This window comes from Flammeovirga sp. EKP202 (genome assembly GCF_014534745.1).
Classification (GTDB): Bacteria; Bacteroidota; Bacteroidia; order Cytophagales; family Flammeovirgaceae; genus Flammeovirga.
The window spans coordinates 1-57,671 of the sequence record NZ_JACVVP010000012.1; the positions used below are offsets into that span (position 1 = coordinate 1).

Genomic DNA, 57,671 nt, shown 5'->3' on the forward strand with positions numbered 1-57,671 from the left:
AAGGCGAGTGCAAAGGTAAGAAGAGAAATTTAATTTGCAATGCTTATTTTGTTTTATTTAGAAACTTAATTTTTCATCGCTTTAATCAACTTAGAAACAAATTATTATATCTCTCAAAAGTCTTCTTTTACATCATGTTTTTCCCTCAGCCGTTTGCTGAAGGGAGTGCAAAGGTAATAGAAGGTTTTTTAAATACAATAACTTCTATGAATATTTACATTAAATAAATTTCAACACTCAAACAAACACCTCACTAACAGCAAACTACATTACAGATAAAACTCAAAAATTTAATTCACACCTTAGGCTGTACATCTTAAAATTGAGTTTTCACCCTTTTCACCAACCCTTGATTAATGATTATAGTTATTGAATTCCTACTTCTTTCAACTCGTTGTTTCCATAAAAGGTCGGAAAATACATTAATTCTGCTTTTGCAGGATTAAGATGATAGTTTCCATTGTACCTAGGTAGTAGTTCTACTGTAAAAGTACATTTCCCTTTCTTGAGTGTTTTACAGAAAATAGCTACTTCATTTTTGAAATACTCTCGATGAACTTCGTAGTATGTTCCTTTACGCTTTGAAGCATATGAACACCCTGCCGGAATTGGAACATTGACCATTACATAATCAGCACTTTTTTTGACATCCACTTCTACCACTAAATTGACCTTATTGCCTGCTTTAATATTAGTGTTGCTTTGATCTTCAAAATAAGTGTTTACTTCAAAATGATCGCTCTTTGCTTTTGGAGCATTTTCCCAGTACTTCGTGTATTGCGTTAGATAGATAGGCAAGTCTCCCGATTTGATAATTGTAATTTCATCTCCTTTTTGTAAATCCAACTCCATAGGAAAATTGGAAACAGTCTGATTTATGCTTCCTGATATTGTTAAGGTTTGAGGAATTGGCTCTTTATTACCTTTTAATATATCAGGCAAAACTGTCTCAATTATCTTTGAAGAAGTATAAGTATTTACCCAATACCCCGTCTTTCTTTGCTCTAGGAGATAATTTCTGATTTTCTTTAATTCTTTCTCATGATTGTTTACAGAATCAGCCTTAAAAAGTTGATATACCAAGAGTGTGTTTTGTATATCATTATCAATAATTCTATTTCTCCAACCTACTATGGTCTCCTCCTCTTCTTTATTATAATAGATATTGCCAAACATTGTTGTTTGTTGATATTGCTGTAGACTGTTTAAATCAATTGGCAATCCCTGCTTTTGCTTTAACTGCAAAAGTTGCAATTCATAATTTAGCGATGGATTCTCTTTAGCCTCTAATTCTGAAATATATTTCTGATAATGGCCTTCGGGGTCCAAATCACTTATCAATTGTAATATTTTTAACTTATTAGTTTGAAATTCTTCCGTATGAAAATTCACCAATAGCTTTTCAGTAAGTTCAATTCTATCAAAAGGCACATCAAAGTCATATTTTTGAGCTTCAACAAAGGCTTCCAATACATGTTTAGAAATCCAGTAAGATGTAGTGTTTCCTTCCCACCATCCCCAAAGCTGCTCTTTATTGGTATTTTTAGCCAGCTTTTTAATTAGCTTTTCGATTTCAGGAATAGATTTATACTTTTCACCTCTATGCTTACTTATAGCATATGCGGATAAATGTGTTTTAAGCTTGGATGCTAATTGTTCATTACACAAATAACGGTATTGAATTACATGTTCTATCTCGCTTTCTAATGCTCCTAAGTAACTCGATTTTGCATACACTTTGGTAGGATTATCATTACTTTCAAGATGAATTGTTGTATCAGTCTCAAGAATATAAAATCCTCCTTTAGCTAATTCTATTCCTAATGGATATACCGGTATACTACGTTCTTCTCCATCAAAAAAACCATTTTTAGAAGTTACTGTATAACTTAATGCTACACTATCCTTGGTAGAAGTAAAAGATAAGGTATCAATATGAGCGTCTGAAATTGCTATTGTTTTTTCCCATTGTTTTTGTTGGTCAATAGTGAATACAATATTGGATTGTAAAGTATCTCCCATATAATTCAAGGATTTACCAATTGCTTTCGCTTGATCTGAGGCTACCAAAAATCTTGGCAAATTCACTTGACCCGCTAAAGGCATATAAGATTTAATACTGTGTGTAACGCTCCCTGACTGCTTCTTACCATTCATCGCCAGAAAGTGGGTATTCCATTTGGTGATATCGTCAGGAAAAGTCACTTCAAATTTCACTTTCCCTTCTTTGTCTGACTTTAGCTGTGGTTGCCAAAATGCATTATCCTGAAAATTATTCCTTATTGAGTTTCTGTTTTGAGCCTGTGTGATAAAGTCATTCGTCATCCCTTCGCTTCCTGACATGGCTAATTTTATTTCTTGAAAAGCAGAAGAGGACATTTCTATTAAAATTACACCATTTGATCCTTTGGAACCATACACTGCAATACTTGCGGCGTCTTTAAGTATTGTAATATTTTGAATCAAATTAGGATCAATAGTTGAAAAATCACCCGTAAATACTTTCCCATTGATTACATAAAGCGGATCACCATTTCCTCCCGAAGAAGTCACTCCTCTTATCATAATTGTTTCATCAGGATTTTTCCTAACAGCTACTGATGCCACCGCACCTGTTACTTCTTTTTTACTTTGAGTACCATATCCGATGATAACTATTTCTTCTAGTGCTTCCATGTCAGCTTCCAATATCACTTGTAAAGTTCCTCCTTTCACAACAACATCTTGTTCTTTGTACCCTATAAAACTAAAACGAAGTACATCTCTGTTTTTCGGAATTTTTATTGAAAATTTCCCCTCAAGATCAGTAATTGTACCGTAGTTAGTACCAAGTATATTTACATTCACTCCTGGTAAAGGAGTATTACTCCCCTCTTCATATACTATTCCATTAACTATATTACCTTCTCCCTTAAAACTGAATGCGTCTCTATAATGATGTTGTACTTTTATTAAATCCCTGTCCTTCTGTTCACGTCCACTTTTCTGATAAATTGACTTCTCAATTATTTCTGAAACTTCTTTCCCAAATTGGTCTTGCTTATATTGTTTAGATTGGTTAAAAGAATAATAATTAACTCCTTGTGTATGTATTTTTAAAGAGTCTTCAATGTGATAACGATTTTCAGAATAAAAATAAATCAACTGATAGTACCCGCTATCTAAGGAATGAAAAGTATTGATACTTCCTGGATAGACACGTATAAATTCTGGATCATCTAATTTTACTAATAGTTTATTTAAAGGAAGGAGTGTTTGCTTATCTTTTACTTCATGAATATCAACAATTAGTTTTCCTTTACCATTATATGTTCTTCTTGGATAAGAATAAACAGCCTTGCTTTTCCTTTGCTCCTCTAAATAAAGCTTCCATTTTTTTTTGATTTGTTCTTTTGTCAACACTTCATCATAAAACTCTTGAGTAGCTGAAGACTTCAATTGGAAAATGTGTTTACGAAGATCGAAAGGCTTCATACTTATATTGCTTTCAGAAAAGCTATATTTATTTCCTGAATCAAAATAAAAACTACTTTTATAACCGTCCAATACTGTTAAATCAATTTGACCCAAAACTGGCCCTACCAAATCATATTTTTTACGATAGTAATAGGAAGTATTTAAAAAGTAGACGTTCTCCTTTTGCTCAAGAAGAGCGTAATTACTAAATCTAGTTTGATAAGCTAAAGTATACTTTGACCACAACTCCAACTCTTCATCTGAATAATTCCATTTCCTGTCTTCTACTTTTACATTGGGTAATGGATAGGAGCGATCTACACTGATGATCGATTTTACCCCTTCTTCAAATTCTATATCCTTTAAGAAAAGCTCATTCTTTTCTGTTCGTAATCTTATATTATGTTTGCCTTTCGAAATTCTTACCGCATAGGGTTGATCAATTGTTGCCCAAGCAAAATATACTGGCTCATTGTCTACATAGATCACTTTTACCGGTTCGATGTTTCCTTGATGCACAACAAAAGGAACAAACTGTGTGATGTTGTTTTCTACTAAAGAAGTTGTTTGATAAATCCCTTTTTCAGGAAATAAAAACTGGTAATAAGGAATACTATCCAACCCTGCCAAAACCTTCCATGTTGAATAATCCAAGGATAAGTTTCCTTTTCTTGCTTTATGAGCCAACTGAAAATTATTGACAACTGTTTTCGCTTTTTTCTTTTTTGTAAAAATGGGTGGGTTCTTCTCAGTATGATCAAACTTTTTGGTAATTCCATAGGCCGTGATATCTACCCCTTCTACTGGCTTCCCTTTATGATCAGTCACTTTCACTTCAATCGTAGAGTTTTGACCCGGTGATATCAACTGTGGGGCATCAACATCAAGATTTAAGCGATAATCGTTCAACGCACCAATTATATAATTTTCCTTTTTCACTTCACCTCCCCAAAGGTAATTGATCGTAAAGTAGTAGTTCTGATTGTCTTTTACACCTATCTTAAAATGTAAGTCTTTTGTATATCCCTTCTGTTGTAATGCATTTTTCTTATAGAAAGTGTAAACAAATGGAAGATTTCTAGGGTTGCTCACCTCTACCTCAATAGAGTCTGCTGTTCTATCTGTATATACCTGTAAGGCAGAAAATAGATCGCTGATTTTAATTACTTGCTCATAGTCCTCTAATTCTACCTTGTAACTTTCATAAAAGGGCGAAATGGAAAGCTTTAAAGGAAACTTCCCTTCTCTCTGTAGCGTAGTATTCCCGAAGGCATCCACCCCATACACTTTCCCTTTTTTTTCTACAGTATCACCATTGAACAAATAACTCAATTCAAGCTCTTCTTTTTGTAAGCTAGATGCAATTTCATGTTGCTCATACCAGTATTGTAGTGTTTTTGTTTTTTGCTTTACCTCATTGTCAGATGTACTCATGACTACTTTGACTTTATACTCAAAACTTGCTTTAGGAAACAAACTATCTGATAAGACAATCTTCGTTTCTCCTTTTGGAGCTAAATCTTGATGAGTAGTATAAAGTGTGTCTGGCACAAAAACACTTTCCGCATAATATTCACTAATTTTTTTGGTCATTACTATGACTTCCACTTTAGCATCCATCAACGAAAGCTCATTCTCGTCCGTGGCCATTATAAATAAGTTTGCTTTTTTTCCTTTGAAGTGGTTTTCATTTTCCACTCTGACGGTCAGCTCATTTTTCCCCAACTCATAATCTTCATACTTGAATCTTCCTTCAACTATAGTATTCTCTTTCTCATCTAAGAGTTTTATAGTGTAGTTATAATCCAATTTAAGATCTAATGAGTCTACTAGATTAAAATCATAAGTATAACCACCCTTATCATAAGGCACTATTTCTCCGAGTTTCTTCTCTTTAGAATACCTTGATACTACAACAGTCAATGGTTTATGATAAGGTTTCCCTGTTTTCTTGTGAACGATATACGTTTTAAACTTCACCTTTTCATAAGGTTTGTATTTGGGTTTACTAAATACAAAGTAGCCCTTATAATCACTTTGATACCTCGACTTTTTCTTAAAAATATTTTTTGTTTGATAAATCGTTCCGGTGGGATATTGATTTTTAATGCTCTTTACACCATCAATAGGTAAATAAACAATATACTGAATTGGCAGATAAATGTATTTCAACGGAAAACTATACACTACCTTCTTATAGCTTCTTTTAAATGCTGAATTGTTATGTCGTTTCGAAAGATCAATAAAGCTAGTGTATTCACCATAAGTTACTTTAAGCAATCCATCTTTATTTGATTTTTGATCTACATAAGAGTGTCTTTCAGCATCAAAACGCAGCTTGACTTGATTTACTTTTACGGTTGCATTTTCAATACTATTCCCTTCAAGGTCGTACACTTGCACTACCAAATCTTTGTCATTGTTTAAAACAAAGACGTCTATTGCTTCTTGGGAATAAAGCTCAACGTGTTGGAAACCCTTTTCTGCTTTCGTTAATAAATAATGACCCGTGGGATATTTTGTTTTCTGAGATTGAAGGTCTTCTGCTACGGAATCGACTAAAGAGTGATAAAAAGAGTCATCAATAGTTTGTATTCCTTTTTTGAAAATCTGCTCCGCTTCTTGGTTTGTAATCTGATACACATAAGTGTAATAACTTGATTGAGGTGATTTTAATAGACCTTGAGCAAACATCGTTGTCGAAATTAGCCCAAGGAAGATAAAGTATCTTAGCTTGCTTAACATTCTACAGTGTTATTTTTAATTGTGTTAGTTTATAATATTGATCCAGTATTAAACAATAAATATAACCGACTACCTTAAACATAAAAAAGTAGATACTAGGCAATTAGTAATTTATAACCTCATTTTTATTAAAATTATCCCTCAGGAAAAATTATTTTCCTAATAACTGGCAATCCAAGTTCAATGTAAGATAGACAATAATCGCATTAATTTAATAAAATACTCATTCGCAGATAATAATCACTAGTTCGTAGATTTTATGCTGTACTCTAGTAAGCAAAAACTAATTTTATTCTCAACAAAAAACGATAGACAAAATGAAAAAGAAATATTTAATCGGGTTATTGACATTGAGTATTATAGGCTCTGCATATACCATCAACCGTCAATCAAAAGATAACTTGAAATATCCGATTGTTGGAACAAATCAAACTAAAGCTTTTGATAATAAGAAAGAGATAAAATTACCTAAAGAAGGAAGTTCATTTTATGGACAAAATGCCAATTTCCTTGGAAATACACCTCAATATAAAGACAATGGTGATGGCACTGTCACTGATTTAGTTACAGGGTTGATGTGGCAAAAATCATTGGATCATAATGGTGATGGTAAAATTGATGTAAACGATAAATTGTCTTATAAAGACCTTCTGAAACAAGTGAAAAAAGAGAATACAGGTGGCTATACGGATTGGCGTTTACCTACCATTAAGGAGTTGTATTCTTTGATTATGTTTAGTGGGCAGGATATCAATCCTAAAGCAAAAAATGTAAACGCCAACCAACCTTTTATCAATACTGATTATTTTGATTTTGCCTACGGCGATACTGAAGCAGGAGAACGTTTGATCGATCAACAATGTGCTACAAGTACACTCTACTACGGTGAACAGGAACTAATCTTTGGGGTCAACTTTGCAGATGGAAGAATCAAAGGTTACGGTAAAAAGTTACGCAATAAGGAAAAGCTTTTTGGGTACTTTTTAGTTAGAGGAAATACGGATTATGGCACTAATGATTTTAGAGATAATGGCGATGGTACTATTTCAGATTTGAACACTGGTTTGATGTGGATGAAAGCTGATTCAAAAGAAGGAATGAATTGGGAAGAGGCATTAAAATATGCTCAAGAAAATAAGACAGGAAATCACTCTGATTGGAGATTACCCGATGCCAAAGAACTAGAATCTATTGTGGATTATGAGAGAGTTGCTAAAAATGATGATCACCCTGCCATCGACCCTATTTTTGATATTTCTTCTATCCAAAATGAAAGGGGAGAAAATGACTTTGCTTTTTATTGGTCCAATACCACTCATGAAAGTAGTGGTAGAAATGGTGGTGGTACAGCTGTCTATGTAGCTTTTGGAAAATCACTAGGAAATATGCCTACTAGACCTGAAAGAGGTAATGGTAATAGACAACGACCTATGGGCCCTCCTCCAGGCGGAAGGCCTCCACATGGTCAAGGAAATGTTCAACAAGGACCTCCTCCAATGATGCAATCTAATAGCAACCAAGCTCCAAATTGGATTGACATTCATGGAGCGGGAAGTCAAAGAAGTGATCCAAAATCTGGTGATCCTTCAAAATATAAAAATGGTAGAGGACCTCAGGGAGATGCGATCAGAATTAATAATTATGTTCGTTTAGTTAGAACTATTTAATTGTGAGGGAAGAATAAGAGACATGCATACGTGCACCACGACTGAAGTCGTAGCTTGTGATACTTACTCCACCAACACTAAAGTGTTGGCTTCGTTATCAACCTCAAGACTTCAGTCTTGGATAGGTTGCTGTATCACCTGCCCATAGTTTTAACTATGGTGCACGAAACATCTTTCTAATTTAAATCCCAAGATCAAAAAAAATAGCCTTCACAAAACCGTGAAGGCTATTACTCATCTATAATTATTATACAACTTCTGCAATTAGATCAACTCTACTACCTCTTCCATTTCTAATCTCTGCTTCGAAGTTTTAGAAGGTTGGTTACCATCTTCTTCATCTCTGTAACCAATCATTACAGCAACAAGTGGTTGATAGCCCTCTAAACCTAAAATTTCTTTGTACTTGTCATTTTCAATGCCCTCCATTGGTGTAGAATCAATGTTCATTGACGCAATAGCAGATAAGAAATATCCTACTGCTAAATACACTTGCTCAGACATCCAAGTCTTGATTTTTTCTTCTCCTTGAGGCTTTAAGAAATTATTGTAGTACCAAACTGCTCCTTCTGCCAAGTAAGATTCCATTTTGCCTTCAAACTTCGCTAAATCATCTACTACACTAAATACTACAACGTGACTTCCTTCTACTAATTTCTCCTCATTGAAATAAGAAGCTTTACCTAATTTCTCTTTCACTTCTTGATCACCTACAATCGTAAATTTCCAAGGTTGAGAATTGATTGAAGAAGGGCTGTATTGAAGGATTTCTTTGATTTTTTCAATATCAACTGCACTTACTCTTTTAGAGGCGTCGTATTTTTTTGTAGTGTATCTCGACTTTGCTACTTCTAAGAATTCCATAATGTTTATCTTTTTATTGTTTGATTTCTGAACTTTAAATTGAAAAATAGTTGCTAATAAATCTGTTTTAGATGTTGCATCTAAATTATTTTTAGTAACTTTACTTTTGATAGTTACAAACATAATTAGTGTTGTTATAGAAATCAATAACGGGCAAAAATGTAAGTATCTATTTTTAACGTTTATTAAATATAAAAGCAATGAAATTTAAAGTTGACGGGAAAGAATATCCTTGCTGTACCAGCTTGACGATGAAATATATAGGCGGAAAATGGAAATCCGTGATTCTGATCCACCTAAAAGATGGTACACTGAGATACAATGAAATCAGGAAGTTAATTCCTACGGTGAGTGAAAGAACGCTTAGCCTTCAATTAAAACAACTAGAGGAAGATGGATTGATCGTAAGAGAAGTAATCCCAACTGATAAACCTCCTTTGAGGGTTGAATACAGCATGACTGATTTTGGGAAAACGCTTATTCCTTTATTAGTTATGATTTCTGAATGGGGTGAAGAAGCAGTAAAGTGGGACCCGAAAATTGAAGAAATTGAGGAATAGAAAAGGTGAGCCTTTTGACTCATCTTTCCTTTTTTAGTTCACTTCTTCTTCTCTGTTGCGCTCTCCTAACTTAATATCACTAACTTTTAGATGATTATAAGTAGGATAAAACGGCAGATTTGATTCACCTATCAACTCATCTAAATAATAATAACCGTCCTTATTCTTTTTATAGGTAGTCTCCTGTTTTGTGAAAGGCATGGATGCAACTTTAGCCCCGTGCCTTTTAAGTTTTCTATCTCCTTCATAAAATTTCTTTGATTCCTTCTCATTATGAACAACATAACAGTCTACTTTTAGTAATGCATAATCCTCTGCATTAATATGAAGGACTCCATTAATTGTTTCCAAAAACATAAAAACACTACTTCTGAATGACAGATTTTTGGCTTTATATTTAATCACATAAATTTCCTTTCCATCTTCTATGATAACATCCGAAAATTCTAAATCATATTTGGATAGTTTGCCCTTATTTAAAAAGTTATTATTTCTGATAGCTATCACATCATTGTGAGTAAAAACTCTCAACATTGTTGACGATTTTTTCGGATCAAATTCCGTGTAAGAAGGAGAATCACTTTTTAATGAGTCTATTGGACATCCTCGGGCACTTATTAGCTTTGTAAAATTACCAGAATCTCTATATCCAAATAACGGCCAAGATTGATAACCAATATTACGATGTAAATCTATTTCTCTTTCTACATAATAAACCCCATTCTTCTTTGTTTGAGTAATCATATCAGCGTCAATATCATAAGAGAATGATCCTTGGTTATAATTCTTAGGGATATTCTGAATCACCTTTTTCATAATACTTTTCGCTGTTAATGGCTCACTTGAAATCGTTAGTGTAGACATTTCTTCTACTTTTGGCTTTAAACCTATTTCCAAATTGGTTTTAGAAGAGGCAATTGTGATAGTTTCGTATCCCAAAGACGAAATCACAATTGAATCTTGTGGAGATGGAAGTCCTATTTCAAAGATGCCTTTATCGTTGGTTGAGGTTCCTGTTTTAGATTCAGAAGTAAAGACATTTGCATAAGGAATTGGTTCTTTGGTATTCTGGTCAAATACGATTCCTACTTGCTTCTCAAATGTGGAATTGTCTTTAAAGTAATAAACTGGTAGATCCTTTTTTTGACCTTTTTTTAGTTCAAACGTAAAGGTTGTACCCTTTGTATTGCTTTGCTGTATATTATCTGATTTTAGTTGAGATTCTCCACAATCATATCCTTTATAAGTGCCTTTCTTTAATTGATTGACAAAAAACATCCCATCAAATACCAATGACCAATCCGTTTTCAGTTCTTCGATTCCTCCTCCTTCAGTACCTATGACATTACTTTTGAAAACAACTTTCTCATTTAAACTTAAAAAGGCAAAAGCATTTCCTGATTCATAAAAATGATCTTCAATATTATCTTCAGTATAGATATCATCGTCTTGCCCTGTAAAAGCTAAGATATAAGCTTTATCTCCCCACTTCTCTTTAATATAACTCCCCATTGGATTAAACTCATCCAACTCTTCAAGAACTCCTCTTATTTTATTCATCAAATGACCTGTCGCACCCCAAACTATGATTTTTTTGTCATGATATTTATTCGCAAGATAAAGTAAATTCTCACCCATCAATCGATCTCTAACATTGCTGTCTTTTGCTTTGAATTCCTCTTGTGTTTTCTTTTGAGATTTGTTGTAATAATAATCTTTAGCTGTTTCTGAAATAAAATGAAGCGTTTGAATCAGATCTTTTTTAGTCACTTGATCTGACTTAGCAATCGCTTCTTTTAAGTAATTGTTATGGTTTAAGAACTTTTCAATATCTAATGCCTTAGGAAAATCATAATCTTGAATGAACTCCATACAGTTTTCCCAATCTTGATACTCTTCCTCAGAATTGAAATAAGGAGCGAAATCTTTTATCAATGTTTCTTGAGCATAATAACCACTTAATTGATTGTCAAAGCCATGCACTTTCAGCGTTTCATAGTTTTCAGCGACGTAATCCATAAATGGATGAAACTCTTCTTGAGAAGTCAATATTGAGAAAATGCTATTCGTATAGGCAAACTTGATATTTTCTCCCCTTGCGATAGCTTCATGCGATTTGTTTAAGTCATAAAACCCACTTTCAAAGGCTACGATTTCAAATCCCATTTCTTGATGGAGCATTTTCATCACTTCAGTTTTGGCTGTAAAAATATTACCATGGTTGTGATCCGGTTCACCCAAAAGGACAATTCTGGCATCTCCTATATCCTCTTTCAATGCTGAAAACTGATGGAAATTTAGAGTGTCATAGTAGTGGAAATTGAGTTTTTGTTGTGCAAAAAGAGTAGCATTTAATAGTAAGAAGCAAATCGAGAGCATTGCTTTAAGTTGTTGTCTCATTGAGGTTATTATTTAAAGTTATAGTCGTTTTCGTACTCTAAAAATAAAAAACTATATCTATCTCTCAAACAGTAGTGATTCAGAGAGTATTAATAATAGGTAAATTCCATCTGATAACACCTTAAAAGTTTTCAATCCCTCAAAAAATCAATTATTATTGCACCTCCTAAACAAAATAATATTTTGTTACACCCATGAAAAACTTCGAAGAGAAATATAATTTAATAGTAAAAATAGGAAATGCACTCCATAAATTCGGATGTTCATCATTACGAGTGGAAACTTATATACAAGATGTAGCCAAACATATTGGGGTGGAAGTTTCTTGTCAGGTTACAACCAATACCCTCAATTATCAGGTAGAGGACCCTCAGACCAAAGAACGTCAAGTGTTACTCCAATACATTCCTTTGGGAAGTAATAATTTGGGAAAATTGGCAGACCTTCATAAACAAATCAGAAAAGCTTTTAAGGAAGGACACGACTACGAAACAATAACCCAAAACATTGATAAGGTAATTCAAAAGAAGAAGATCTATAATGAATTTAACTTGGCCCTCGCCTATATTATCATACCGCCTTCATTCTTGGGATTGATAGGTGCTAGTTGGGTCACTTTCGGTTTTAGTTTTCTGATGGGATTTATTGGCTATCTCATCACAAAAAGCGTCAGTAGGTTCAATACCTCACGCTATACCGTGGAGTTTTACACCGCCTTTATTTGTTCCTTTATCGGCTGTCTCTGTAAATATTTCATTCCGGATTTGGATGTAATTGAACTAAGTTTGGCCTCCGTGATCTTATACGTACCTGGCTTGACCATTTCTATTGCATTAGAGGAAATATCATTTAACCAGTTCAATTCTGGATCTGGCTTCCTTTTCAACGCTATCATGATTTTTCTGAAGCTATTTATTGGTGTCTATTTAGGAATGGCTTTGGGACACTTTATTTTTGGGTTGAAAGAGGATATTTACCATAATGAAATTCCTCAATGGATGCACCTTTTCGCCCTGCCTGCATTATCAATTGGCCTAGGAGTAGTATTCAATACAAAACCGAAAGACCTCTTTATTGGTCTCTTTCTAGCAGTCATAGCATTTTGGGGACCTATGGTATTCCAAGAAAATATAGGTTGGATTTTTGGGACATTTATTAGTGCATTTCTGATCACATTTTTGAGTATCTTATTAGGTAAGTGGAGCAATGTACCTCCTTCGGTCTATTTACTACAAGGTATAGTTATTCTCGTTCCTGGTAGTAGACTTTTCATGGGATTATCACACCAATTCAGAAACGACCCCATTATAGACAATCCCAGCATAGGTACTTCTGGACTTTTAATGTTTTGTGCCATTGTGGTAGGCATGTTGGTAGCCTACAGTACTTACTATCCCAATCTTGACAATAGAGATGAAGTGATATAAAAAAGAAAGCATCGAATGGAATCTACCACCCGATGCTTTTCTAACACGTTTTATCTTCTAGAGAAAGTCCTCGTGTACAGGAACTTTAATTCGTTATTTTACAGGGTATTTGTTGAAAATACTCTTCACAAAACGATTAATATTTCTCTCTCTTATGACTGGACTCTCCTGCTTTTCTGAAAGCGTACTTACAGCTGCAGCCTCCCAAAGTAATTTTCTTTGTTTCGTGTCAAAAATATCTATTACGAAAGTTCCTTCTGTATATTCATATTCAGAATAGTGCGTAGCACCCATACCCCAAGGGCCGTACCATCCACCGTATCCGGCATTATAAGAAGTAACACTTTTCTTTTCCTTTGTAGTGAACACCATACCAACTTGCAAATCTGCAGTTGTATCTTGTTCAGCATAAGTATATCCTAAGTTTTGCATGTTAGCAATAACAGCATTCTTTACTCTTTCTCTATCAAACTGATTGATTTTAGCGTTTGTTTTTTGGAAAGGTAAAAGACTAAAAGTCTGGTACGCTTTAAAATCCGTTCCAGGATTATAGTCCGTCATTATTTTCGTTGAAGAACATGATGTTACCAAAAACGCAACACTGACCAACATTGCAGCCGATAATAATAATTTTTTGAGATTTTTCATGATGATAATATTTTGATTGTTTAGAACGAAATAAGCCGAGTATCTCATTTTAAGTACCAAGATAAATGTAATTGAAGTTATATTTCTTTTTTCAAGAAAGTCTTCATTTACCTCTATCCTATTACTTATTCCGTAAATATTATAAATACTCACGAATTCTTTATTAAAGTTTACTGATTAACAGTCTGTAAGTTTTAAGAGGTAACAATCTTTAAGTGGATATACATAATTTTAACTTAACAACTTTAAATTTTGTAGTTAAAATTACGATCGTATTTAAAGCAAAAAAAAGACGCTACTAATGCAACGTCTTTCTCTCTATTGTATAAAAAACCGAAGTATAAAATACATGAAATGATTAATATACTTACTAAGACAATCGGTAAAACAGGCAGAGGAGAATTCTTCCTCTGCTTGTATTTAATTCATTGTCCGTTATATTATTATTCACCTAAATTCTATCATTGATTTAGTCAACGTCCCACCATAATGGTGATCCGCCAGTATCGCCAGTAGCTTTAGCATTTTCAGCCTTTAAAGCTTCTACACCGATATTGTATGCTTCTGCATTGTTTACAGTCTCACCGTCAGGGTAACGTAAACGCTTGATATAATCACCTGCAGGAACATCTCCATTACTCTTATTAAATCTTACTGGGAAGATTTGAGGGTAACCAGTTCTTCTAAACTCAGACCAAGCTTCCATTCCCTCAGGGAACATTGCGATCCACTTTTGAGTAATGATTTGCTCTAAAGCTTTTGATGCATCGTATTTAATAGTTACATCACTCATTGCTTCAATGCTATAATCTGTACCATAAGTAGCATCTGAAACATCTACATAGTCAGCAGGTACACTTGTAGCATCCTGTAAGTATGTACCTACCTCATCTGACAAATTATGTCTTTCAAAAGATTGTCTAATACCTGCTTCATAAAGCTCTTGTGCAGTACCACCTGCATTCCATCCGTTTAGAGCTGCTTCAGCTCTCAAGAAGTAAACTTCAGCCGAAGTCATTAATACGATAGGAGTCGTTTGATTTACAAAATCAGGGTTGATTCTTGAGTAATATTGATAATCACCTCTACCGTCAGGTAAATCGATACCAGATCTTACACCTGCAAATCCATTTTTAATTACAGGACCATCTTCAGGACCACCTGCTTCAGTGAAATATACTCCTGCTCTTGGATCATTGAAACCTGTAAGAATAGATTCCATATCAGCACCCATTTTAATATCACCCCATATCTCAGAAATTGTAGCTAATGGATGGATGATTGGAGAAACACCTTGACCTACTTGAGCAATATCTCCAGCTTCAAAAACACCAGTTGCGATAGCTTCTTCGGCATATTTTTTAGCAGATGCAGGATCTACATTTGAGATTCTCATCGCTAATCTCAATTTTAATGAAGCCGCTAACTTTTTCCACATCAAGAAATCACCTTGATACAAATCATCTACTGCTGAGAAAACTGACATTGGTTCTGAATCAGCCTCTAAGTTTGCTATTGCTAGATCTAACTCTTGGAAAAACTTAGTATAAACTTCCTTTTGACCATCATATGTCACCTCTGGTGTACCATACTTTACATATGGAATAGGACCATAGATATCAGTTAGTCTATGCATACCTAATACTTTCAATACCAAAGCAGGTGCATATAATTTAGGTGTTACATCTTCAGAGATACCATCGATAGAACTCGCCGGGTTCATTACATTTTCGAAGCCGATCGACCATGGCCAAACGTTCCAAATAAGGTTGTAGTGAGTAGCATTAGAGTTACCTGCAAATGGAGTTGGAGGTGCCATATACCCTGAGAATACATCCCCATTTAAGTTTTGCTGTACTTGCCATCTCCAGTTTGAGTTATCAAAGTTGAAATAAACTGAACGAGAAAGCTGAGGAAAGAAACCTCTTACAAGCATACCGTCTGCCTTACCTGACTCTTGGTTGATTTGATTTTGATCCTTATTGATTTCTTCAAATTCACTTGTACAAGCCGTAAACATTCCAGCTGCTAGTACTGTCGGTAATATATATCTTTTTACTATTGATTTCATTGTAATGCTTTGTTTAGAATTAGAAATTAACTCTTAAGTTCAAACCTACACTTCTTGTAGTTGGTAAGCTAAAGAAGTTAAGTCCTTGAACACCAACACCTGTAGACATTACTACATCTGGATCGAAAGGTGCTGCATTGTAGAAGAAGAATAAGTTTCTACCTACTGCTGATAGTGTTACATCACTTAAAGGACCTACATTGTTAAATGTATAACCAATCGATAATTCTCTTAATCTAATGTTTGTTTGGTCGTATAAGTATTGAGAAGTAACACCTGCTCTACCTGAAGTTGCATTTAAGTATTTTACTGGATCAAATGAGATACCTTCAACTTCTACTGAACCGTCGTTCTCCACTGCTTCTGCATAAGCTACTGATGTTCCCTCAGCATCCATGTATGAATCAGTTAATGACAATGTTTGTCCTCCAAACTTACCATCGATCACCATGTTTAAAGTAAATCCTTTGTATTTCAATGTGTTCGCCCAACCTGCGATAAAATCAGGGTTAGAGTTTGATTTAATTGACTCTTCTGGAGTAATACCTGCTGCACTTGGTACACCGTTATCATCTACGATGATTGTTCCATCTTCATTTCTAGCAAAATCAGCTGTCCAAATCTCGCCAATCGCTCCACCTTTTCTAAGTACTTGCATGTAGTTGATGTTACCACCATTCGTTACGATATCAAACTCAGCTTCTGTACCATTGTCACGAGTATATAATTCCTTGATTTCGTTTACATTTCTAGACAAGTTCAAGGTAGTGCTCCATGTTAAATCGCCTTGAGAAACTGGCATTGCTGAAATTGATAATTCAAAACCTCTGTTTTCAACATCACCTGCGTTTACATATCTTTTGTTGAAGTTAGAAGTACCAAGACGGTTATCTACTCTAAACAACTGGTTAACTGTATTTGTCTTATAGAAATTGGCATCTAGGTATAATAAACCATTGAATAGTTCTAACTCAGCACCAAATTCGATAGAAGTAGATAGCTCAGGTTTTAAGTTATCTGCTGGAGAAATATCAGAATATGCTAAATCACCATTAAAGTTGATACCGTGTTGTAATATTGTCAAACCTGCATTTGCATCATTACCTAATACTGTATAGTTACCTCTTACTTTCGCTAAAGAAATCACTTCTGGTAAGTCAAACATATTATTTAATACTGCTGTAAGACCTACTGATGGATAGAAGAATGAATTATCTCCTACTGGTAATGTTGATGACCAATCATTACGTCCTGTTACATCTAAATACACCATTTCTTTGTATCCTAATGACGCTGAAGCAAAAACAGATTGTACTTGACGTTGAGTTGCTGCTTCTCTTGGTACCATACCCTCCGGTAAACTTGCTACTGTAAAGATATTAGTATACTTGATCGAACGTTTATCCGATGTTACTCTGTAAAGTGAATTCTTTTCATCTCTAATAGCACCACCTACTAACGCAGTTATGTTAAAATCATTGATCTTCTTGTTGTAGTTTAAGATCGCATCAGCATAAGTCATCGTATTAGAAAACTCATCTTTAAAGTATCCACCATGAGATAAACCTGTACCAGGATCTACACTAATATTGATTGGGTTAGTAGTAGCATGTGCTTTTCTTTCCCATACATCGTCAGTGGCATCAATATTTGCACGACCTTGAATCGAGAAGTTCTCATTGAACTTATAACTCAATGAACCCGACAACATATAACGATTACGTATATCTTCAGAAGTAGCTTTATCTAATAACCAGTAAGGGTTCTCATTCGCAATTTCTGATCTTACAGGAGCAGCATAGTTTTGCTCATAAATCTGTCTTGTCTTATTCCAAGTTTGATAGTTATTCTTTAATTCATCTTGAGAGATTGATCTAGATGAAAGGTATGAACTATAAATTGGGTTCATGTAAGCACCTGCTGAAGGTCTGTTAAAGCCTTCTTGAGTAATGTAGTTTGCAGAAAATCTCATTTCTAATTTATCATTTCTGCTTTTTGTAGTAGTGTTGAATGAAAAATTATGCTTATTGAAAGTGTTCGTTGGCATTACGCCTTGAGCATTTGTATTTGCATAAGAAGCATAGAACTGAGAATTATCTCCACCTTGACTATACGATAATGAGTTTACCCAAGTAGTACCTGTCTCATAAAAATCATCTGACGTATGTGCTTTGTGATTGATTGCATTTCCTTCTGCATCATACTTTGATTGCATTTCAGGGTATAAATAAGCCTGTTCTGCCATAAAGTTAGAAGAGAAAGACACTCTAGACTGACCTGCTTCTCCTTTTTTTGTTGTAATCATGATCACACCATTGGCAGCTTGTGAACCATATAAAGCTGACGCTGCAGCACCTTTAAGAACATTGATACTTTCAATATCCTCTGGGTTGATGTTAGAGATACCATCACCACCATCACGGCTTGGGTTTTCAATTTCACCCGGCTGAGCAGCACCTTGACCTGCCATTGGCACACCATCGATTACATAAAGTGGTGAACTACTTCCGCTTACAGAACGGTTACCTCTAAGGTTAATTTTTACTGATCCACCTGCACCAGATCCACTTCTTGATAATTGAAGACCTGCCACACGACCAGATAAAGAGTTCATTACGTTAGGGTCTTTAGCTGTAATTAAATCCTCTGAACTAACAGATTGTGTTGAATAAGTTAAGCTTTCCGCTGATCTTTCAACACCTAACGCTGTTACTACAACTTCTTCTAGTTGTTCTGCGTCAACGTCTAATGAAATGTCGAAAGTCGATTGGTTTTCAACAAGAACTTCTTTTGAAACAAAACCAATGTAAGAGAAAACTAATGTTCCTCCTTTTTCAACTGATAAGGCAAACTCACCATTGAAATCGGTTGTTGTACCTACAGATGTACCTTTAATTAATACGTTTACACCTGGTAATGGCTCTCCTGTGCCATTTTCTTTTACTGTACCTTTCACAAGTGACTCTTGTGCTTGAAGGAAATTTGTCATTAGTAGTAGGCTAACGACGAATGTTAGTAGTCTGAATTTCATATTGAACTGAAGGTTAGATGAACAGACGATGTGAGCAGAGAGTAATATTTATTGTGCCCACAAGCAAAGGAAACACTCCCTTGCATTTTCTTGATATCGTAAATGTATAACAGACACTTAAGGTTTTTTAAAAAAATAGATTAACAGTGGTTAACTCATGTTATATAACATTAATTTAAGGACGAACAGCATTCATCTAAGGATAAATGTCATTAAATTATATATTTGTAACATAAATCTAATTTAATTGTCTCATTGACATTTAACATATAATTAGTAGTCATTACCAAATTTTCGTTAATAATGGCAATATCTACTGATAACAAAAAGTTCAATGAGCCAATCAATATCTTTGAACATATCCCCGAAGTGATGACGCTTAAATTGCAGAAGCCTATATTACATCATACCATCTTTTGGTTAATCTACTTTGTTTTGAACGGATTGAGATGGGGAAGCTACTATGATGACTACACTTACTCTTTCCAATCTAATATAATAGGTTTTGCGATTCATATCCCCCTTACGTACTATCACGCGTATTATTTACTTCCAAAATTCATCCCTTCGAAGAAATATATCCTTTATTTACTAAATCTCTCAGGTGCTTTAGTGGTAATGATGTACGCCAAAGTGTTCCTTACTCAGCAGTTTTTATTGCCCGTTTGGCCTGAAGCAGGAACGCAAGCAGAGATTTTTAGTGTCAATCATGTAGTCGCTATTATTACTGGTGAATTGTATGTATTAGGTATCACTACCTCTATTGCTCTAACGAGAAATTGGATCATTAATCAGAAACGTACGCGTGAATTGGAAAAACAGAATATGATGACTGAATTAAATTTATTGAAGTCACAAATTCAACCTCACTTCCTTTTCAATACTTTAAATAATATCTACTCTCTCACTCTTGACAAAAGTGACGATGCGCCAGATGCCGTTATTAAACTTTCAGAATTGATGAGCTATATGCTTTATCAAAAAGAAGCCAGAGTATTACTTTCAGATGAGATGTATTATATGCAAAATTATCTTGATCTTGAAAAATTACGTTTCGGAGATCGACTTCATCTCACCTTTGAGATTGAGGGAGATGATGATGGCGTCAGAGTTCCGCAGTTGTTATTATTGCCATTTATTGAAAACACCTTTAAACATGGCACTAAGAATAAATTAAATGAAATTGATATCTCACTTCACTTGAAGATTTCACAAGATTTTATCACATTTGAAGTAGAAAATCCTAACATTGACCAAACACCTCTACCGTTTAATCTCACTACTGATACAGAAAATAAACCTAAAACCGGTGGATTTGGACTTGAAAACGCTAGAAGAAGATTAGGTTTGCTATATGGTGAACGTTATTCTTTGGATATTAACGATGGGGAGAAGATTTTTAAAGTAACACTTAAAATTCCAAGAGATGAGCAAAATAAAATGCCTAATCATTGATGATGAACCTTTGGCTATAAAGGTGATTGAAAACTACTTGTTGCGTCTCAATGAATTTGAAATTGTGGCGAAATGCGAAAGTGCCATTGAAGCCTTCAATATATTACAAAATAACAAAGTTGATCTTCTGTTTTTAGATATAAACATGCCAATGCTTACAGGTATTGACTTTGTAAAATCATTAGAACAGAAACCAGAAGTTATACTTACTACCGCACACAGAGAATACGCTTTAGAAGGGTTTGAAATCTCTGCTTTAGATTATTTATTAAAGCCGATCTCATTTCAACGTTTCTTGAAAGCGGCCAATAAGGCTTCTCAATTTATACATACCAAGGAGGCTGCCAAAGCTCCAACAAAATCGGTGGTTTCTACTCCAACGTCTTCTTCTACTACAACTGACGACGAGCGTTTTATTTTCCTGAAAGTTGAAAAGAAAATGTTGAAGGTATTCTTAGACGATATCATTTATATGGAAAGTCTGAAAGATTACTTAAGAATATATACTAAGGAAAAAGAAATGGTAGTGCATTACACGCTGACTAAAATATTGGAAAACTTACCTGAGGATGAATTTATAAGAATTCATAGGTCTTATGCGATCTCACTGAAAAAAGTCAATGCTATAGAGGGAAATCAAGTGGAACTAAAAAATGGTAAAATGCTTCCAATTGGTCGTCTTTATCAACAAACTGTGAAAGATACCATTTATAGTAAAGGTATAATGCCGAATTCTTAATTAAACGACTCCAAGATGTTTACTTTCAAACCTGCCACTCAAAAGAAATACAAACACCCCCTTGTTCTGATTCATGGAGCATTGTTTAACGGTGAAGCTTGGAGGGGTAATTTTTTGGATTATTTTGCCGCTTTAGGGTATGATACTTATGCAATCCACCTCAGCGGGCACGGACAAAATGAAAGTAAACTCTTTTTAAATCTTTACGGTTTAGACCAATACACTGAAGATGTCATACAGCTCATTACTTCTTTGGAAGAAAAACCCATACTGATAGGACATTCTATGGGAGGACTTGTGACACAGTTGGTAGGTCAAAAAGTAAAACTACAAGCAGCCGTTTTATTGGCAGCTGTTCCTCCTTTTGGCGTCTTTAGAGCAATGTCAGAATTTTTCCTCACGGATCCTTTTAGTTGGGGTAAGTTTGCTGCATCTGCTTTATTTCCTTTCGGAAAATATATTGAAACCACTCCTCCAGAAGGAATTTATACTACACTCCCATCATTAGAAATACGTCAGCATGTTAATAAAAATATGCAACGGGAGTCTATTAGAGCACTGTTAGAAATGATGTGGAGAGACTTTGAAATTGACGCTTCTAAAATCAGTTTCCCCATGGCACATGTTGGTTTTCGTGATGATAAAATTATCTTTCCTGAGGATGTTGAGAAAACAGCTCAATTTTACGAGACAGAAGCTAAAATATTTGAAAACCGAGCACATGCATTCATGTTTGAACCCAATTGGAAAGAAGTTGGAGAATACGTACAAGAATGGCTTCAAGAAAATGCCTTGTACTAATTCATCATCACTTCTAACCCATTGTAATAGTTCACAATCTTAATCAGATCATCCTTGTTTTTATATTGAAGGTTTAGCTTTCTCATATATTCATTCATCTCCTCCTGCTTACCATCGAAAACCTTCATAAAAGCTTTCCTTTTGACATTCAAATCATAAATGTTTTTGCCTTCAATAAGCAAGTAAAGCCTTTCTTTCAGTTTATAGCTATAATAGATTTCGTCTTGTCTACCTCCTCTAAGATCATGTACGTTATTTTCTAATTCCCTTCTTCTTTCAGGATCAAAATGAGAATTAGTTCTATGAATCGTTTTCAATAAATAGGGATAAGCAATAATACCTATTTTCCCCTCCACGATTGTTTCATAAATACCTATAGCAGGATGTTCATCTCTATAGTAGCGTTCGGCATTGACAAAGTGATGCTCCGTTTCAACTTTTTGATCAGATTCGTCTACAGTATGAGCTATAAAATCAAACGCATCAATTTCATGTTGCTCAAAGATCAAAACTGTTGTGTCTTTCATTCCTTCTCCACCATAAAACTCAATATCTTCAACTTGTAATACTTCCACTTGATCTCTTTCAAGGTCATAAAGTAAAGATACATCCTTAAAAGTGGTTCCGTCCTTCAAGGCTAGGTTACCAATTTCCCATTCTGAATGATAAAATACCATGCTGTCTCTCTCATTTAGAGCTTGATTTTCTAAATCTTTGGTGGCGGCATGAATCATGTCATTCTTCTTCTTTTTATCTTTTTTCTGAGCAAAAAGAAGGGAACTTGATACTAAAAATAACAATGTTAAATAAGAGAATCTGTACATTTTTGAATTTAGTCTTGGTTTTCATTTCATCCTCACATCCATTTTATCAAATGGCGTCTTCACATTATTAATATACTGAAGTTAGGGAAGAAAGCAAGTTTTTTGACACAAAAAAAGAGGTTGAACTATGTAATAGAACAACCCCTTCAAACACGTTTATCTTTAATGCGTAACGTAACGCCTAATTTCTAATTAGTATGATTTAGAGATTTCGATGAAGTCTCTAGCTACTAATGAAGCACCACCGATCAAACCACCGTCAACGTCAGGTTGAGCGAATAATTCAGGAGCGTTGCTTGGCTTAGCAGAACCACCATATAAGATAGAAGTAGCATCAGCAACCTCTTGACCGTATTTAGCAGCAACCATATCACGGATATCTTTGTGCATTTCTTGTGCTTGTGCAGATGAAGCTGTTTTACCAGTACCGATCGCCCAAACTGGCTCGTATGCTAAAACTACTTTACCGAAGTCCTCAGCAGAAAGGTGGAATAAACCTTCTGACAATTGCTTCTCTACAACTTCTTTTTGAGTACCTGCTTCACGCTCCTCTAATACCTCACCGATACAGAAGATAGGCAACATACCGTTAGCGATTACCGCATCAGTTTTAGTAGCCAATGTAGCATTTGACTCACCAAAATACTCACGACGCTCAGAGTGACCCAAGATTACGTAATCAATACCATAAGAAGCTAATTGCGCTGCAGAAATTTCTCCTGTATAAGCACCTTTTGGCTCTGTGTAGCAGTTTTGAGCACCAACAAATACATTAGCAGTATCACCAACTAATGATTTTACTTTGCTTAAATGAATGAAAGGAGTACACATGATAACTTTAACGTCTGACGGAGTCTCGTCTTTTGCGATATTCACTACTTCTGATGCTAAAGATTCAGCGTCTTCCTTAAGAAGATTCATTTTCCAGTTACCTGCAACAATTTTTTGTCTCATGATGTAAATTTTCTTTTATAAGATGAATTTTTTAATCAGTTGCGAATATACGTACCTACATCTTATTTTGAAAATGAGTTTCGTCATACTCAGTTAGTAAGCTCATAAAATAATATCACCAATTTATTATTTGTTTTTAAGCTAAATACCTTCAAAAAATTATTATTTCTCCCAATTTTCTAAAATGAAGTTTTCACTTATGATAAAATTTAGAGTTTAACCCTAAAATAATCTAAAATCCAGGCATTTTCTTCAATATTTCCTGCCCAAATTTCGAAGAAAATTCAAAAGTGAAGGAATTATAATGAACAACTTCCTCTATTTTTCCATATTATGGAAAAATTGTTTCATTTTGAAACTTAAAAATATGCCAAAAAACATAAAATAAATCAATATAAACTGATTTACAGATAGTTAACTTATTTTCAACTTTATGGCACAGTAAGTGAATAAGTATTAATGGGTAAAGAAACATAGGTTAGTCACCTATTGTATGGCATGATACACCAGTAACATTAACCAGCTGTGGAAAGACACTTGAAATATTTCAAGTGTTTTTTTTGTCTATACTTTAGTAGACAAAAAAAGCCATCTAAAAGATGGCCCATTTTGTTATATAATCTAACTACTGTCTATACTACTTTTTCATTCTATCTACTTATAAAAACGAAAGACAGTAGAGTTCGATTTATAGAATCCTATCATAAAGTATCAAAATTTAACTTTTTTAGTTTGTTATCAAACAAACTAAACACTCAGTTTTCCTTAATTAACATAATTGCTTTTATGAAGGATAAATGGTAGTGTATTATGGTTCGTGAAGACGTTGCAGTGCAACTTCCCTACAACACTGCGTTTTAAAAGATAATTATAAACCCTTTTATCTGTAATCAGGCAATCATTTAGTAGTATCTAAATCGGCCTTGAAGGGAAAAGCGTGAAGAATTTCATGGATTGAGCCGTTAAAAATGATTTTGCTATTTGAGCGCAGTGAGTTTAAAATCATTTAGGTGAAAGGAATGGAATTTAGCTTTTAACTTCTAAGCCTTGAATTTTTTGCTTCTTTTTGCTTCAAGGCAAAAACGAAGAAGAAGGGAGCTTGAAAGTAGATGCTATAAATGCTTGTAGAAAGATGTATTGAAAGCTAACGACAACTGAGTTTACAACACATCTAAACATTAAAAAAGGCTTTACTTAAAAAGTAAAACCTAATTACATCTCTTTGTTGTCTAATTTATAATCCAATTCAAATATTTTGTGTTGATGTCACTCGTACTATTAAAACACAACGGAGTAAGTAAAGGTTCATTTCGATTTTATTATTTTAAAAAATAACAAAACACTGACCATTACTTACAAAATAGTTTGATTCATAAAACAACTATTTCAAATCTAGAGTGCTCTATTATAGAAGTAAAATAATAGTCTGAAGGCGAATAGGAACATTTTTTAACTACTAACCTATTCCAAAAAATATCTTTTTGTTACTTTACTCACATGAACAAGTTTGTATCAAAAAAACTTCAATTACGAGAATTGATAAAAATGGCATTAATTACTTCACCAATTATTGCCATATACACGATCAGCCCAATGGTGATGCATATAGTATCAATTCCTTCTCTCGAAAAAAGTCTGACCACACTAAATCATTTCAACCTCATGAAAGCTCTAATTGGGGTGTCAATTGTCATTCTTATGCTGTGGCTGTTAAATATCTGGCTCTTTCATTTTTTAGATGATCAACTTAACAGAAAGATCAATAAGAATTTGAAGTATTTATTTTCGTTTTCTATCGTATTTATTTTTTTCATTCTTCTTAAAGAAAAAAGAGCACAGCACAATACCATCGACTTTGGAGTATTTGGTTACTATCCTTTAATAATGACCACTGCCAATAATACTTTCATTTTAATTCTCTATCGACTAATTACCGGCAAGCATGAAAACGCTCAATTAGAATTGGATAAAACGCGTTTGGAGTTAGCACAATACGTTACACAACAAGAGCAATTGAAAAATAAAATTCATCCTCATTTTATTTTTAATGCATTAAATACGCTCAAATTGTTAATCAAAAAGGAACAAAAAGCCGCGGAAGATTACCTTGTACGTTTATCATCACATTTAAGGTTTTCTATTACAGAAGCAGCTAAAGACCAAGCCTTAATAAAAAATGAACTGGAATTCTGTCAAAATTACATTGAACTACAAAAGGTTCGATTTGCCAATTCTATTCAATTTGAGCATCTTCTTCCAACTGAAGTTATCAATAATGAATTTCTTCCAGTGGTTACATTACAATCTTTAGCCGAAAATGCCATAAAGCATAATGCATTTACTCGAAACAATCCTCTCATTATACAAATTCAACAAAATGAGAATGGATCTATTACATTTCGAAATAACCTGATTCCAAAAAGAAATAATGAAACCACTACAGGTACAGGCTTGAATAACCTAAAGAAAAGATTCAAACTACTAGGAAATGATGAACCCGTAGTCCTCCATAATGTCAAAGACAAACAATTTGAAGTCACTTTTAACACCCTTAAAAAATGAAGATTGTAATCATTGAAGATGAATATTTAATGGCCGATGAATTGGAATCATTGATCTTGGAATATGGTTCTGATAACAGTGTAGAAGCAAAGCTTACAACCATTGATGAGTCTATTGAATACCTCAAAAACAACCCTATGCCTGACCTCTTTTTTTCAGACATACAACTTCCTGATGGTTTGAGTTTTGAGATCTTTCAAGAAATAAAATGTGAGGTTCCTATTGTGTTTTGTACGGCATATGATGAATATGCTTTGGAGGCTTTTAAGGTCAATGGAATTGATTATATCTTAAAACCATTTGATAATATCATCATCTCTGAAACGTTGCAGAAGGTCAATAGGATGGTCAAAAGCAACGCTCATAACACAACGGATTTTACAACTGTAATTGAGGAGCTATCGGGAGAAACGAAAAAGAAAATCAAAAAAAACATTCTCATTTTTAAGGGTGAAAAAATCATTCCTGTCAAAACTCATCAAATTGCTTTGATTCACCTATATTCTAGTGTGACATATATTCACACTTTCGATGGAGAAAAATACACTACCGATCAGTCTTTAGACAACCTTGAATCTTGTTTGAATGAAGATTTTTATAGAATCAATCGACAATTTTTAGTCAATCGAAATGCCATTCATCACGTCTCAAAATATTTTGCCAGAAAACTTTTAGTAGAAACTCAAGTGAATATTCCAGAGGACATCATTGTTAGTAAGGCCAAGGCCAGTGACTTTTTGAGGTGGTTGCAAGATTAATAACATCTTAAAAAATGCTGCCCGTTTAAAGTTTAAAATTGCCCGTTTGACCTCTTTTTTTATGACGTTCGCTCATTAGGAAGTTAATATTTGTATGAAATTAAAAACTTAATTTTAACATGAATATTAATTCTTTCTTGACTCTCATCTTACTTCTTATCTCTTCTTATTCATTTGGCCAAACAAAATACACCCTGAGTGGCCAGATTAAAGATGCTTCAAATGGTGAAGACCTGCCATTTGCTACGATAACAGTAAAAGAACAAAAAGGTGTTGGCGTAACGGCCAATACGTATGGGTATTATTCTTTGAGTTTACCCGCAGGAAACTATACGGTGATCTATCAATACATTGGGTACAATGTCATCGAAAAATCAATCGAATTAAATCAGAATATCAACATTTCACTTGAGTTATCACCTTCTGCTCAAAGCCTTGAAGAAGTTGTAGTAACCGCTGAAAGAGAAGATCGAAACATTACTTCCAACGAAGGAAGTGTGACCAAGATCGATACAAAATCCATCAGAGAATTACCTACTTTTGGAGGTGAAGTTGATATCATTAAAGTAATGCAAACCCAGCCCGGTGTAAAATCTTCTGGTGAAGGAGGTTCAGGCTTTTATGTACGTGGTGGTGGGCTTGACCAAAATTTAGTGCTTTTAGATGAAGCTCCTGTCTATAATCCCTCCCACCTATTGGGTTTTTTCTCTGTTTTTAATGGTGATGCCATTAAAGGCGCTACCATGTACAAAGGTGGAATGATGCCCGAATACGGCGGTAGAACTTCCTCTGTATTGGACATTAGAATGAAAGACGGGAATGCCAAAGAGTATAGTGTTGCAGGTGGAATCGGTACTATTGCATCGAGACTGACAGTAGAAGGCCCTATCGTAAAAGACAAAGGATCATTTATGATTTCCGGTAGAAGAACTTACGCTGATATATTTTTAGGGCTATCCAACGACCCTAGCTTCAGTAATTCGAATCTCTATTTTTATGACCTCAATTTAAAGGCAAACTATAGAATTTCTGAAAAAGACAGAATCTTCATTTCGGGGTACTTCGGGCAAGATAAATTAGGAATGGATGGATCTGTCAATATGGATTATGGAAATGCGACAGGTACAATGCGTTGGAATCATGTTTTCAACAGTAAGTTATTTTCAAACACTTCATTTATTTACAGTAATTATAACTACGAATTTGGGTTTGGTGCTGATGAAGATCAAATTAGTTTAGAATCTGTCATCAAAGACATCAATATCAAACAAGACTTCTCTTATTATGCGTCAACAAAGCATACCATTAAGTTCGGTTTTAATGCCATCCATCATACCATTGAACCTGGCAATCTTTCAGCAGGTGCCAATACAGGTGTAAATTCTAAAGATTCTGAAAAGAAGTATGGTATTGAAGGTGCTTTGTACATTCAGGATGAATTCAAAGTATCTGACCGCTTTAGTTTGAAATACGGCCTGCGCTATTCTCTATTCCAAGGAATTGGAACAGGTACCGAATACGAATACAATGATAAAGGAGAAGTAATTGGTACCAAAAAGTATGATGATGGGGAACCAATGCAATACTTTGGCGGTTTTGAACCCCGTCTTTCTGCTAATTATATTATTAATACTAAAAGCTCTGTAAAATTAGGTTATAACAAGAACTACCAATATTTACATATGCTCAGTAATTCTACGTCTTCTTCTCCAACGGATACTTGGATTATGAGTTCCAATAATGTGAAACCGCAAGAAGCTGAGCAAATCTCATTGGGTTATTTTAGAAACTTCAAAGAAAACACCTTTGAAACTTCCGTAGAAGCTTATTACAAAGACATGCGCAATGTCATTGACTATAAAACGGGAGCGAATGTTTTTCTAAATGAACAACTCGAAGGCGATTTAGTGTATGGTAAAGGCAGAGCATATGGTATAGAGTTTATGATCAAGAAAAACAAAGGTAGACTTACCGGATGGCTAGGTTATACTCTTGCCCGCTCTGAAAAGCAATTTGATGAGATTAATAATGGGCAGTGGTTTGCCGCAAGACAAGATAGAATCCATGATATTAACCTTGTTGCGGTTTATAAGATCAATCCAAAATTAACCCTTTCAGGAAACTTCGTCTACTATACTGGAGATGCTGTCACTTTCCCTTCAGGAAGGTATGAAGTAGACGGAAAAGTAGTGCCTTACTATACAGAAAGAAATGGTTATCGAATGCCTGATTATCACCGTTTAGACCTAGCACTTACTTGGATTAGAAAGAAAACAGACAAGTTTGAATCGAGTTGGAATTTCTCTCTTTACAATGTCTATGGAAGAGAAAATGCCTATACGATCAGCTTTGTCCCAAGTGAAGAGGACCCAAACAAAACGGAAGCTTTACAGGTCGCATTATTCAAATGGGTACCTTCAGTGACTTACAATTTTAAATTTTAAAACGACTGCTTAGTTATGAGATCTATACAATTTATTCTTGCTGTAATTACGGTTGCTTTTCTGGTTACAGCTTGTGAAAAAGTAATTGATGTTGATTTAAAGGATGCCACTCCAAAAATTGTAATTGAGGCTGTATTAATGAAAGGAGAAAATGTTTTTGAAGTGAAAATTTCCAAAACAGCACCTTATTTTGATAATTCACCCTCAGAAAAAATTGATAACGCTGACGTTACTTTAACCTACTTAGACCGTTCTGTCACTATTCCTAATACTGGAAATGGGAGTTACACTCTTCCTATTAACGCTATTATTAATACAGAATACCACTTGGAAGTGAATGTGGAAGATGAGGTTTACAATGCATCTACTACCATGCTGGACAAAGTCCTTATAGATAGTATTTATTCTGAATACGAAGAAGGATTTGGCCCAAGGGAATCAGGGTATTATGTCTATGTCAAATATACTGACCCAGGTGATATTGAAAACTTCTACCGACTAACACATGATGTTAATGGTGAATATCAAAACACGGAAGATGATCTCAGAGTATTTAATGATGTGAGAAATAACGGTAATCAACCAAGAGTATCATTAGGTTTTAAAGTATTTGAGGAGGGTGACGTTGTAGATGTAAAACTCATTCATTTTGATGAGGCATCTTATGATTATTTCAGTTCACTCAATGACATCATTGGTGGCAGTGGAGGTGGTCCCAGTGGAGGAGCTGCTGCACCAGGAAACCCATTGTCCAATTGGTCAAATGATGCTTTAGGCTATTTTTCAGCTTATAATTATGATTCTGCAAGCATTATTATAGGCCAATAAAAATCAATATCTATCTTCTAAAAAGTGAGGAATAGTGATTTCAGTTGTTTTCTTTAGTTTAAGTCACCTGAAGGTTATTTCTCACTTTTTTTCATTCTTACAATAGCGTAAAGAGGTCCCAATGCTAATAGTAAAAATAAGAGCCTGACTTCAAGAATACTTTGTAAAAAAGTCAGTAACTGAATACTCACAATTGTGATGGCAAAACCAATACAATTCACTATTGTCAGTGCTGTACCTTTTAATTCTATGGGAGCGTTTTGAGCAACAAGAGTAGAAAAGAGTGGAGAATCAGCAATTACAAACATTCCCCATAATACCAAGAAAGTGACAAAAACAACAGAGGAATCAATGCTTAAAAATAAAGGAGAAAGCAAACAACATAAACCCGATAAAGTCAAGGATAGATAAGCGGTTTTCTTCACACCAATCCTTTGTGAAACAAAACCTCCGATGACACATGATAAACTGCCTACTGCAATGATAAAAAAGGAAAGTAGGGGAATATTGATATGACTCGCATCGTGCAGTTTTTGATAATACTTTAATATAATAGGAACAAAAGCCCAAAATGTATAGAGTTCCCACATATGGCCAAAATATCCCATGGCCGACTCACGAAAAGCAGGTTTCTTAAAAATATCTTTTATCGCATAAAAACTAAAAGTAGAAGATGGCTTTCTAAATGGCCCATCAGGAACAAACAGAACGATAAGAAATGCTCCAATTGTTGCTAAAACAGAAGTTGTAATAATCACATATTTCCATGGTAGCACGCCTGTAATCACTTTCAGCAAATGTGGGAAAGCGGTACCTAATACTAATGCTCCGACTAAAAAGGAAAGCGACTTTCCGAGCCCCTTTTCAAAATAATCTGCCGCTATTTTCATTCCGACAGGATAAACACCTGAAAGAAAAAAACCTGTTAAGAACCTGAAAAACAATAGTGAACGGAAGGTATTTCCTTCCCATATAATCCCGATATTGAATAAGGCCCCTAATAATGCACTCACAAAAAATACTTTAGAAGGCGAAAACCGATCAGTAATCATCAAAACTGCAAACGTGAGTGTTCCTATGATAAAACCAAACTGAACGATAGATGTCAGAGATCCCAATGCTGAGTCAGATAAGGATAGACTTTCTACTAAATCAGCCATCACTGCATTGCCTGCAAACCATAATGAAGTACAACAAAACTGAGAGATGACAATAAGTGGTAGCGTAAGTTTATTTTTCATGAAGTGTTTGTTATTGTAGTTGTAAAAGTTGAAATGAAAGTAACATTTGAATCTAAACCTTTATAGACTTAAAAACAAAAAAGGTCATCCATAGGACCACCTCTTTCATTTTCTTTAATCTAACTACTGTCTATACTACGTTTTTATCATTTTATCTACAGCTTGTTTAACGTTGGTGTTTAGAGACGATATTGATAAAATATGACTATTAACTACCAAAAACTGTTTCTTCAGAGCATTCAATTGAACAGCAATGATTAAAAACAAAAAAAGAGGCCTTCATTCACTTTCGTGAAGAAAACCTCTTCTATATTTTAAATACTAACTAACGTAGCTGCAATGATCAACTACTTTGTTAATTATTTTACTTCTTCGAAGTCAACGTCAGTAACGTCATCAGCGTCGTTACCACCTTGTTGTGCACCACCTTGAGCAGCGTTAGGATCAGCACCAGCTGCACCTGCAGCGTCACCACCTGTAGCTTGGTACATCTCTTGTGAAGCCGCTTGCCATGCCGCATTTAATGCGTCTAAAGCAGGTTGGATCTTGTCAAGATCTTGAGCAGCGTGAGCTTCTTTCAAGTCTTTCAATGCTGCCTCGATAGCAGTTTTGTTACCTTCAGAAAGCTTATCACCATACTCTTTTAATTGCTTCTCAGATTGGAATACCATTGAGTCTGCTTCGTTTAATTTCTCAGCACGCTCTTTAGTAGCCTTATCTGCGTCAGCGTTAGCAGCTGCTTCGTCTTTCATTCTTTGGATTTCCTCCTCAGTTAAACCTGAAGAAGCCTCAATCTTGATTGACTGCTCTTTACCAGTTGCTTTATCTTTTGCTGATACACTTACGATACCGTTCGCATCAATATCAAAAGTTACTTCGATTTGAGGTACACCTCTTGGTGCTGGAGGAATATCGTTCAATTGGAAACGACCTAATGTTTTGTTACCAGCTACTACAGGTCTCTCACCTTGAAGTACGTGAATATCTACTGACGGTTGGTTGTCCGCAGCTGTAGAGAATACTTGTGACTTCTTCGTAGGGATTGTTGTGTTAGACTCGATTAATTTAGTCATTACACCACCCATAGTTTCGATACCTAAAGAAAGTGGAGTTACGTCTAATAAAAGAACGTCTTTTACTTCACCTGTTAATACACCACCTTGGATTGCAGCACCAATTGCAACAACCTCATCAGGGTTAACACCTTTAGAAGGTTTTTTACCGAAGAATTTCTCAACTTCTTCTTGTACTTTAGGGATACGAGTAGAACCACCAACTAAGATTACTTCGTCGATATCTGAAGTAGATAAGTCAGCATCTTGTAATGCTTTACGACAAGGTTCTAATGATCTTTGTACTAAAGAATCAGCTAAACGTTCGAAATCAGAACGAGATAATTCTTTCATTAAGTGTTGAGGTACACCGTCTACTGGAGTGATGTATGGCAAGTTGATGTCAGTTTTAGCACCTGCAGAAAGCTCAATTTTTGCTTTTTCAGCTGCTTCTTTCAAACGTTGTAATGCCATTGGGTCTTTACGAAGATCGATTGTTGGGTGATCTTTCATAAATTCTTCCGCTAACCAGTCAATGATTACTTTATCGAAGTCATCACCACCAAGGTGAGTATCACCGTTAGTTGATAATACTTCAAATACACCGTCACCTAATTCTAAGATTGAAATATCGAAAGTACCACCACCAAGGTCAAATACTGCGATTTTCTTATCTTGATTTGCTTTATCTAAACCGTAAGCTAATGCTGCAGCAGTTGGCTCGTTTACAATACGAGAAACTTTTAAACCTGCAATTTCACCTGCTTCTTTAGTTGCTTGACGCTCTGCGTCGTTGAAGTATGCTGGTACAGTAATTACCGCCTCAGTTACTTCAGTTCCTAAGTAATCCTCAGCAGTTTTCTTCATTTTTTGAAGTGTAATTGCTGAAATTTCTTGTGGAGAATATTCTTTATCACCAATTTTAATTCTTGGTGTATTGTTAGCACCTTGAACAACATCATATGCCATTTGAGATATCTCATTACCAGCATCTGAATATTGCTTACCCATGAAACGTTTCACGGATGCGATAGTATTTTTTGGGTTTGTAATTGCTTGACGTTTGGCTGGGTCACCTACCTTACGCTCTCCGTCTTGTAAAAATGCTACGATAGAAGGAGTAGTTCTTTTACCTTCTGCGTTTTCAATAACAACTGGCTCGTTACCTTCCATTACGGAAACACATGAGTTTGTTGTTCCTAAATCAATACCAATGATTTTTCCCATGATCTATATTTAAATTTTATATCTTAATTCAATTTTTAATGCCCTGTTTTTCAACAAAGACACTTTCTACTAGACAATGTATATGCCAATTGAATTTTGCAGACATTTTGACAGAAATCATGGAAATAGGTCTGACAAAAAATATTAAAAAGCAGAATTTTAATGACGAATACTGTCAAAATATGCAGTATTTCTACTGATAACGCCTATTTCACCGTGCCAAAGTACAATTAAAAAGCACAATACCCATTTGAATATTGTGCTTTGGTCTAACTGGTTGAATTAAAATTATCCTACAAACTGTTGCTTAATCATGCCGATAAACTCTTCATCAGACATTTTCTTTCTATTATCTAATAAGAAGTGAGCATCTTCTCCCGCTCTATAACGTAATTGGTCTGTGCCATCAGTAGATGCTGTATAAATTACATCTGCCACCACTGAAGCAGATGATGCTTGCTTCATTGCATCACCCCATCCATTCATTAATGATGCAATGATTGGCTGATATTCCTCTAGACCTTCTGCCTGTTGGAAATCAAATGATCGTCCACCAAAATCTGTATTAATAGCTCCTGGCTCTACAATTTTTACTTTTACTCCTATTTCACCTAATTCAAAACTTAATGCTTCAGAAATTCCTTCTACAGCGAACTTCGTTCCGTGATATAAACTACCCAATGGGAATGTCATTTTTCCTCCAATAGAAGATACATTGATAATCATACCTTCTTTATTTTCTCTAAAATGAGGTAAAACTGCTCTAGTTACATCCAACAATCCTACTACATTCGTATTGAACTGTCTTACGATATTTTCTCTTGGAAAGGCTTCTAATGGACCATATGCACCATAACCTGCATTGTTTAATAAAACATCAATCTTTCCAAAATGACTAATCGTTGATTGTACTGCATTTTCGATTGTTGAGAGATCTAATACATCTAATTTTTCTACTTTGACACCTTCTAATTGCGTTAGTTCCTCTTCTTTCTCAGGAGTTCTCATAGTAGCCACAACATTCCACCCTTTACTGTGAAATAATTTTGCTGTTTCCTTACCAATACCGCTACTTGCTCCTGTGATTAATATTGTCTTTTTCATCTGACTAAAATTACTTAGGGTTATAAATGAGTTAAATGAATTGTGCTCGTTTCCAATGACTTGCTCAACGATCACATTACAAATATGACAGTTACTCTTTACTTGCTTTAACACATATCAAGGAATGAAAAACACGAATCGCAGATATTGTTTTTCACTAAAGAAAAAAGGTTATTTCCTCATAGAGAAAATAACCTAACAAAATAAATAATTCAGAGTACATCCTCCCGAGAGCGAGAGGAGAATTTTTTAATTTAGTATTGTTGATCGATATTGTTGAGGTGTCTTTCCAGTTTTCTGCTTGAACAGCCTTCCGAAATAATGAGGATAATTAAAGCCTAATGAATAGGCAATTCCACTTATTGAATCAGAAGAGTTTACAAGCATACTTTTGGCCTTGTCAATAATAAAATCATTGATATGATCTTTTGCTGATCGGCCTGTTTCTTTTGCTAACAAATCACTAAGGTAACTTGCAGATATAAAGCACTGATCGGCCAAATATTGAATTGTTGGCTGTCCAGACTCTACTAGCTCATTTTTTTTATAATAGTCCTTTAATAGCACTTCCACCTTAGAAACAATATCTGTATTCTGTGCTGACCGAGTATTAAACTGTCTTTCATAAAATCTTAAACTATAGTTTAATAATAACTCAAGGTTTGATACTAATACTTGTTGTGTATGATTATCAATTCTTTCTCCTATTTCTGATTGCAATAAATTGGCTATTTGAGTCAACGTCTCTTGCTCTTTTACAGAAAGGTGTAAAGCTTCATGAACCTCGTAGTTAAAAAAGTTATAGTCATCAATCTTCTGCCCCAAAGCTGTATTTCTAATTAAATCGGGGTGAAAATAAATCATCCACCCTTTCACTTCTCCTAACTTTTGAGCTTTTCGAACGGAAAGAACCTGATCTGGTGCTGTGAAAATCAAAACGCCTTCATTAAAATCATAATGATTACGACCATAATCCAAACCACAGCTTTTATCTTTTAAAGCAATGCAATACATATCAGAAGAATATTTCATCCCAATTCGTTCTTCACCATACGCCAACTCCTCGGTGCTTAAAATTGTGATCAATGGATGTTGAGTATTCTTCATTCCGAAACAAGCGGCCAACTCATCGATTGATTTTGAATGGATTATATTTTGACTCATAACTTTATTCTTTCTTCAAAAGTATGGAATGAAAAAATAAAAGTTTAACACAAAACGCAGATATTTAATTATTTATCATAGGTGCTATTCTTTTGAGATAGAGAGAAAAATAAATACTTTCTTTTTCACGGTTCTTCAAATCTTCATGAACTTTTTGTAGTATTTCAAAAGCAGAGGACTGAATAAAGAAATCATTCGGGTTAATCTTGGCTGTTGACCCTGCTTTAAAACTATCATTTCCAATAGCATAATCTGATTCTCCCTGACTAAGTGCTAAAAGGTTAAGTATAAAGCTATTTTGAAGCGTTAAATTATTTTTTGAGGCTATAATCCTTTTATCAAAAAGCGTTTTATACATCAACATCAAATAATCTGATGACTTAAATTTCTGATTATTCACCTCCAATCGTTTCAAAAACTTTTGCTGCATAATCTGATCAAGAGCCGTAACATTTAATTCAATTATAATATCCTCTTGATTCCCAACCTTCTGATTAATTTCTTCATTCAACAACCACGAATTATTGATTATAGATTCTAAATACCAAAGTAAAGATTCTTCTTGCAACTTTTCATTTACGGTTACCTCAAAAGGTTTTGCTTCCGCATTTACACCAAAATAAACATAATGCCCTCCAATATTGGCTGCTACATGCTTGACATAACGTAAATATTGTTTTTGAATTTCTTTATAAATACGCATCATATAATCTGTCCCTTTATTGGGCTTTAATGTCCATTCCGGAAGATGATTCACAATGAATTTTAAATTATTAATACCATACTGACTTGCTTTCAATGGATTATTCCCAAGGCTTTCACTTTGAGCTGAAGGGTCTTCTGAAATACCTTTAGTATAAGTTACAAATCGGTAAACAGGATCTCCCGAATGATCTGTAATCCACTGATTTAAAATATCATACTCTGTTTTTTCAGTAGTATTAGGAATTAGCTGATACCCCCACTTGATACTAAATTTGTCAAATGCTCCTACACCTTCAGTGGTTGTTTTTACACTTGGATCATCTCCTATTTGTTTTACGTAATTGTATCTGGCATAATCCATTATTGAGGGAGTTAACCCATTCTCTGATGTAAATGTAGGATTTCTAAGATCTTCTACATCATAAGCAAATGAAGATCTCATATTATGCTCCAATCCCAAACAGTGCCCAATTTCATGAGCAGCCGCAAAACGTATTAGCTTACCCATTAATGCTTCATCATAAATTTCTTTTCGGGCATCTGCTTCAGTAGCTCCACATTGTATAAAATACCAATCATGAAGAATCTCAATAATATTGTTATAAAATGCTACTTCTGCTTGTATGATCTCCCCTGATCTTGGATCAACCCTTCTTAATCCCATTGCATTTGCTTTATCTTTTATGATATATCTAAAAACATTGATTCTCTGATCTGCTAAATTAAAATCAGGATCATTGGGAATATCTTTCGCCACAATAGCATTTTTAAAGCCTATCTCCTCAAATGCCTCTTGCCAATCTTCAATACCAGTCTTTATATATTTTCGCCATTGTACGGGAATTGCATCATCCAAGTAAAATACGATTGGATTTTGAGGTTCAACCAATTGCCCCTTAAAATAGGCTTCTCTATCTTCTACTTTTGGTTGAATATTAAAACGGGTGATATAGTTTGTACCCTTTTGTGCCCTGCCATCTGCATAGTAAGTATTGACTGACTTTTTATAATAATTCATTCGTCTATCAAAAACTCTCCCTCTCATTGGTTCTTCTGGTAATAGCACAATTGAGCGATTAATGATAGCAGCAAATGGCATTACTTTATTTGCATAATTGACCCTAGACTGAATCTGAATACTACTTTTATCTCCTTGGATTTTCATAAAGCAACCAGCCTCCTTCATGAGGGTCCCCGGCTTTCCAGCACTTGCAAAAGGTGTTATTTTACTGATTTCTTTTGAGAAAAAATCAGTAACATCAATGACTATATTTTGATTTGTTGGGTTAATAGTAATAATAGGAAACACTTTTAATGTAGGAACAATCGCATTTTTTTCTATTGCTCTTTGAATTCCTTCATCATTACTCTCATTAATTCCATACCATGAAGGCTGTTGTAATAATAGTTTTTCATTGTCTTTTTCAAAATGTAAGACAATGGGGTCTCTTCTCATTTCTCCTGCATAAGCCTTTTTCGGATCACTCACTTCCAATATTCTGGTTGATAACATAAATGGAGTTCCCATAAAATCTTCTGAGAGTTCAAAATACAGTTTTCCCTCATTGGATAAGTGCACTGTAAAAGGCCCATGTGTAGTTTCAGTTTCTGAATTTACGACACTCTGATATGGTTTCAACTTTCCAAAAACAAAAGCAGGTATCAAAAATAAAATTAGAAAAGAGGTGTATTTCATAATGTTTTTAGCTTAAAAACTAAATAGAAAAGGGCGTAGTAATACTACACCCTTAAAAAAATCTTATTATTTATTACTTATGTATTTAAATACTTCTTTGTGCGTATTACCTCCATTTTCAGCAATGAAATCAGCATCTTCGCATTCATAACTGATAGTAACAATCACTTCTCCTGTATTCACATCATAAGTTCCTTCACCTGTAATATGAATTTTAATTTCATTCAAGTTGGTTGATTTTGATACATCACCTTTAGTCAATCTTGAATCTTCATATTTTATATCATTCCACACTACACTTTCTGGAGATTTATATACGATCAAATCTTGTTCTGGTACAATTACAATACCTTGTGCTGTGTTTGCTTTATCCAAAGCGACAAAACGCATCATTGAGTCTGTAGAAGCCCCAGTCTGACCATAACCTTCAATGTATGATGTTTTTGAGAATAGATTTTTAACACCAAAAATATTTCCTAGTTGGTTATCATATCTTTGTTTTTCTGATTCATCATACCATTCAACGCCCTTAAAATATATATGCTTATGAGAAGCCCACATATTTTCGTCTTCACTATTTACCTTTACATATGGGAATAACGAACGGTTAGAGAAACTTCCACCTTCTTTTTGGTATTGTTGTTTCACTTGAAATATACTGTCCTGATCTACAATATGTTGTTTTTGATCATCAAATAAATATAAGAATAAGTTCTCTGGTTTTAACCATACTGTCGTGAAATCTACTTTCGGGTCAATAATATTGACAGAAGCTTTTGTAATATTCTCCTCGGTAGCAAAAACATAATCTGTTGATGTTGGAGCTCCAAATGTCACCTCAAACATTTTATCTAAACCAACCTCTTGATGAAACTTCACTTGTACATTAAAACTAGTCTCAATTTCACCTTGGGCTAAGGTGATTGTATTATCTTGATTTATATCTACTAAATCGAAATCAATTCCATTTTCAGCATCTCCTGAAAAAGTCAATGGAATTTGAATATCGTGATCCAATGCTTCTGATATTCCAACTTTTACAGTTATTGCTTGTTTCAAATAAGCATTTGTCACTGTTTGTTCTAATGGAACAAACTGCACTACAGGAGCATCTGAGGCTGCACTTGTATTGTCTTTTATTACAATTTCAGTTGCACTCATATCTCCTAAAGTGTATGTTTCGCTTTGTGCTAATTTTAAAGAAACTGTCTTATCCTCATCAATTACAGGATTATTGATAGGTTGAATAAAGATAGTTGCTTCTTTTTCACCAGCTTCTAGAGTTACTTTCGTTTCAATGCTTACAAAGTGCTCTTCAGCTACCGCAGTTCCTGACACTGTAAAGCTCACTTCCGTGTTCTCTCTTACTTCAACAGAAGGGATTACTTTCACCTGAAGCGCACTTGTTTCATTCTCTAAAGTAGAGTAAGCTTCTTGTTCAAAAGAAAGAGTAGGTAGTGTAGTTACATCCTCGTCATTTTTACATGAGGTCATGGCAAATACAGCCCACAATAGTAGTGAAAGATTGAAAAATTTAGTTTTCATTTTCGAAAAAATTTAGATGAATTATTATATAGTTTAGTATCCTTCATTCTGCTCCATATTACTATTGTAATCAAGTGCATAATTTGGAATTGGTAATATCATTTTGTGATTAGGAAAGGAAAGGTTTTGATTTAATACTCCATTGTAATCTGCTCTATTGATATCTTTAGCATTTCGGATCAAATCAAAATAATAATGTCCCTCAAGGGCAAGTTCTTTTCTTCGTTCAATTAAGATATCTTCAACCAATGCTTCTCCTGAAGTTTTAATATCTTCCGCATTGGGATTTGCTCTTTTCACAATACTATTAAGGTCACTTCGAGCCACAACATTGTCTCCAATCCTTGCTGACGCTTCAGCTCTGTTTAAGTAGATCTCTGATAAGCGTACCAAGCGATAAACATTTTCTGTCAATGTTGTTTCATCGTTATTGTATTTATAGGTTAGGGTATCTTTTGTATTTGTATTTACCCAATACAACGACTTACGAACATCCTGATCATCATATAAATCGTACAGATCAGTAGTAACAGAGAACTCTGACTGCTGTTCCCTATTTACTCCTATTATCCTTGATAGAGCCTCTTGAGCAACACCTGTAAAATCTAAGGTCCAAATATCTTCCGTGTTTATCGTGTTATGAGAAGAGAAAGCATCATGATAATCTTCATTAGCTACTAAGGATAAACCTGACGTATTGATTACTTCTGTACTCCATTTGATGACTTCATTCCAATCTCCTTTATATAAATTCACCCTTGAAAGAAGAGCTTTTGCTGCAACAACCCTTAACCATGACTCTTTTCTTACTCCTACTCTGTCTTGATTGTATAAAGTCAAAGCCTCATCCAAATCATTAATAATAAAGTCGTAGGTCTGATATAATTTTGAGCGTTTTGGCTGATCAAGAGGATCAGGTGTTACCTCTAATAAAACTAACCCTATGTGTTGAGCATTTGAAGAATATTCATAAGGTTGACAATAAAAATTTGCAAGGTAAAAATTAAGATACGCTCTTAATGTGAGTACTTCTGCTAAGTATTGTTCCACAAGCAATTTTTCAGATTCACTTTTGGGTGAATACTCTCGTATTCCATGGATAGAATTGTTTATTCTATTCATCATTGAGTAAGCATTTCTATAAGTAGAATATGTAATCTCATCTTCATCTACTTTGTCATGGTTAAACTCATAAGAATTTCGCCACCTATTTTGAGTAGAAACACCTATATTATGACCATATTTCAGGTTACCCCCCTTTAGTTCTGGATAGAGAATAAATGCCTCTTTCCCTAGCGATTGGTTTTCAAGCAAAGAGTTGTAACAGCCAATTACAGCAAGTTCTATATTTTGTATGTTTTCAAAAGCTTCATTCTTTGCAATACTTGTTTGTGGTTCTCTATTCAGAAAATCAGAACAACCTATAGAAAACACCATTACTATGATGTATAAAATATTTTTCATAACGTTTTCAATTCTATAGTTAGAAAGTACATCTTAAGTTGAAAGTAAATGTTCTTGCCTCAGGAAAACTATATCGGTACTCCTGTACAGTATTTACTTTATTTACATCTTTATCTTTATACCAATACGCTACATTAATTACTTCGGCTCCAACACGAACATTACTGATATTCCATTTACTGGTTAATACTTTTGGCAATGAATAACCAAAACTTATACTCTGTAATTTTATATTAGTGCGATCAAATAGATATTGTGTTGAATACTTAACAGGAACACCAGCATTATTTGCTAAAAGAGGAACATCAGTGATATCTCCTTCATTTTGCCACCTGTCCAACTGATCTACACTTTGATTTCTGATATTGATTTGATAACCGTTGGAGTTGTCATTTATATATTGCCAAGGTAAAATGATATTTCCTCCTACATCAAAAGTTAGCTTTATTCCCAGATCAAATCCTTTGAAATAGAATCTATTCACCCAACCTCCATAAAAATCTGGATTTTGTTTCCCTATTATAAATTTATTTTCTAACCGAGAAGTCTCACTCTTGTCCTTAGTAATTGTACCATCTGCTAATTGATACATTAGTTGTCCATCTTCAGGGTATACTCCTTTATAGATTGTTCCTAAAATGCTTGAAACATCCTCCCCAATTTTCATTGTATACTCAGAATTAAAAGATCCATCAATTGAGTATTGTTCCAAATTGGCCATTCGTGTTACTACATTCTTATTAGTTGCAATATTGAAATTACTTGTCCAAAAAAGGTTGTTTTGAATAATTGGTATACTATTCAAACGTAATGTCATTTCAAATCCTTTATTTTCCATATCAGAACCGTTTACAGGAATCGTTAAGAAACCAGACTCAGGAATTGCATTTAAATTTGAAATAGCATTTTTGATAAAGTCATGATAATACTCTATTGTCACTCCGAAGTGTTTATAAACAGCATCTAACCCGATATTTGTTTTGTACCGATGCTCCCATCCTAAATCTGGGTTAGCAGGAGTTGACGGAACTAAAGAACTAAACCCATTATACCCAGTATTATTGTAATTATAAATTCCTTGAGATGCATAAGTTCCTATTCTAGAATTGCCCGTTTTACCAACAGAAGCTCTAAGTTTCAAAAGGTCGAGAGGAGAATTATCCATCCACTTTTCTTTATTGACAAGCCAAGATGCTCCTATAGAAGAAAATAAATCTTTTTTAAAATCTCCACCAAACATACTAGATTCATCTTGTCTAAGGTTGGCAGTAATGTTGTACTTTCCATCATAACTATAATCAAATCGACCATAGATACTTCTTCCTCCGACTGAGAGGTAAGTACCTGAAACCTGCGTATTTTCATTTTGACTTAAACCTGGTACTTTTACGCTTTCTGTTAATAAGTTCTTTTCTAGTACAGACAGTCCGCTTGTTTCAGCATCTTCAATTTGAAAACCTAAAGTCGCTGTTACATTATGTCTTTTTGATTTATCTAAAAAATAGTTAGCATTTAATTGCGTGAAATTCAACCAAGAAAATCGAGTAGATCTTTTGTCACTTATAAAACCATTTCTTGACATTCCTCTTTGATTATTAGCGGATGCAAAAACATAATTTTGATTATTGGACACATCAATACCTGTAGTATTACTCAATGTTAAACCCTTTACTATTTTATAATTTAAGGTAAGAGAACCATTGGTATAATTTGTTTTCACATAATCCTCATTTTCATATAAAGCTGCTAGAGGGTTTAATTGATTATCAAAAGGTGAACTATTATTTAAATTACCATCATCGTCATAAGGACTTAAAAAAGGGAAAAAGGGATAAGACTCGAAGGGTACTACCGTTTTTTTGAGATTTGAAAATCCAAGCACCAAATCCATACTCAACTTCTTGTTTACTTGTGTATTTAGTGAAACTCTTGTAGTAAACCTTTTTGCTGAATTCCCCTCAACGATAGTATTCAAATCACTGTACGAAGTAGAAACTCTATACTTTGTCTTTTGAGTCCCTCCCGAAATAGAAATATTAGTTTGTGCTGAATAAGCTGTTCTCAATAGAATATCTCTCCAATTTGTATCAATATCCTTTGTTGGATCATATCCCAAATTTAGCAAAGCACTCATAGCTTCAGTTTCAGAATACCCTGAATTAGTATAGGTTTCTAAAAAAAGTTCAACATATTGCTCAGTATTTAAGAACTCTACCATGTTAATAACAGAAGACATTGAATAATTCTGTGAGAAAGAAACTGTAGGTTTACTATTTTCACTTCCTTTTTTAGTTGTAATTAGAATCACTCCATTTGAAGCATTTGCTCCATAAATAGCCGAGGCTGTAGCATCTTTTAGTACCGTAATACTTTCTATATCTTCTGGATTGATAAAAGATAATGGATTCACTTTTTGATCGTTAAATTCATTTGCTTGGTTGGGAGCATAAGCATCGTGGAGAGGAACTCCGTCAAGAATATATAAAGGCTGAGAGGAAGCCACAATATCAGAAGATTTAATCTGAGTCATCGAGCCTTGTCCACGGATTCTCACTTTGACTTCTCCACCAAAATCACCCGTAGATTTTTCTACTTGAACACCAGCAACTAATCCTTCTAACATCTCGTCAAAGCTAGGGGTAGTAGTTTCAATTAACAGTTCCTTTGAAGATACTTTTTCGGCACTACCAATGATTTTTTCTTTGGTTTTAACTGCACCATATCCCATGACAACTGCTTCATCTAGCATTTTTGTATCTGGAATAAGATGAACTGTCAGATTCACTGTGTTATTAACTACAACTTCCCTCTTTTTCATACCTGTATATGAAAAAACTAGGGTGAGTGGGAATTTCTCGTCTTTCAACGGAAGTGTAAAATGACCATCAATGTCAGTTATTACGCCTTTATAAGAGTTTTTCACAAAGACAGATACTCCTATCAAAGCGGTCCTATCTTCTTTATTAAGGACAATACCCTTGATCGTATTATCTTGAGCTTGGGTGTAGAAAGCCAACCCCAAAAAGAAGCTTATTAAAAATTTAGCTTTTTTTGAATACATCAAATGAATGATTTTTTGTAATGAAAAAATTTGAAAGTAGTAATAGAAACAGTTAAGTCATCAAAGATTGATTACCCAACTATTATTATTCAAGTATGTATAATTTTTTGATTCTAACATTTGGCCCCGGACATTGGGATTCATGACAATTAATACACTGAGAAATTGTCGCATTGTAAAACTCTACCTGCCCTTCCAATGGGATTTGTTCTTGCTGCCCAACATGTTCTAAGAATTGTTTCGCCATGGCTTGATAAGCTGGTGAAGTTGTTTTTCCTTCTTCTGTTGGAACAGCAGTTAGAATATGATTTACATCAAGAAGTAATTTGTTAATTGAATCTCCATTAAGAATTGCTTTTTTTTGAGCTTCCATCTGATCTGTTGCGTCTCGCATCAACCAAGCTAATTCCGAACCTCCATTAGGATAAGAGGTCGAAGTTCTTTCTGTATTTTTAGAATTATTACAACTCCATAAAATAATGATCAAGAAAGAAAAGGTCAAAAAGGTACAAATACCCTTGTTTATTCGAAATGATAGCATTGAATAAAATTTAATTTTCAATGGCTACACCTTCAGCCATAAACATATACTTTGTTTTTGGAGATTTAATTTTAGCAATTTCCTCTTCTGATTTACCGGCATCTTCTGCGTAATGCTTCAATTCTGCCACACTGATAATCTCCTTTTTTGCAATCCCATTAATCACTGCTTTTTTCCCTGTTGCATCCATAGGAACAAAAAACTTGTAATCTTTGAATTTGACAAAAACTTCAGCTCCGTCTTGATCCATTGGTAATGTTAACCAACATCCTTTCGTTTGGCAAACTCCTGTAATCTCTCCTTCTAGTTGGATATTAACAGTGTCATTTAAATCTAGCTTAGATTTTAATTCAGTGGAAGGTGATACATTTTCAATTTCAAATGTATCTCCATAGAATGCCAAATCTTTATTTTGACCAATTTGACAACTAATAAAAAAAATAGTGAATAGCGGTAGTAATTTATTAAGTTTCATGAATAGAAGTTTAGTATTAAAACAACAGATTGTATTGTATCATAACTTTGCTAATTATAACACTGCAAATATGTGTAAATCATGAAACACAAGTACAAAAAAAACTCTTAATAAGATTTAATCTAAATAAGAATAACAAGAAATAGATAAAAAAGTAGCCTGAAACTTAAACCTTTCGGGTGTAAAGAATCTTCAGTTCAAAACCGAAAAAAAAGCGAGATATAAAATGTTTACACCTCGCTTACTATAAAAATTAGATTTTTGCTTTCCATCCTTCAGTTTCAACTTCAGAAGCAGATGTTAAGACTTTATCTTTCATCTCTTGCATGAAGTTTTCAATATTTTGAGATACCTTCTCGTCTGTAGCACCTACAATTTTAGCGGCTAAGATACCTGCATTTTTAGCACCGTCTAAAGCTACTGTAGCTACAGGTACGCCTGAAGGCATTTGTAAGATCGAAAGGATTGAATCCCATCCGTCGATTGAGTTTCTTGACTTTACAGGTACACCAATTACTGGCAATGAAGTCATTGATGCCACCATACCTGGTAAGTGAGCTGCTCCACCTGCTCCGGCTACAATTGCTGCCAAACCTCTTTCTTTTGCAGAAGTTGCATACTCAAACATTCTTTCTGGTGTTCTATGAGCTGAGACAATTGTCAATTCGTATTCAACGCCTAACTCTTCTAAAACTTGAGCTGCTTCTGACATTACTTTTAGGTCAGATTGACTCCCCATAATGATCCCTACTTTCATGGTAATGGTGTTTGTAAATAACTTGATTATAAAATTGGGGCAAAAATAAGGGCTTTGCAGTTGTCCTACAAAGCCCTTTCTATATTTTATTGATTTTTAGTTAAATCTAGGGTCGTTTGGATAATTGGCTTTCAACCATTTCCAATACAGTTGCGCTTTTTGTTTTTGCCCTGTTTGCTCGTATAAAGCAGCCAAAGCATAACGTAATGATGGGTCTTGCTTCGTGAAACTTAAACCTTTCAAATACGTTTTTTCGGCTTTCTGAATTTCTCCCATTTGCTGTAATACCAATCCCCAATTATAGAATGCTCTAGAATTTTGAGGATTCAATTCGGCAGCTTTACCTAAAGCTTCAGCAGCTTTTGGCCAATCTTTCATTTCTGCATATAAAAGACCTTTAGAGTAATAAGCTTCTGAAGAATTAGGATCTGTCTTGATTGCATTATCCAATTGTACTTCAGCTTCTTTAGGTTTTCCTTGAATCGAATACACTCTCGCTAAACTAAATCTAGCTTCATTCATTAAAGTATCAAACTCTAAAGATTTCTTATAAGAGGCGATTGCATTTGTGTAATCTTTTCTTCTCTCATGGTACTGTCCTTCACCAAAAGGTCCCTCTCTAAAATCTTTTGCTTGAAGGAAATAGTTTTTCATTTCAGCGGTTGCCAACTTAAATGCTTCTTTCCATTTCCCTTTAAAGCGATCTTCTGGTGCATCACCCAAGGCTATGGCAGCTGCAATTCTTACAGATCTCACTGGATCTTTTAAGTAAGGACTCAAATATGAAATTCTTTGATCCAAATTCAATTGAGATAGGTTTTGAATAGAAGTAAAACGAACTAAAGGTTCTGGATCTTTCAAACCATTCATAATTGCTTCAATTGACTCATTACCTGGAGTACGGGCTAAATAATAAACAGCAGTAGCTCTAGCGATAAATGGTGCTTTTTGATCTTCTACCATTTGCTTCAACTCAGAAACATATTCTTCTGAATAACTTCTACCCAAGGCCAATGTGTCTCTCCAATCGTAGTGAGGTTCTCCCCACATTTTCTCGAAGTTTGCAACAGCCCACTTCGTAGATTTATCCGTATGACATTGGTTACAAGCATTCGGTGTTCCCTCATACTTCAAACTCAAATCAGGTCTTGGTATTCTGAAACTATGATCTCTACGGTAGTCATTACCCATATAAACCTCACCTACCATGTGACAATCTACACATCTCACATCCTTTCCAGTATCATGAAGCGTGTGTGATTTCACTTCGTATTCTTGAGGTTCGTGACATTGAGCACAAACTTTATTCAAGTCTTTAAATTTCAACTCCGCTTTGTGAGCATCATGACAGTCTGTACATTTTACACCCTCATGATACATTTTACTTTGTATAAATGATCCATAAACGTAGACCTCATTCAGGATTTGACCATCGTGATAGTACATGTTTTCTCTAAGGATCTCTGGAGCAAATTGATCATAAAATGTTTGACCATATTTAAAGTTTTGAACTAACTGTGATCTTCTTGAGTGACAAGGAGCACAAGATTCTATTAATGTTTTTGCATCATCAGTAGTTCTAAACTGTTGGATATATAATCCTTCTACAAAGTCTTTTTTCTCTTCAAACTCTTCAGAATTAGCAAACGCTACGTGTTCTTTACCAGGTCCGTGACATGACTCACAACCTACATTGATCTCAGACCATTTCGTGTCGAATTCATCCTTTTCGAAGTCATAATTCTTTCTGATGTTCGTAGAGTGACAATCCGCACACATTGTATTCCAGTTTCCACCACCATGAGACCAATGTAGCCATTCGTAATGTTGAATATCATCCATCTCATCATGTTGGTTGAACCAAAGTCCTTTTTCAGAATCCCAAGTTTCTCTAATCACTTGAATCTTCCCTTTCTCCATCTCTACCATGTAGTTTTGAAGAGGCGTAATACCAAATGTATATTTTATCTCATAGTCATGATTAGCGCCATCAGGTCCTTGAGTATTGACATAAAACTTATCTCCTTTCTTGAAAAATCTACTTTTGACATTATTCTTTACGAAAGTGACATTATTGAAGTCACCCAAAACCGTCTCATCGGTAGCAAGTTTCATTGAATTATCGTGATCAGAACCTTTCCATTTATGGTATTCCTCCTCATGACAAGAACGACAGGTCTCAGTTCCCACAAAGATTGAATCAGGATATTGTAGATTTAGATCTGCATGAGGATTTGTAACCTCTGAAGTAGTCTCCACTTTTGTTTCTTTATTGTCTGCTTGATTGCAACTTATATAAATTGCTCCTGAAAACACTAAAGCCGACAAACTGATTAGTAAGTTGTTTTTTAATTTCATTAATGTTGATAGAACTAAGTAATTATCATCCCTATTTAACTATACGCATCACCTGCTAATTTGTTTAACCTTTAACTTATTATTTTTTAAAGAGATAATCAAAAAATGTTTCGTAAGATTATCTAAAGTAAAAGTTAATGTATTTGTATTTGAATCACACTTCCAATTTCCTTTTGTAATTGCAGGCTTGTCATTGCTCATCGCTTCTTCCCATGTCATTGTTTCATCTTTAAACAATTCGAAGTTAATTCTACCTCCTCGAACAGTTTTCAATTGCTGATGATGTACAAATACAAGAGTATCTAAATTATCTTCTTCAGAAAAATGATACCAATGATTTAATAACTCATCATCAGAAATACGACTTGTTTGAACACTTTGACAAGCAGAAGCTAAGATCACTATAAAGATAGAGAAAAAGGAGCACTCTATTAATCTAAAATTCATCATATTTTCATTTATTTGTAATAAAGTTGGGGATAATATTTTTTTATTAAAAACATTTCCCTACTTTTGCACTGCAATTAAGAAAAACAGTGCGGGGTGGAGCAGTTGGTAGCTCGTCGGGCTCATAACCCGAAGGTCATCAGTTCGAGTCTGGTCCCCGCTACCAAGTAAAGGTTATCTCTATTTTGAGGTAACCTTTTTTTATTTACAAGCCCAATATCTAAATAAAATACTATCTTACAAGAGCTAACATAATATAATCTTTAAAAATGAAATTACCTTCAATACAATACCTTTTCAATTCTTTTTTAAAAAGTATAAAAACCTTTCCATTTACAATCTTATCAGCCATTCTACTTACCTTCCTTTTATTTTTCACTATCGACTCTGACAATACTAAGAATATTTGGATGGTAAGAGGACTACACGGAGCTCAAATTGGTATTCCAACCTTTATAGCTATCACTTTTTTAAGTCAAAAATTAAAATTATCGATCCTAAAAACCTACTCTATCAGAATAGTTGGCCTTTTACTTCTATCAGTTTATGTAATGAGTTTGCCTGATGAACTCACTTATATTCATTTTTCAAGAGGTGCCTTATTGACTGTATTCTCCTTTTTATTGCCCTTCCTCGGTATTAGTGTAAAAGAAAGTAATAACCTGAGTTATTGGTTCAATGCCAAAAATATTATAAGCACCTTTATTGAATGTTTATTTTACAGTGTTATTATCAATATTGGTATCTCAATCGCCTTACTTGCTATTGAAGCATTATTTGATGTAAGCATTAAACAAAATACTTACCTTAAGCTGGGCACTTTCAACTTTGTTTTTCTCAATACCGTTTTCTTCACGAGCAAAATAGATTCCTTTTCTTCGGAATCTGATCCTATAGAATATCCTCCATTACTGAAGAACTTGGTTCAATTTATCTTATTACCATTAGTCTGTACTTATTTGATCATACTGTACACTTATGGTTTTAAAATAATATTGGCTCAAAATTGGCCAAAAGGTTGGGTTTCTTATCTCTCCATTGGCTTTTCTTTCCTGGGTATTAGTTCACTTCTAATTATATACCCTATTCGAAATGATAAAGGTTTAAAATGGATTTCATTATTCAGTAAAGGCTTCTATTATGCTCTATTTCCTGTAATTCTTTTATTTTGCTCTGCTATTTACAGACGTATTTCTGAATATGGAATTACTGAGTTCAGGTATTATTTGATTGTACTAGGGCTATGGCTCTTCTTTATCGCTTTGTACTTCCTGATACGGGGACAAAATAATATTAAAGTGATTCCTATTGCTTTGGCACTTCTCACCTTTACATCTGCCTTTGGGCCATTGTCTGCGTTTAATGTCAGTAGAAAAAGTCAGTATGATCGATTATACTCTTTAGGGTTAAAAAACAATTGGATTAATACTGAAGGACAATGGGTAAAAAGTGATTTTAAAGTCAGTGAAGATTATCAAAATATTCGTTCAATCGTAGTCTATCTCATAGATCACCATGGCTACAACACATTACAACCTCTTCTAAAAGAGGTAAATCTTGATGAAATAGTCAAAGAGGAAGATTCAAGATGGAAGAAAAAAGAGGTCATCTTGGCAGAAATGAAATTAAAAGAATATTATAAACACACAGAAACAGATCAGATTGAAAGTTATACTCCAATTAAGTTTGTGGAAAAGTATGACCTCCTCTATGATATCGAAGGTTATCAATATTCTACCTCTATTAGTCTAAGAGAAAGAAATCTCACATCTGATGAAGAAATAAAAACATATCAATTCTCAAATTCTGAAATCACTGTTTCATTTCAGTTGACGAACAAAACAAAAAATATTGGTATTCTAACAATCAATAACAAACAGTTCGATATTCCATACACTTCATTTGAGAAAGGTTATTTTGAACACAAGGGATTCAATAATGAGAACTACAGAATTTACCTCAAAAGGTTATCAGGGTACGAAACAGAAGACCTCACAAAGACAGATAACATCTCTTTCGTCTTATTCTTTAATAAGCCGTAAGTACTAGGAGAAGATTATTGAATACTAATTCTTATTTATTTCTGGCTTAGCCCTAAATAAAAAATAGTACTCCAGTAACTAGAAGTACTATTTTAGAATTCTAATTTGATTAAGTACTAAGCCAAAAATAAATCATAGTTAATTCTAATTTATTTTTTGTGAGTACAACGCTAAAAAATGTATTAATAGTGGTTTATTGAATGTTTTTTGAAGGAAGTAATCGCAAAACAATAAATAGAATTAGTATTAAATAATTTTGTCTTGGTACTTAATTAGAATAAATAGGTGAAAAGTAGACAATTGAAAAATAAAAGCTCTATTGAGAAAATCCCAATAGAGCTATTACTAATATAAAAATCGCTCGGAATTAAGCGTTAGCTATTTCGTCTTTTAATTTACCCAATGAAGCTTTCGCGTCACCGAATAACATCTTCGTTTTATCACCGAAGAATAATGGGTTTTGCACACCTGCATAACCTGTACTCATACCACGCTTGAATACAACAACGTTTTTCGCCATTTCAACATCAAGGATTGGCATACCATAGATTGGTGATGAAGTATCATCTTTCGCAGATGGGTTTACTACGTCATTGGCACCAATTACAAGTACAACGTCAGTAGAAGGGAAACTGTCGTTAGCAGGCTCTAATTCTAATAATTTGTCATAAGACACATCAGATTCTGCTAATAATACGTTCATGTGACCAGGCATACGACCTGCTACTGGGTGAATTGCATATCTTACTTCAACACCTTCATCTTCAAGAGCATTTTCGATCTCGTGGCAAATGTGTTGTGCTTGTGCTACCGCTAAACCATAACCTGGTACGATAGTCACTTTGTCAGCATATTTCAATTGGATAGCTAAATCTGAAACGTTTACTTCTTTCACGATCTCTTCACGATCAGATCCAGAACCTCCGCCAGACGCTCCTAAGTTACCTACTAATACGTTGATCAACGATCTGTTCATTGCCTCACACATCATTACTGTAAGGATGATACCTGAAGCACCTACAAGGATACCACCGATGATCATAATGTTGTTACCGTAGATCAAACCAGCACCTGTTGCACCAATACCCGTTACTGAGTTTAGTAATGAGATTACTACTGGCATATCACCACCACCAATTGGCGTTACGAAAGCGATACCGTAGAATAATGATAGACCAAGTAAAGCATATACTAATGCCATGTTCAACTCAGGTTGTGTCATGATCATTACTGATAATGCAATGATACCGATCAACGACGTGATGTTGATAAGTTGCGGAGCAGGTAAAGTAAAGTTATCTCTTAAAGAACCGTTTAATTTACCATAAGCTACTAACGAACCTGTTAATGATACAGCACCTACAAACATAGCGAAGATGTTTGTCAAAACAGCACCACTCATCATTTCAGTTCCTGCAGGAAGGTTTCCAAATTCAGCAATACCGATCAACATGGCACAAGCACCACCTAAACCGTTGAATAAAGATACCATCTCTGGCATTTTTGTCATGGCTACTTTCTTTGCAGAAGTTAAACCAATACCACCACCTACTAGCATTGCACCAATGATCCATAGGTAATTGTTATCTCCCGTTTCAGGAGCAAATAATGATATAACGATGGCCATACCCATACCTAAAGCTGCTACTTGGTTACCCTTACGAGCAGATTCCGGATGCGAAAGACCTTTTAAACCAATAATAAATACGATGATACTTACTAAATATAGTAAGTCGATTATATTCGAGTAATCCATTTGTTTACGAATCTAATTTCAGGTGAATAAGTAATTAATTTTTACGTTCTTTTTTCTTGAACATATCTAACATTCTGTTGGTTACTGCAAAACCACCTACAACGTTGATCATTGCAAGGGCAATACCGATAAAACCAAGCACTAATGTTAAGTAATCTGTAGCATCAGCTCTTCTGATTAGAATAATCGCACCGATTACTACGACACCTGAGATTGCATTCGCTCCTGACATAAGAGGAGTATGTAAAACTGTTGGTACTTTTCCGATAATCTCCATTCCTAAAAACGAAGAAAGTACTAGTAACGATAACATTGCTAAAGTGTTATCGTCTAAGAAATTTATAATTTGTTCCATATTAGTATCGAATTGTTTGTTGTTAGTTTAGCTTACGCTTCTACGCTTTCCTCTACTTTCGCAGGAGGAACTAATTGCTTTTGTTTTTCTTCGTTTCCATAGACAACGTCTCCTTTGTAAACGATACAGCTTTGAAGAATGATCTCATCATTGAAGTCGAAATCAAAACCTTCTTTTGTTAAGAACAATTTCATGTAGTTTTGAATGTTCTTACTGTATAAAACAGAAGCTTGCTCACTAATATCCGCAGCTAAATTAGAGTTACCAATGATTGTTACACCGTGCTCTCTTACAACTTCTTTATCTTTAGTTAAAGCACAGTTACCACCTGTTGATGACGCTAAGTCAACGATTACAGAACCTGCTTTCATTGTCTTCACAGCCTCTTCAGTCACAAGTGTTGGAGCTGGTCTACCTCTTAATTGTGCAGTTGTAATTACTACGTCTGCTTTTTCAACTTTCTGAGCGATCAACTCTGCCTGTCTTTTCTTGTACTCTTCCGTTTGCTCTACAGCATAACCACCAGCGTTTGTATCATCAGTAGCCCCTTCTACTTCTACAAACTTAGCACCTAACGACATTACCTCTTCTTTTGCTGCAGCACGTGTATCAAATGCTTCCACTTGAGCACCTAAACGTTTTGCTGTTGCAATAGCTTGAAGACCTGCTACACCTGCACCCATTACTAATACTTTAGAAGGAGGTACTGTACCAGCCGCCGTTGATAACATTGGCATATAACGTGGTAAATAGTCAGTTGCTTTCAATACTGCTTTATAGCCTGAGATTGAAGCCATAGACGATAGAATATCCATTGACTGAGCAATTGTAGTTCTTGGAATCATGTCAAAGCTAAAAGCTGAGATTCCTTTTGTAGCGTACACTTCACAGATTGAAGCGTCCTGGAAAGGTTGGAAAGACGAGAATAAGAAAGTACCCTCTGCCAATTTAGCAACATCTTCCTTGCTTAATGGATCTAAAGTAATTAATACATTAGATGAGCTTAATACCTCTTCTCTACTTTTTGACTTTGCACCGATACCTTCGTATAGTTCGTCGCTAATAAAAGCACTTTCGCCAGCACCTTTTTCATAAATAACTTCATGTCCCTCAGAAATGAATTTCTTCGCTAATTCTGGAGTAACGGACACACGTTGATCTTCTTCTTTTAAAATTCCAAATAGCATACCTATGCGATTTTAAATAGTAATATATTCCGTATTCAATAGGATAACCTTACCCTATCATTTGTTAGTTAGTTTGTTAATAAAACATTCAACTTAAAGCCGAACGTTTTAGCAAATATACAATAAAAATATCGTTTTTTTATAATAACAATAATCATCCTTTGGTTGTATTAAAAAAGTTTCAAAAATACACTTATTTTTGTTTACTTTTATTTACCATGATAAAGTGCAAATTCAAGAAGGAAGTATTCAGTTATAAACTATACAGATATATAACACGTAGTTTAAAATAACACAAAACATTTGTTAATTAACTTCTATCTCTTTCAGATCGAAGATTGCCCTAAAATTAAATGTGAATTAAACAGTTACAAAACAACATTAGAAAAGTACAATTTTATATTTTAACTGAAGATAAAGTACTGATAGAAAGAAATTTGAAAAAATATTTACTCAATTGTAAAAAAATAGCGAAAACATTAAAAAAAGGGTCTTTTTAAATACGAAACCAAAACTTCTCTACTCCAAAAAGAGTACAAAAAAAGCCCCTCATCTTGCGATGAAGGGCTCTATTAAACCGCTTGCAAATTTTTAGAATCCTGTAGTCAGGTGTCTTTCTCTAGAATCAATCAATGCTTCATACTCTTCTTTAGAGCCCACACGAATTGTTTCATAGTCACGAAGACCTGTACCCGCAGGAATCAAGTGGCCTACGATAACGTTTTCTTTCAATCCAACTAATTCATCACGCTTACCTCTAATAGAAGCTTCACTTAATACTTTAGTTGTCTCTTGGAAAGAGGCTGCTGAAATAAACGACTTCGTATCCAATGACGCTTGAGTGATACCTTGAAGCGTAGGTCTTGAAATTGCCGGCTGTGCATCACGAACCTTCATTTCTTTCATATCTCTACGTTTCAACGATGAGTTTTCATCACGCATCTCACGGAATGAGATTAACGCACCCGCCTTGAATCTTGCTGAGTCACCTGCATCCGTAACGATCTTCATGCTAAGCACTTTATCGTTTTCTTCACGGAATGTGAATTTCTCAACTACTTGACCAGGCAAGAATGTTGTATCACCATTATCTTCGATAACGACTTTTTGCATCATTTGACGTACAATCACCTCAATGTGCTTATCGTTAATTTTTACACCTTGTAGACGGTATACATCTTGAATTTCATTTACCAAGTACTCTTGTACAGCAGTTGGTCCTTTAATTTTCAAGATATCTGCAGGAGTGATTGCTCCATCTGAAAGTGGCATACCCGCTCTCACATAGTCATTTTCCTGCACTAGGATGTGCTTCGATAAGTTCACCATATAACGACGTTTCACACCGTCACGAGACTCAACGAATAATTCACGGTTAGCACGTTTTACTGCACCGTAAGTCACAATACCATCGATTTCAGATACTACAGCTGGAGATGATGGGTTACGCGCTTCGAATAATTCCGTTACACGAGGAAGACCACCGGTAATATCTCGAGATTTACCAGCAGAACGAGGGATCTTCACTAGAATATCACCTGCCTTCACTTTTTGACCATCTTCAACAGTTAAACGAGCATCTGTTGGTAAGTTGGATGCTACTGTTTCACCGTTATCACCCGCGATATGGATGATTGGGTTTTTAGTTTTATCCTTAGTATCGATAATTACTTTCTCTTCGTAGCCCGTCATTTCATCCGTTTCTACGCGGTAAGTAATATCTCTTTCGATTGATTCGAATTCAGTTACACCGTTGTATTGAGCAAGGATTACGGCGTTGAATGGATCCCATGAACAAATCACGTCCCCTTCTTCAACCATATCACCTTCTTTCACACTTAGGTATGAACCGTACTGAATATGAGCATTGAATAATACTTTACCCTCGTCGTCTAAGATGTTTAATTCAGCTGTACGAGCCATTACTACATCTTTAGCGTCACCTTGAGGATCTGTACTCTTCACTGACTTCATTTCAATGAATTCAACTTTACCTGCTTTCTTCGCTTTCAATGAAGCATCAGTTGCAATGTGGGATGCCACACCACCGACGTGGAATGTACGTAGTGTAAGCTGTGTACCTGGCTCTCCAATTGATTGTGCAGCAATTACACCAACTGATTCACCTTTTCCTGCTACGCCACCTGTTGCCAAGTTTTTACCGTAACATTTCTCACAAACACCCTTACGAGTTTCACAAGTCAATACTGATCTTACTTCAACTTCCTCGATACCTGCTTCTTCAATTTCCTGTGCAATTTCTGGAGTAATAGATCCAGTTGCAGGAACAATGATTTCGCCAGTTTCAGGATGCTCTACATCGTTCAATGAAGTACGTCCTTCGATTCTGTCTGATAAAGCTTCTTTGATCTCATCATTCTCTTTCAATGGAGTTACTGTAAGACCACGTAAAGTACCACAGTCTACTTCAGTAACAACCACGTCTTGAGCAACGTCTACCAAACGACGAGTTAGGTAACCCGCATCGGCAGTTTTCAAGGCTGTATCGGCTAGACCTTTACGAGCACCGTGAGTTGAGATAAAGTACTCCAATACATCCAAACCTTCTTTAAAGTTTGAAAGAATTGGGTTTTCAATAATGTTCGCACCTGAAGCACCACCTAAGTTTTTCTGAGGCTTGGCCATTAGACCCCTCATACCACCTAACTGACGAATCTGCTCTCTTGAACCACGGGCTCCTGAGTGCATCATCATATAGATAGAGTTGAAACCTTGGTTATCCTCTTCCATTTGCGTCATTACAGTAGACGTCAACATGTTGTTTGTCTTCGTCCAAACGTCAATCACTTGGTTGTAACGTTCGTTATCAGTGATTAGACCCATCATGAAGTTGTTACGGATGATATCTACTTCACCTTTCGCATCTTCAATTAATTCTGCTTTTTCTTTAGGGATAATGATTTCATCCAAACCGAATGAAAGACCACCTTTATAGGCCATCTGGAAACCTTCGTGTTTGATATCATCCAAGAACTGAGCAGCACGAGCCATACCTACGATGTCTACCACTTTCGCGATAATCACCTGTAATGCTTTCTTAGAAAGTAGTTCGTTTACGAAACCTACTTCTTCAGGAACGTGTTGGTTGAATAATACACGACCAGCTACTGTCTCGATGAATTTTTCCTCAAGCTCACCAGTCTCATCATTCAATTCTTTTCCTTTTACGTTGATCCATGCGTGACGAGAGATTGCTCCTTCGTTCAATGCAATGATCACTTCTTCTGACGAGTAGAATG

At 34.8% G+C, this 57,671-nt stretch carries 37 protein-coding genes and 1 tRNA gene (1 of these 38 running past the window's edge); 13 read left to right on the forward strand and 25 right to left on the reverse strand.

Going from position 1 to position 57,671, the window contains the following annotated elements; all coding sequences use genetic code 11:
- On the forward strand, positions 1-227 hold a 227-nt coding region (locus IC221_RS29545; protein ID WP_223241342.1), incomplete at its 5' end, for a hypothetical protein.
- 139 nt (positions 228-366) lie between these two features.
- Here IC221_RS29545 and IC221_RS09375 read toward each other — a convergent pair.
- Positions 367-6,201 (reverse strand): carboxypeptidase-like regulatory domain-containing protein, encoded by a 5,835-nt coding sequence (locus IC221_RS09375; protein ID WP_188168728.1) that lies wholly within the window; start codon positions 6,199-6,201, stop codon positions 367-369.
- A gap of 317 nt (positions 6,202-6,518) precedes the next feature.
- On the opposite strand from IC221_RS09375, the gene IC221_RS09380 reads away from it, so the two are divergent.
- Complete coding sequence (locus IC221_RS09380) at positions 6,519-7,868, forward strand: DUF1566 domain-containing protein (protein WP_188168729.1); 1,350 nt, start codon at positions 6,519-6,521, stop codon at positions 7,866-7,868.
- Positions 7,869-8,132: 264 nt separating this feature from the next.
- On the opposite strand, the gene IC221_RS09385 is transcribed toward IC221_RS09380, so the two are convergent.
- On the reverse strand, positions 8,133-8,732 hold the full coding sequence (locus IC221_RS09385) for a nitroreductase family protein (RefSeq protein WP_188168730.1): 600 nt from the start codon (positions 8,730-8,732) through the stop codon (positions 8,133-8,135).
- Between the two features lie 200 nt (positions 8,733-8,932).
- Here IC221_RS09385 and IC221_RS09390 point away from each other — a divergent pair, with 200 nt between their 5' ends.
- Complete coding sequence (locus IC221_RS09390) at positions 8,933-9,292, forward strand: helix-turn-helix domain-containing protein (protein ID WP_188168731.1); 360 nt, start codon at positions 8,933-8,935, stop codon at positions 9,290-9,292.
- Positions 9,293-9,325: 33 nt separating this feature from the next.
- Here the strand turns inward: IC221_RS09390 and IC221_RS09395 are convergent, their stop codons facing one another.
- Complete coding sequence (locus IC221_RS09395) at positions 9,326-11,692, reverse strand: erythromycin esterase family protein (RefSeq protein WP_188168732.1); 2,367 nt, start codon at positions 11,690-11,692, stop codon at positions 9,326-9,328.
- Between the two features lie 194 nt (positions 11,693-11,886).
- Here IC221_RS09395 and IC221_RS09400 point away from each other — a divergent pair, with 194 nt between their 5' ends.
- The gene (locus tag IC221_RS09400) at positions 11,887-13,119 is read left to right on the forward strand and encodes a threonine/serine exporter ThrE family protein (protein WP_188168733.1); all 1,233 of its coding nucleotides are present in this window, start codon (positions 11,887-11,889) and stop codon (positions 13,117-13,119) included.
- A 93-nt stretch (positions 13,120-13,212) separates the two neighbouring features.
- Here IC221_RS09400 and IC221_RS09405 read toward each other — a convergent pair whose 3' ends face one another.
- The 3 genes from IC221_RS09405 to IC221_RS09415 form a co-directional block, all read right to left on the reverse strand.
- Entirely contained in the window at positions 13,213-13,767 is a 555-nt protein-coding gene (locus IC221_RS09405) for a DUF4136 domain-containing protein (RefSeq protein ID WP_172665830.1), read from the reverse strand.
- A 469-nt stretch (positions 13,768-14,236) separates the two neighbouring features.
- Positions 14,237-15,838: a RagB/SusD family nutrient uptake outer membrane protein gene (locus IC221_RS09410; protein WP_188168734.1), complete on the reverse strand. Its 1,602-nt coding sequence runs from the start codon at positions 15,836-15,838 to the stop codon at positions 14,237-14,239.
- 19 nt (positions 15,839-15,857) lie between these two features.
- Positions 15,858-18,869, reverse strand: a complete 3,012-nt coding sequence (locus tag IC221_RS09415; RefSeq protein ID WP_188168735.1) for a TonB-dependent receptor — start codon at positions 18,867-18,869, stop codon at positions 15,858-15,860.
- Between the two features lie 303 nt (positions 18,870-19,172).
- On the opposite strand from IC221_RS09415, the gene IC221_RS09420 reads away from it, so the two are divergent.
- From IC221_RS09420 to IC221_RS09430, 3 genes are read left to right on the forward strand one after another with little or no spacing between them, the layout of a single operon-like run.
- A complete protein-coding gene (locus IC221_RS09420) occupies positions 19,173-20,324 on the forward strand; it encodes a sensor histidine kinase (protein ID WP_188168736.1) in 1,152 nt (383 codons plus the stop codon).
- Complete coding sequence (locus tag IC221_RS09425) at positions 20,296-21,063, forward strand: LytTR family DNA-binding domain-containing protein (RefSeq protein WP_044204458.1); 768 nt, start codon at positions 20,296-20,298, stop codon at positions 21,061-21,063. The genes IC221_RS09420 and IC221_RS09425 overlap by 29 nt, the downstream gene beginning before the upstream one ends.
- Before the next feature lie 15 nt (positions 21,064-21,078).
- Positions 21,079-21,864 (forward strand): alpha/beta hydrolase, encoded by a 786-nt coding sequence (locus IC221_RS09430; protein ID WP_188168737.1) that lies wholly within the window; start codon positions 21,079-21,081, stop codon positions 21,862-21,864.
- Here the strand turns inward: IC221_RS09430 and IC221_RS09435 are convergent.
- Positions 21,861-22,688: a hypothetical protein gene (locus IC221_RS09435; protein WP_188168738.1), complete on the reverse strand. Its 828-nt coding sequence runs from the start codon at positions 22,686-22,688 to the stop codon at positions 21,861-21,863. The genes IC221_RS09430 and IC221_RS09435 overlap by 4 nt on opposite strands.
- A gap of 192 nt (positions 22,689-22,880) precedes the next feature.
- Complete coding sequence (gene tpiA, locus IC221_RS09440) at positions 22,881-23,642, reverse strand: triose-phosphate isomerase (RefSeq protein WP_188168739.1); 762 nt, start codon at positions 23,640-23,642, stop codon at positions 22,881-22,883.
- A gap of 1,545 nt (positions 23,643-25,187) precedes the next feature.
- Between tpiA and IC221_RS09445 the strand changes: the two genes are divergently transcribed.
- From IC221_RS09445 to IC221_RS09460, 4 genes are all read left to right on the forward strand, one after another.
- Positions 25,188-26,204 carry a sensor histidine kinase gene (locus tag IC221_RS09445; RefSeq protein ID WP_188168740.1) on the forward strand — a complete coding sequence of 339 codons (1,017 nt, stop codon included), beginning with the start codon at positions 25,188-25,190 and terminating at the stop codon, positions 26,202-26,204.
- Positions 26,201-26,962, forward strand: a complete 762-nt coding sequence (locus tag IC221_RS09450; protein ID WP_188168741.1) for a LytTR family DNA-binding domain-containing protein — start codon at positions 26,201-26,203, stop codon at positions 26,960-26,962. Before IC221_RS09445 ends, IC221_RS09450 begins: the two co-directional genes overlap by 4 nt.
- A gap of 119 nt (positions 26,963-27,081) precedes the next feature.
- Positions 27,082-29,406, forward strand: a complete 2,325-nt coding sequence (locus tag IC221_RS09455; protein ID WP_188168742.1) for a TonB-dependent receptor — start codon at positions 27,082-27,084, stop codon at positions 29,404-29,406.
- A 15-nt stretch (positions 29,407-29,421) separates the two neighbouring features.
- Positions 29,422-30,234, forward strand: a complete 813-nt coding sequence (locus IC221_RS09460; protein ID WP_188168743.1) for a DUF4249 domain-containing protein — start codon at positions 29,422-29,424, stop codon at positions 30,232-30,234.
- A 74-nt stretch (positions 30,235-30,308) separates the two neighbouring features.
- Here the strand turns inward: IC221_RS09460 and IC221_RS09465 are convergent, their stop codons facing one another.
- The 13 genes from IC221_RS09465 to IC221_RS09525 form a co-directional block, all read right to left on the reverse strand.
- On the reverse strand, positions 30,309-31,475 hold the full coding sequence (locus IC221_RS09465) for a nitrate/nitrite transporter (RefSeq protein WP_188168744.1): 1,167 nt from the start codon (positions 31,473-31,475) through the stop codon (positions 30,309-30,311).
- A 359-nt stretch (positions 31,476-31,834) separates the two neighbouring features.
- Entirely contained in the window at positions 31,835-33,754 is a 1,920-nt protein-coding gene (gene dnaK / locus IC221_RS09470; protein WP_044204482.1) for a molecular chaperone DnaK, read from the reverse strand.
- A 288-nt stretch (positions 33,755-34,042) separates the two neighbouring features.
- On the reverse strand, positions 34,043-34,858 hold the full coding sequence (locus IC221_RS09475; protein WP_188168745.1) for an SDR family oxidoreductase: 816 nt from the start codon (positions 34,856-34,858) through the stop codon (positions 34,043-34,045).
- 249 nt (positions 34,859-35,107) lie between these two features.
- Positions 35,108-36,022 carry an AraC family transcriptional regulator gene (locus IC221_RS09480; protein ID WP_188168746.1) on the reverse strand — a complete coding sequence of 305 codons (915 nt, stop codon included), beginning with the start codon at positions 36,020-36,022 and terminating at the stop codon, positions 35,108-35,110.
- A 64-nt stretch (positions 36,023-36,086) separates the two neighbouring features.
- Complete coding sequence (locus IC221_RS09485; protein WP_188168747.1) at positions 36,087-38,423, reverse strand: zinc-dependent metalloprotease; 2,337 nt, start codon at positions 38,421-38,423, stop codon at positions 36,087-36,089.
- Between the two features lie 66 nt (positions 38,424-38,489).
- Positions 38,490-39,968 carry a Calx-beta domain-containing protein gene (locus IC221_RS09490; RefSeq protein WP_188168748.1) on the reverse strand — a complete coding sequence of 493 codons (1,479 nt, stop codon included), beginning with the start codon at positions 39,966-39,968 and terminating at the stop codon, positions 38,490-38,492.
- Positions 39,969-40,001: 33 nt separating this feature from the next.
- Positions 40,002-41,432, reverse strand: coding sequence for a RagB/SusD family nutrient uptake outer membrane protein (locus tag IC221_RS09495; protein ID WP_188168749.1), 1,431 nt, complete (start codon positions 41,430-41,432; stop codon positions 40,002-40,004).
- A gap of 19 nt (positions 41,433-41,451) precedes the next feature.
- The gene (locus IC221_RS09500) at positions 41,452-44,493 is read right to left on the reverse strand and encodes a SusC/RagA family TonB-linked outer membrane protein (RefSeq protein ID WP_188168750.1); all 3,042 of its coding nucleotides are present in this window, start codon (positions 44,491-44,493) and stop codon (positions 41,452-41,454) included.
- A gap of 85 nt (positions 44,494-44,578) precedes the next feature.
- Positions 44,579-44,980: a hypothetical protein gene (locus IC221_RS09505; RefSeq protein WP_223241343.1), complete on the reverse strand. Its 402-nt coding sequence runs from the start codon at positions 44,978-44,980 to the stop codon at positions 44,579-44,581.
- A gap of 64 nt (positions 44,981-45,044) precedes the next feature.
- Positions 45,045-45,509 carry a DUF4920 domain-containing protein gene (locus IC221_RS09510; protein WP_188168752.1) on the reverse strand — a complete coding sequence of 155 codons (465 nt, stop codon included), beginning with the start codon at positions 45,507-45,509 and terminating at the stop codon, positions 45,045-45,047.
- Between the two features lie 253 nt (positions 45,510-45,762).
- The gene (gene purE / locus IC221_RS09515; RefSeq protein ID WP_188168835.1) at positions 45,763-46,272 is read right to left on the reverse strand and encodes a 5-(carboxyamino)imidazole ribonucleotide mutase; all 510 of its coding nucleotides are present in this window, start codon (positions 46,270-46,272) and stop codon (positions 45,763-45,765) included.
- Positions 46,273-46,362: 90 nt separating this feature from the next.
- Entirely contained in the window at positions 46,363-48,624 is a 2,262-nt protein-coding gene (locus IC221_RS09520) for a tetratricopeptide repeat protein (protein ID WP_188168753.1), read from the reverse strand.
- 48 nt (positions 48,625-48,672) lie between these two features.
- Positions 48,673-49,074, reverse strand: a complete 402-nt coding sequence (locus IC221_RS09525) for a hypothetical protein (RefSeq protein ID WP_156152312.1) — start codon at positions 49,072-49,074, stop codon at positions 48,673-48,675.
- Between the two features lie 87 nt (positions 49,075-49,161).
- Here IC221_RS09525 and IC221_RS09530 point away from each other — a divergent pair.
- Together IC221_RS09530 and IC221_RS09535 are read left to right on the forward strand one after the other, a co-directional pair.
- Positions 49,162-49,237 (forward strand) — tRNA-Met (locus tag IC221_RS09530).
- Between the two features lie 103 nt (positions 49,238-49,340).
- Positions 49,341-51,113: a DUF4153 domain-containing protein gene (locus IC221_RS09535; RefSeq protein ID WP_188168754.1), complete on the forward strand. Its 1,773-nt coding sequence runs from the start codon at positions 49,341-49,343 to the stop codon at positions 51,111-51,113.
- A gap of 367 nt (positions 51,114-51,480) precedes the next feature.
- Here IC221_RS09535 and IC221_RS09540 read toward each other — a convergent pair whose 3' ends face one another.
- The 4 genes from IC221_RS09540 to rpoC form a co-directional block, all read right to left on the reverse strand.
- The gene (locus IC221_RS09540; protein WP_188168755.1) at positions 51,481-52,869 is read right to left on the reverse strand and encodes an NAD(P)(+) transhydrogenase (Re/Si-specific) subunit beta; all 1,389 of its coding nucleotides are present in this window, start codon (positions 52,867-52,869) and stop codon (positions 51,481-51,483) included.
- A gap of 34 nt (positions 52,870-52,903) precedes the next feature.
- On the reverse strand, positions 52,904-53,224 hold the full coding sequence (locus tag IC221_RS09545; protein WP_044204502.1) for an NAD(P) transhydrogenase subunit alpha: 321 nt from the start codon (positions 53,222-53,224) through the stop codon (positions 52,904-52,906).
- A 32-nt stretch (positions 53,225-53,256) separates the two neighbouring features.
- Positions 53,257-54,411: an NAD(P) transhydrogenase subunit alpha gene (locus IC221_RS09550; protein ID WP_188168756.1), complete on the reverse strand. Its 1,155-nt coding sequence runs from the start codon at positions 54,409-54,411 to the stop codon at positions 53,257-53,259.
- 591 nt (positions 54,412-55,002) lie between these two features.
- Positions 55,003-57,671, reverse strand: partial view of a DNA-directed RNA polymerase subunit beta' gene (gene rpoC, locus IC221_RS09555; RefSeq protein ID WP_188168757.1) — the 3' portion only. Its footprint extends 1,633 nt past the window's final position; only the last 2,669 of its 4,302 coding nucleotides appear in the window; its start codon lies off the right edge, out of view — the gene reads right to left on this strand; the stop codon is at positions 55,003-55,005.

What these genes read in the sequence shown, in the direction of transcription:
- IC221_RS09375 (WP_188168728.1), bottom strand. Translation starts at nt 6,201, where the DNA reads ATGTTAAGCAAGCTAAGATACTTTATCTTCCTTGGGCTAATTTCGACA.
- IC221_RS09380 (WP_188168729.1), top strand. Translation starts at nt 6,519, where the DNA reads ATGAAAAAGAAATATTTAATCGGGTTATTGACATTGAGTATTATAGGC.
- IC221_RS09385 (WP_188168730.1), bottom strand. Translation starts at nt 8,732, where the DNA reads ATGGAATTCTTAGAAGTAGCAAAGTCGAGATACACTACAAAAAAATAC.
- IC221_RS09390 (WP_188168731.1), top strand. Translation starts at nt 8,933, where the DNA reads ATGAAATTTAAAGTTGACGGGAAAGAATATCCTTGCTGTACCAGCTTG.
- IC221_RS09395 (WP_188168732.1), bottom strand. Translation starts at nt 11,692, where the DNA reads ATGAGACAACAACTTAAAGCAATGCTCTCGATTTGCTTCTTACTATTA.
- IC221_RS09400 (WP_188168733.1), top strand. Translation starts at nt 11,887, where the DNA reads ATGAAAAACTTCGAAGAGAAATATAATTTAATAGTAAAAATAGGAAAT.
- IC221_RS09405 (WP_172665830.1), bottom strand. Translation starts at nt 13,767, where the DNA reads ATGAAAAATCTCAAAAAATTATTATTATCGGCTGCAATGTTGGTCAGT.
- IC221_RS09410 (WP_188168734.1), bottom strand. Translation starts at nt 15,838, where the DNA reads ATGAAATCAATAGTAAAAAGATATATATTACCGACAGTACTAGCAGCT.
- IC221_RS09415 (WP_188168735.1), bottom strand. Translation starts at nt 18,869, where the DNA reads ATGAAATTCAGACTACTAACATTCGTCGTTAGCCTACTACTAATGACA.
- IC221_RS09420 (WP_188168736.1), top strand. Translation starts at nt 19,173, where the DNA reads ATGGCAATATCTACTGATAACAAAAAGTTCAATGAGCCAATCAATATC.
- IC221_RS09425 (WP_044204458.1), top strand. Translation starts at nt 20,296, where the DNA reads ATGAGCAAAATAAAATGCCTAATCATTGATGATGAACCTTTGGCTATA.
- IC221_RS09430 (WP_188168737.1), top strand. Translation starts at nt 21,079, where the DNA reads ATGTTTACTTTCAAACCTGCCACTCAAAAGAAATACAAACACCCCCTT.
- IC221_RS09435 (WP_188168738.1), bottom strand. Translation starts at nt 22,688, where the DNA reads ATGTACAGATTCTCTTATTTAACATTGTTATTTTTAGTATCAAGTTCC.
- tpiA (WP_188168739.1), bottom strand. Translation starts at nt 23,642, where the DNA reads ATGAGACAAAAAATTGTTGCAGGTAACTGGAAAATGAATCTTCTTAAG.
- IC221_RS09445 (WP_188168740.1), top strand. Translation starts at nt 25,188, where the DNA reads ATGGCATTAATTACTTCACCAATTATTGCCATATACACGATCAGCCCA.
- IC221_RS09450 (WP_188168741.1), top strand. Translation starts at nt 26,201, where the DNA reads ATGAAGATTGTAATCATTGAAGATGAATATTTAATGGCCGATGAATTG.
- IC221_RS09455 (WP_188168742.1), top strand. Translation starts at nt 27,082, where the DNA reads ATGAATATTAATTCTTTCTTGACTCTCATCTTACTTCTTATCTCTTCT.
- IC221_RS09460 (WP_188168743.1), top strand. Translation starts at nt 29,422, where the DNA reads ATGAGATCTATACAATTTATTCTTGCTGTAATTACGGTTGCTTTTCTG.
- IC221_RS09465 (WP_188168744.1), bottom strand. Translation starts at nt 31,475, where the DNA reads ATGAAAAATAAACTTACGCTACCACTTATTGTCATCTCTCAGTTTTGT.
- dnaK (WP_044204482.1), bottom strand. Translation starts at nt 33,754, where the DNA reads ATGGGAAAAATCATTGGTATTGATTTAGGAACAACAAACTCATGTGTT.
- IC221_RS09475 (WP_188168745.1), bottom strand. Translation starts at nt 34,858, where the DNA reads ATGAAAAAGACAATATTAATCACAGGAGCAAGTAGCGGTATTGGTAAG.
- IC221_RS09480 (WP_188168746.1), bottom strand. Translation starts at nt 36,022, where the DNA reads ATGAGTCAAAATATAATCCATTCAAAATCAATCGATGAGTTGGCCGCT.
- IC221_RS09485 (WP_188168747.1), bottom strand. Translation starts at nt 38,423, where the DNA reads ATGAAATACACCTCTTTTCTAATTTTATTTTTGATACCTGCTTTTGTT.
- IC221_RS09490 (WP_188168748.1), bottom strand. Translation starts at nt 39,968, where the DNA reads ATGAAAACTAAATTTTTCAATCTTTCACTACTATTGTGGGCTGTATTT.
- IC221_RS09495 (WP_188168749.1), bottom strand. Translation starts at nt 41,432, where the DNA reads ATGAAAAATATTTTATACATCATAGTAATGGTGTTTTCTATAGGTTGT.
- IC221_RS09500 (WP_188168750.1), bottom strand. Translation starts at nt 44,493, where the DNA reads ATGTATTCAAAAAAAGCTAAATTTTTAATAAGCTTCTTTTTGGGGTTG.
- IC221_RS09510 (WP_188168752.1), bottom strand. Translation starts at nt 45,509, where the DNA reads ATGAAACTTAATAAATTACTACCGCTATTCACTATTTTTTTTATTAGT.
- IC221_RS09520 (WP_188168753.1), bottom strand. Translation starts at nt 48,624, where the DNA reads ATGAAATTAAAAAACAACTTACTAATCAGTTTGTCGGCTTTAGTGTTT.
- IC221_RS09525 (WP_156152312.1), bottom strand. Translation starts at nt 49,074, where the DNA reads ATGATGAATTTTAGATTAATAGAGTGCTCCTTTTTCTCTATCTTTATA.
- IC221_RS09535 (WP_188168754.1), top strand. Translation starts at nt 49,341, where the DNA reads ATGAAATTACCTTCAATACAATACCTTTTCAATTCTTTTTTAAAAAGT.
- IC221_RS09540 (WP_188168755.1), bottom strand. Translation starts at nt 52,869, where the DNA reads ATGGATTACTCGAATATAATCGACTTACTATATTTAGTAAGTATCATC.
- IC221_RS09545 (WP_044204502.1), bottom strand. Translation starts at nt 53,224, where the DNA reads ATGGAACAAATTATAAATTTCTTAGACGATAACACTTTAGCAATGTTA.
- IC221_RS09550 (WP_188168756.1), bottom strand. Translation starts at nt 54,411, where the DNA reads ATGCTATTTGGAATTTTAAAAGAAGAAGATCAACGTGTGTCCGTTACT.